Origin of the sequence: Paenibacillus hunanensis (assembly GCF_034055775.1) — a bacterium.
In the GTDB taxonomy this organism is placed as follows: domain Bacteria; phylum Bacillota; class Bacilli; order Paenibacillales; family Paenibacillaceae; genus Saccharibacillus; species Saccharibacillus hunanensis.
The window spans coordinates 3,704,017-3,761,687 of record NZ_CP139194.1; the positions used below are offsets into that span (position 1 = coordinate 3,704,017).

The 57,671-nt window shown below is 46.9% G+C and carries 45 protein-coding genes (2 of these 45 only partly in view); 9 read left to right on the top strand and 36 right to left on the bottom strand.

Annotation, left to right across the window (positions count from 1 at the left end; translation table 11 throughout):
* The 15 genes from SK066_RS15025 to SK066_RS15095 all read right to left on the bottom strand — a co-directional run.
* Positions 1–304: the 5' portion of a (2Fe-2S)-binding protein gene (locus tag SK066_RS15025; RefSeq protein WP_320542089.1), read on the bottom strand. 209 nt of this gene lie to the left of the window's left edge; the window shows 304 of its 513 coding nt (coding positions 1–304); the start codon lies at positions 302–304; its stop codon lies off the left edge, out of view.
* Entirely contained in the window at positions 301–2,847 is a 2,547-nt protein-coding gene (locus SK066_RS15030; protein ID WP_320542090.1) for a molybdopterin cofactor-binding domain-containing protein, read from the bottom strand. Before SK066_RS15030 ends, SK066_RS15025 begins: the two co-directional genes overlap by 4 nt.
* A gap of 6 nt (positions 2,848–2,853) precedes the next feature.
* Entirely contained in the window at positions 2,854–3,876 is a 1,023-nt protein-coding gene (locus tag SK066_RS15035) for an FAD binding domain-containing protein (RefSeq protein WP_320542091.1), read from the bottom strand.
* A 752-nt stretch (positions 3,877–4,628) separates the two neighbouring features.
* Positions 4,629–5,351 carry a nucleotidyltransferase family protein gene (locus SK066_RS15040; protein ID WP_320542092.1) on the bottom strand — a complete coding sequence of 241 codons (723 nt, stop codon included), beginning with the start codon at positions 5,349–5,351 and terminating at the stop codon, positions 4,629–4,631.
* Entirely contained in the window at positions 5,317–6,408 is a 1,092-nt protein-coding gene (locus SK066_RS15045) for an XdhC family protein (RefSeq protein WP_320542093.1), read from the bottom strand. The genes SK066_RS15040 and SK066_RS15045 overlap by 35 nt, the downstream gene beginning before the upstream one ends.
* Before the next feature lie 304 nt (positions 6,409–6,712).
* Complete coding sequence (locus SK066_RS15050) at positions 6,713–8,038, bottom strand: 5'-deoxyadenosine deaminase (RefSeq protein WP_188776573.1); 1,326 nt, start codon at positions 8,036–8,038, stop codon at positions 6,713–6,715.
* Between the two features lie 283 nt (positions 8,039–8,321).
* On the bottom strand, positions 8,322–9,911 hold the full coding sequence (ggt, locus tag SK066_RS15055) for a gamma-glutamyltransferase (protein WP_407673825.1): 1,590 nt from the start codon (positions 9,909–9,911) through the stop codon (positions 8,322–8,324).
* On the bottom strand, positions 9,911–11,149 hold the full coding sequence (locus SK066_RS15060) for a pyridoxal-phosphate-dependent aminotransferase family protein (RefSeq protein WP_320542095.1): 1,239 nt from the start codon (positions 11,147–11,149) through the stop codon (positions 9,911–9,913). The genes ggt and SK066_RS15060 overlap by 1 nt, the downstream gene beginning before the upstream one ends.
* 10 nt (positions 11,150–11,159) lie before the next feature.
* Positions 11,160–12,419 (bottom strand): M20 family metallo-hydrolase, encoded by a 1,260-nt coding sequence (locus tag SK066_RS15065; protein WP_320542096.1) that lies wholly within the window; start codon positions 12,417–12,419, stop codon positions 11,160–11,162.
* Positions 12,412–13,803, bottom strand: coding sequence for an allantoinase AllB (gene allB / locus SK066_RS15070; protein WP_320542097.1), 1,392 nt, complete (start codon positions 13,801–13,803; stop codon positions 12,412–12,414). The genes SK066_RS15065 and allB overlap by 8 nt, the downstream gene beginning before the upstream one ends.
* A 74-nt stretch (positions 13,804–13,877) precedes the next feature.
* Positions 13,878–14,231: a hydroxyisourate hydrolase gene (gene uraH, locus SK066_RS15075; protein WP_320542098.1), complete on the bottom strand. Its 354-nt coding sequence runs from the start codon at positions 14,229–14,231 to the stop codon at positions 13,878–13,880.
* Positions 14,228–14,743 carry a 2-oxo-4-hydroxy-4-carboxy-5-ureidoimidazoline decarboxylase gene (gene uraD, locus SK066_RS15080; protein ID WP_320542099.1) on the bottom strand — a complete coding sequence of 172 codons (516 nt, stop codon included), beginning with the start codon at positions 14,741–14,743 and terminating at the stop codon, positions 14,228–14,230. Before uraD ends, uraH begins: the two co-directional genes overlap by 4 nt.
* Positions 14,744–14,908: 165 nt before the next feature.
* Positions 14,909–15,043, bottom strand: a complete 135-nt coding sequence (locus SK066_RS15085) for a hypothetical protein (protein ID WP_320542100.1) — start codon at positions 15,041–15,043, stop codon at positions 14,909–14,911.
* Between the two features lie 66 nt (positions 15,044–15,109).
* On the bottom strand, positions 15,110–16,699 hold the full coding sequence (locus tag SK066_RS15090) for a PucR family transcriptional regulator (RefSeq protein WP_320542101.1): 1,590 nt from the start codon (positions 16,697–16,699) through the stop codon (positions 15,110–15,112).
* Between the two features lie 377 nt (positions 16,700–17,076).
* Positions 17,077–17,661 (bottom strand): TetR/AcrR family transcriptional regulator, encoded by a 585-nt coding sequence (locus SK066_RS15095; RefSeq protein ID WP_320542102.1) that lies wholly within the window; start codon positions 17,659–17,661, stop codon positions 17,077–17,079.
* A gap of 209 nt (positions 17,662–17,870) precedes the next feature.
* Between SK066_RS15095 and SK066_RS15100 the strand changes: the two genes are divergently transcribed.
* Positions 17,871–19,118, top strand: coding sequence for an MFS transporter (locus tag SK066_RS15100; RefSeq protein WP_320542103.1), 1,248 nt, complete (start codon positions 17,871–17,873; stop codon positions 19,116–19,118).
* 318 nt (positions 19,119–19,436) lie between these two features.
* Here SK066_RS15100 and SK066_RS15105 read toward each other — a convergent pair whose 3' ends face one another.
* The 9 genes from SK066_RS15105 to rpiA form a co-directional block, all read right to left on the bottom strand.
* Positions 19,437–19,880 carry a GNAT family N-acetyltransferase gene (locus tag SK066_RS15105; protein WP_320542104.1) on the bottom strand — a complete coding sequence of 148 codons (444 nt, stop codon included), beginning with the start codon at positions 19,878–19,880 and terminating at the stop codon, positions 19,437–19,439.
* Between the two features lie 37 nt (positions 19,881–19,917).
* Complete coding sequence (locus SK066_RS15110; RefSeq protein WP_320542105.1) at positions 19,918–20,673, bottom strand: class I SAM-dependent methyltransferase; 756 nt, start codon at positions 20,671–20,673, stop codon at positions 19,918–19,920.
* Between the two features lie 354 nt (positions 20,674–21,027).
* Positions 21,028–22,761 (bottom strand): ATP-binding protein, encoded by a 1,734-nt coding sequence (locus tag SK066_RS15115; protein WP_320542106.1) that lies wholly within the window; start codon positions 22,759–22,761, stop codon positions 21,028–21,030.
* 31 nt (positions 22,762–22,792) lie between these two features.
* Positions 22,793–23,872 (bottom strand): cobalamin B12-binding domain-containing protein, encoded by a 1,080-nt coding sequence (locus SK066_RS15120; RefSeq protein ID WP_320542107.1) that lies wholly within the window; start codon positions 23,870–23,872, stop codon positions 22,793–22,795.
* Positions 23,873–23,903: 31 nt separating this feature from the next.
* Positions 23,904–24,209 carry an antibiotic biosynthesis monooxygenase family protein gene (locus SK066_RS15125; RefSeq protein ID WP_320542108.1) on the bottom strand — a complete coding sequence of 102 codons (306 nt, stop codon included), beginning with the start codon at positions 24,207–24,209 and terminating at the stop codon, positions 23,904–23,906.
* A 720-nt stretch (positions 24,210–24,929) separates the two neighbouring features.
* Entirely contained in the window at positions 24,930–26,483 is a 1,554-nt protein-coding gene (locus SK066_RS15130) for an ABC transporter substrate-binding protein (protein ID WP_407673678.1), read from the bottom strand.
* Positions 26,484–26,716: 233 nt separating this feature from the next.
* Positions 26,717–27,193 (bottom strand): MarR family winged helix-turn-helix transcriptional regulator, encoded by a 477-nt coding sequence (locus SK066_RS15135; protein ID WP_229685855.1) that lies wholly within the window; start codon positions 27,191–27,193, stop codon positions 26,717–26,719.
* A gap of 335 nt (positions 27,194–27,528) precedes the next feature.
* Positions 27,529–28,155, bottom strand: a complete 627-nt coding sequence (locus SK066_RS15140; RefSeq protein WP_320542110.1) for an FMN-dependent NADH-azoreductase — start codon at positions 28,153–28,155, stop codon at positions 27,529–27,531.
* A 224-nt stretch (positions 28,156–28,379) separates the two neighbouring features.
* Positions 28,380–29,057, bottom strand: coding sequence for a ribose-5-phosphate isomerase RpiA (gene rpiA / locus SK066_RS15145; RefSeq protein WP_320542111.1), 678 nt, complete (start codon positions 29,055–29,057; stop codon positions 28,380–28,382).
* Between the two features lie 247 nt (positions 29,058–29,304).
* Here rpiA and SK066_RS15150 point away from each other — a divergent pair, with 247 nt between their 5' ends.
* The 4 genes from SK066_RS15150 (at position 29,305) to SK066_RS15165 (ending at position 37,617) form a co-directional block, all read left to right on the top strand.
* Positions 29,305–29,502, top strand: coding sequence for a hypothetical protein (locus SK066_RS15150; protein ID WP_188776555.1), 198 nt, complete (start codon positions 29,305–29,307; stop codon positions 29,500–29,502).
* A 448-nt stretch (positions 29,503–29,950) separates the two neighbouring features.
* Positions 29,951–31,708 (top strand): methyl-accepting chemotaxis protein, encoded by a 1,758-nt coding sequence (locus tag SK066_RS15155; RefSeq protein WP_320542112.1) that lies wholly within the window; start codon positions 29,951–29,953, stop codon positions 31,706–31,708.
* A gap of 232 nt (positions 31,709–31,940) precedes the next feature.
* Positions 31,941–35,684, top strand: a complete 3,744-nt coding sequence (locus tag SK066_RS15160; RefSeq protein WP_320542113.1) for a non-ribosomal peptide synthetase family protein — start codon at positions 31,941–31,943, stop codon at positions 35,682–35,684.
* Between the two features lie 727 nt (positions 35,685–36,411).
* Positions 36,412–37,617 carry a S8 family peptidase gene (locus tag SK066_RS15165; RefSeq protein WP_320542114.1) on the top strand — a complete coding sequence of 402 codons (1,206 nt, stop codon included), beginning with the start codon at positions 36,412–36,414 and terminating at the stop codon, positions 37,615–37,617.
* Positions 37,618–37,816: 199 nt separating this feature from the next.
* On the opposite strand, the gene SK066_RS15170 is transcribed toward SK066_RS15165, so the two are convergent.
* The 4 genes from SK066_RS15170 to SK066_RS15185 form a co-directional block, all read right to left on the bottom strand.
* Positions 37,817–38,596: a hypothetical protein gene (locus tag SK066_RS15170; protein WP_320542115.1), complete on the bottom strand. Its 780-nt coding sequence runs from the start codon at positions 38,594–38,596 to the stop codon at positions 37,817–37,819.
* A 513-nt stretch (positions 38,597–39,109) separates the two neighbouring features.
* Positions 39,110–40,498, bottom strand: coding sequence for a class II fumarate hydratase (fumC, locus tag SK066_RS15175; protein WP_320542116.1), 1,389 nt, complete (start codon positions 40,496–40,498; stop codon positions 39,110–39,112).
* A 284-nt stretch (positions 40,499–40,782) separates the two neighbouring features.
* The gene (locus SK066_RS15180; protein ID WP_320542117.1) at positions 40,783–41,487 is read right to left on the bottom strand and encodes a uracil-DNA glycosylase; all 705 of its coding nucleotides are present in this window, start codon (positions 41,485–41,487) and stop codon (positions 40,783–40,785) included.
* Positions 41,488–41,835: 348 nt separating this feature from the next.
* Complete coding sequence (locus SK066_RS15185) at positions 41,836–42,717, bottom strand: methyl-accepting chemotaxis protein (protein WP_188776548.1); 882 nt, start codon at positions 42,715–42,717, stop codon at positions 41,836–41,838.
* An 867-nt stretch (positions 42,718–43,584) separates the two neighbouring features.
* Here SK066_RS15185 and fsa point away from each other — a divergent pair.
* The 3 genes from fsa (at position 43,585) to SK066_RS15200 (ending at position 46,392) form a co-directional block, all read left to right on the top strand.
* Positions 43,585–44,265, top strand: a complete 681-nt coding sequence (gene fsa, locus SK066_RS15190; protein ID WP_320542118.1) for a fructose-6-phosphate aldolase — start codon at positions 43,585–43,587, stop codon at positions 44,263–44,265.
* A gap of 228 nt (positions 44,266–44,493) precedes the next feature.
* Positions 44,494–44,925, top strand: coding sequence for a MarR family winged helix-turn-helix transcriptional regulator (locus SK066_RS15195; protein WP_320542119.1), 432 nt, complete (start codon positions 44,494–44,496; stop codon positions 44,923–44,925).
* A gap of 57 nt (positions 44,926–44,982) precedes the next feature.
* Positions 44,983–46,392: an MFS transporter gene (locus tag SK066_RS15200; protein ID WP_320542120.1), complete on the top strand. Its 1,410-nt coding sequence runs from the start codon at positions 44,983–44,985 to the stop codon at positions 46,390–46,392.
* A 164-nt stretch (positions 46,393–46,556) separates the two neighbouring features.
* Here SK066_RS15200 and SK066_RS15205 read toward each other — a convergent pair whose 3' ends face one another.
* A complete protein-coding gene (locus tag SK066_RS15205) occupies positions 46,557–47,009 on the bottom strand; it encodes a GyrI-like domain-containing protein (protein WP_320542121.1) in 453 nt (150 codons plus the stop codon).
* A 643-nt stretch (positions 47,010–47,652) separates the two neighbouring features.
* Positions 47,653–49,971: an alpha-xylosidase gene (gene yicI, locus SK066_RS15210; RefSeq protein ID WP_320542122.1), complete on the bottom strand. Its 2,319-nt coding sequence runs from the start codon at positions 49,969–49,971 to the stop codon at positions 47,653–47,655.
* 318 nt (positions 49,972–50,289) lie between these two features.
* Between yicI and SK066_RS15215 the strand changes: the two genes are divergently transcribed.
* Positions 50,290–51,231 carry a helix-turn-helix transcriptional regulator gene (locus SK066_RS15215; RefSeq protein ID WP_320542123.1) on the top strand — a complete coding sequence of 314 codons (942 nt, stop codon included), beginning with the start codon at positions 50,290–50,292 and terminating at the stop codon, positions 51,229–51,231.
* Between the two features lie 300 nt (positions 51,232–51,531).
* Here SK066_RS15215 and helD read toward each other — a convergent pair whose 3' ends face one another.
* The 6 genes from helD to SK066_RS15245 all read right to left on the bottom strand — a co-directional run.
* Positions 51,532–53,889 carry an RNA polymerase recycling motor HelD gene (gene helD, locus SK066_RS15220; protein WP_320542124.1) on the bottom strand — a complete coding sequence of 786 codons (2,358 nt, stop codon included), beginning with the start codon at positions 53,887–53,889 and terminating at the stop codon, positions 51,532–51,534.
* 191 nt (positions 53,890–54,080) lie between these two features.
* Positions 54,081–54,824, bottom strand: a complete 744-nt coding sequence (map, locus tag SK066_RS15225) for a type I methionyl aminopeptidase (RefSeq protein WP_188776541.1) — start codon at positions 54,822–54,824, stop codon at positions 54,081–54,083.
* A 361-nt stretch (positions 54,825–55,185) separates the two neighbouring features.
* Positions 55,186–55,518 carry a four-helix bundle copper-binding protein gene (locus tag SK066_RS15230; RefSeq protein WP_188776540.1) on the bottom strand — a complete coding sequence of 111 codons (333 nt, stop codon included), beginning with the start codon at positions 55,516–55,518 and terminating at the stop codon, positions 55,186–55,188.
* Positions 55,519–55,602: 84 nt separating this feature from the next.
* The gene (locus SK066_RS15235; protein ID WP_188776539.1) at positions 55,603–56,046 is read right to left on the bottom strand and encodes a MarR family winged helix-turn-helix transcriptional regulator; all 444 of its coding nucleotides are present in this window, start codon (positions 56,044–56,046) and stop codon (positions 55,603–55,605) included.
* 84 nt (positions 56,047–56,130) lie between these two features.
* A complete protein-coding gene (locus SK066_RS15240) occupies positions 56,131–57,276 on the bottom strand; it encodes an FUSC family protein (RefSeq protein ID WP_320542125.1) in 1,146 nt (381 codons plus the stop codon).
* Between the two features lie 190 nt (positions 57,277–57,466).
* Positions 57,467–57,671: the end of a DUF2062 domain-containing protein gene (locus SK066_RS15245; protein ID WP_320542126.1), read on the bottom strand. It continues 305 nt past the right edge of the window; 205 of the gene's 510 nt are visible here — the last part of the coding sequence; the start codon falls outside the window, past its right edge; the stop codon is at positions 57,467–57,469.

Here is a 57,671-nt window from a genome sequence, read left to right on the forward strand (position 1 = left end):
CACCTTCCTCCAGAAATGCCTCCTGAATCGGATGCAACTCTGCTGGCGTATCACCCTGTAAGCCTTCAATCGTCGTAATGTCCTTGCCCTGACACTGATACGCCATCGTCAGGCAGGAGTTGACGGGCTCGCCATCAATCAGCACCATACAAGCGCCACAACGTCCAATCTCACAGGACACCTTCGTTCCGGTTAGCTCCAGATCAGTACGCAGTACATCCAGCAAACGACGGGATGGCTCAACCTCCAGCTCTCGTTCTTTTCCATTAATCGTCGCGTTCCAGTTTATGCTTGCTCTATTCATCGCGGACTCACTCCTTCCTGCTGCCCTACACCCAGTGGCTGAATCAGTCGCTCACGCGGAACGGGTAAATGAGTCACCCATACGCCAGCTGCCTGACGAATCGCCGCTGTAATTGCAGGCGCGAGTGCGACTGAACCGATCTCTCCAATGCCACGCGGCCCAAATGGATCATTCTCCGGTAAGTCCTCAATCGCTTCAACCTCCAGCGAGCTATGCATATCTTGAATCGTTGGGATGATGTACGTATCCATATTTTTCGTCATATAATGACCATCATCCATAACCGAATCCTCTGTTAACGTAAAGCCGAGCGCCATTACACTCCCGCCTTCAATCTGGCCGATAAAGCCCATCGGGTTAATAACCGGCCCAGCGGCGACCGTATGATACGTATCCAGTAAGCGCACATTACCAGTCAGTGTGTTCACTTCTACTTCCGCCGCTACCGCTGCATACGTGTATAGAAAATGACCGCCCATCACTTCATCCGGTGTAGTCGGATACTGGAAATGCGTATCGAATATAAGCTCGTCCAGCACGGATTGCGCTGCTAGCTGCTGATAGGAGATAACCAGCTCACCTGTAGTATCGCTGCTGCTTGGCATCTGTTCCGAGCCCTGTCCGGCATTAGAAGCCGACGCTTGATGTCCATGAATAGACAGCGATTCGTGGTACACTCGACTCTGATGATCAGGTGCATCAGAAGGGTTAAATGATGATTCAGCAGCTTGCATCTGCTGTTGTGGATTCGATGCGGATTCTGGCTGGGCGATGTCCTTCATTCCAAGCTTACGCCGAATACCACCGATCCCTGTGGTCAGCTGCTGCGCTGGAATACCACTTAATCGCTCCGCTTGCTGCAAAATCGCCTCCAAAAAGGGTACCTTCAGCCGTTGCAGTGCCATCCATGCCATCGTCGTTGAACGTGAGGCAGTACTGGAGCCACTATGTGGCACACGATCCGTATCTCCAATAATGATGCTAATATCGCTCGGATCACAATGGAACAGGTCGATCAGCATAATTTCCATCGTAGCGATCAAGCCTTGACCGAACTCTTCATAACTAAAAGCAACCTCGATCTGCCCAGCTGCATTAAGCGATAATCGCCCACCTGCTGGATCTTCAATTCCGTAACCCAGACCCGCACCATGCATGGCTAATGCTGCGCCAATCCCACGCTTGATCCACGGCGGCTGTGACTTTACTGAACGATCTTCATCGCTACTCATCTCTGCCATGAATGATCCAGACTCTATGCCCGCATCAAGTCGTGCCTGTCTGCGCTGCCAGATGGTGGAATGCTCCAATGCCTCCATCACCTGATACAATCCATTCGTACGCCAGATTTCCTGCTGTAGCGGCCCCGGATCATGGGGCTGACGACGATTGAGCATACGGAATTCCCATGGGTCCATCCCCAGCTTCTCTGCCAGGCGATCCATTTGACCTTCCATTGCAAAAATCGCCTGATTACCGCCAAAGCCGCGAAATTCACCGGATACGCCATTGTTTGTAAATACCGATATACCCTCCACATCCACATGTGGAATACGATAAGGTCCCATCGCATGCTCTGTTGCAAAATTAAGCACGGGCGCACCCAGCGTCGCATACGCTCCAGTATCCGCAACAATGCGCACACGATGAGCGAGCAGACGACCATGCAGATCGATGCCCGTTTCCATCTCAATTCGCATCGGATGCCGCTTCAATCCAGCGCGTACTGATTCTTTACGCGAATTATGAAGCTTGACCGGAAGGCCAGTTTTCAACGCTAATAACGAGCCATAGGGCTGTACATTCAGCTCATCCTTACCTCCAAATGAACCACCGATCGGACTGGAAACGACCCGAATCCGCTCTTCCTCCCAGCCCAGAATACGAGCAATCTGCATCCGATCCTTATAGCCATGCTGTGTAGGCGCATAGACGGTTAGACGACCATCGGACTCTGGTACAAATAAACCGCCTTCTGTTTCCATATAAGCATGCATTTGACGTGGCGTGCGATACGTCTCGCGTACAATATGAGCACATTCAGCAAAAGCTTCGTCGGCATCTCCCTGCTTCACCGACGTACGATGCAGCACATTGCCTTCGGGATGCAGCTGTGGTGCGTCCTCTTCCAGTGCTCGTAGCGGATCCGTGATCGTCTCCAGTACCTCGTATTCTACATGGATTAGCGATAATGCATATTCTGCCAGCTCTGGCGTATGGGCAGCTACCGCAGCAATAGCATCGCCGATATAGCGAACTCGGTCTTCGCACAATGCAGGCTGATCCGGCGTAGCAATACCAAAGCGATTGAGTCCAGGTACATCCAGATGGGTAATGACCGCGACTACACCCGGATAAGCTTCAGCGGCTGACACATCCAACGATACGATACGCGCATGCGGATGAATGCTACGGAGTACGCGTCCGTACAGCATTCCTTCTGCGGTCATATCGGTCAGGTAACGCAGCTCACCGGTTACCTTTTCCTTGCCATCTCGGCGCTTACGCCAGCGTTCTCCACTATTTTCACGATTAAGTAGCATCGACGATCATCTCCCTTCCTCGATATCCCGAATACTTTCCCATAAGCCTGCCGCCAGTAGATTACCTGCACTTTGCTGACGGTACGGCGCTTCTGCGAACGGATCACTGTAGCTGACAAATTCCTGCTCCGCGAGACTAGCCAGTTCAGGCAGCCAGCTGGCATCATAGCTCCGTCCTTCCAGCATCGATTCACATTGTAGCAATCGCATCGCTAGTCCAGAGCCACCGCCCGCAGCTACGCGTACACGCGTTAATTCCCCTCGTTCACTTATCCAGCAGCGCAAGGCGACTGTCACCAGCGATGGAGTAAACGCCTCACGCCGACCAAGCTTGCGGAAAAAGCATAACTCTCTCCAGCGCTCTCCCTTTTCATCCGTCCAGTAGGAAACGGCATTGGCAGACAAATCGACCGTCGTTTCTCCCACTATATCGCTTGACGATCGGAGCAATGAACCGGCTTCTACAGGTCCTTTTGGAAAACGAATCCCCAGCAGCACCGCTTGTAGACTACGTCGTCCCATACGTACCTGCTCCATCCAATCGACTGCATTCTGCTCGTGGTGTAAAGACGCAGCTTCTCCGTCCACCCACAGCAGGCTCGCATCATGCACCAGCAAGGCAGGTAGTGCATCTCCAACGGCGGAAGCGACATTCCCACCAAGCGTTGCCAGATTCCGCACAGCTGGCGCTGCGATATGTCGACACGCCATATATAAAGCATTGGCATATTGCTGTAATGCGGCATGCTGCCCACATTGCTTCAACGTTGCTAATGCACCTACCGTCACATATTCCGTCTCCTCGATGATCGAACGCATACCAGCAATCGTATCCAGTCGAATCATATGGGCAGGCATAGGAGCGACGCCACCTTCCCATTGCGTGCGCAGCAGCGTACCGCCGGCTACCCAAACAGCGTCCGCACCATACTCTCTTTTCAAAGCCACTGCCTCTTCAGCATCCGCAGGCTCCCATACTACAGGCTTATAGATTGGCGGCATATCGTCCTTGCTCCACTGTGTATTCATGATGCCACCCTCCGTTTCAAAAATGAATATTGAACCTATAGTATAGAAGTTTGTTTTTCACGTCAATTAAATTAACTTCATTTTGTAGAAAAAGTGAGGATTGGGGTAAATTTTTGTTTTAATGCATGATTTTTTTAGAATCAACATACACTTTTTATTAAAATATCGATTGAATATCGACTATAGAAGTACTTATCTTATTTATTTTCGATTTATATGTAATATTATATAACACAAATTCGGATTCATCAGCTTATTATTTATTTGAAAATGAGATTGTTGATTTTAGGATTATTGCTTGTGCTGTCTTCTTCTACCTGCTTGTACTATGTACTTTCATTACTCATATTTTAGAAATAACTGTGTGCTTACTTTTCGCTTGCTGTTCTTGTATTCTTTTATTCTTTTGTGCTTCTGTTGCTTTTCTCTTGTTCTTCTATAGTTCTGTCTTTCTCATTCTGACTCGTCATGCTTCAATATAAAACATAGAGAAAGGTTCTATAGGCAACCATATAAAAACACCAGAACAGCTCTATATCCTGTCCTGGTCGCATTTATACTCTGTTCTGATATGTCGCAATAAAGGCGTAATCGAACATATGCAAGCCATTCAAATCTAGAGTTGAAATAATCAGACAAATGAAAACAATAACTTCAACTGAGCTATCTATACTCTGTTTGCAGCTAGTATATCTACAGCGTTTTTCACTCCAATGTTGCTATGCAGTATTGTCCCTTCACCAGTCAGTCACTCACTCATTTTCCACTATATACTGCCGAATGCGTTCTAAAGCAGACGGTGTATCTGCATCCCAGAAGCAATATGCAGGCAGTTGCACCTTTGCTCCATACCAGTCTGTCCCTTTCAGCAAACGACGAGCTCCCTGATCGCCCGTAAGCTGCTCCAGCCCATCCCACATCGATGCAGCAAATAATATAGGAGGCGCTGCTCCATCCGCTCCCGTTGCCGCTACATAATCAAGCTCTCGCTGCTCCTGCCATTGTGCGACTAACTGCTGAATATGTGTCGGCTCCAGCAGGGGCTGATCTGCCAGCACGATCAATATCGCTTGCGCGGACGGGATATGCTCCCGTACATATTGCACACCCTCTCGAATCGAATAGGACATGCCTAGCTCCGCCTGCTCGCACGCGACTAGCTCCATCCGTTCGCTGTGTAGCCGCGTTAGCTGTTCACATTGCTCCTGCCATGCTGATGAGGAATGAGGAGAATGCACAACCACAATCGAAGCTAGCTCGCTAACCTGTAAAAGTACAGATAGAACCCTGCTGCCCACAGTTTCGCTTTTGGCATCCTCATGATTGATGGGCACCACGGAGCCATGCTCGACAGGTAGAACGGTGCTCGATTCATTCTCACCTGCTCCATCTATAGCATAAAGCCGCATAGACAGCTTATCCCTGCCCATACGGCTGCTCTTACCTGCTGCAAGTACCAGTGCGACGATGCTCATGACGGGTAACCTCCCGATTCTGTTGCGATTTGCCTCGCTTTACTGCGATCAGCTCAGCAGCGATGCTAATCGCAATCTCATCTGGCCCATCCGCACCGATCGATAAGCCAACAGGTGAATGCAGATTCGGATACTCTGGCAGTCCATCTAACAATCTTCGTGTTCGTTGAGACGAGCCCATAATCCCCAGATACATATACGGACAATCCTGTAATAGCTCTATCCATTCACGTTCACGCGGAAAATTATGACTCATCAGCAGTACATAATCGCCTTGACCCGGACGAATCTGCTCATACAGCTCCTGCGGAAATCCAGTTACACACTGCGCCCCTGGAAAACGTTCAGGTGTACACAGCGCCGTACGCCAGTCACCGATCACAACCTCAAAGCCTGCGGCACGTGCCAGCGTATGAACAAGCTGCGCGTCATCCCCTGCTCCGATTAGAATCAGACGTGGCTTGGGACGATACGTACGGATGAATATGGACTCAGCTTCTGCTTCAGAGGCATGAGTAGCATCCGACAGTGACATGGTCTCATGATGAGCAAGCACCAGACTGTGCGTATGATCTGTAGATGAATGAGGTGGCGTAACCTCTGTAGTCGCCTGATATCCGGTCACCAATCTATAGTGTACACGTTCACCCTCACGATGAAATTGACGGGTTAACCGCACCACCTCGCCAGCATGTAGTTGCTCGTACATCGTATTCAGCAGTCCACGCAGCTCGTCACGAATCGGTTCTAGCAAAATATGGAGTAGACCACCGCAGCCTATATTTTCACCCCAGGATAGATCATCCTTCGGACGCATATCGTATTCGACGATACATACTCGTTCACTGTCCCACGCCTGCTCCACACGAGCGCACAGATCGTCCTCCAGACAGCCCGGGCTAATCGTGCCGTAGTGGCGACCATCCTCGGTCAGAAGCATCGAGACCCCTTCCTTGCGATACGCATGTCCTTCAACGTGAACAACAGTAGCCAGCACGGTACGGATATGCTGTTTATCCTCTCGCAGTACAGCTTCACACAGGTCTTTCATATCCATAGTGTTGGGCTCCTTTCGTTAGTGGGGATGGGGAATTTTATGCTTTTTGGTTGGGAGGGGCACCACTTCGGGAAGGAATAAGGGGGACGGACTCGGTGGAACGCCGCGAATCTTTTAGATTTGATCAAAATGAAGATTCCCGCCGTTCCAAAGTCGTCCTTTCCCCCTTATTTCCTTCCCTTCGTTCTGTGCTTGTGCAGCATGTGAGCATAAATATTCGCACATTGTTGGGGGTGTGGCAGTTTGGACAGAATTTTAAAAGCTTTTTGTACTGAAATTGACTTCATTTGAATCAACCGATAAATTAACCGATTCGTGTTAGGAGACGTTTGATTGATTTATCGGATTCGTGCATGACGATGTGGCGGTCGATGGTGCGTACTTGTTTGTTTTCGAATACGATTTGACCGTCGATGAGGACGGTGTCGACGTTGCTGCGGCCGGCGGAGTAGACGACTCTGGAGTAGACATCGACATCATAAGATGGGAAGGTGTGGTAGTCGTTCAGGTCGAGCAGGACGAGGTCTGCTTTTTTGCCGACTTCGATGCTGCCGATTTCTTTGGACATGCCCAGCACTTCGGCGCCACCCATGGTTGCCATACGCAGGACGGTTCGCGCATCCATGACGGTTGGGCCATGTGGTACTTTTTGCATGAGCGCGGTCAAGCGCATCTCCTGGAACATATCGAGATTGTTGTTACACGGTGCGCCATCTGCGCCGATGCCGACGTGGATATGGCGGTTCATCAGGTCGGGAATTTCGGCGATGCCGGAGGACAGCTTCATGTTCGAGCCGGGACAATGGGTAACCTTGACGCCGCGCTTGTGTAGAATTTGCTTTTCCTCCTCGCTCAGCCAGACGCAGTGTGCCAGAATAAGGCGTGGGTTCGCTAAGCCGATATGGTCGAGATAGACGATATTACGCATACCGCGTTCCTGCTCGACCAGTGCGATTTCGCCGCGATTTTCCGATGCGTGGGTATGCACTTTGACATGGTAACGTGCAGATAGATCGCGTACCTCGGTGAGTAGACGTTCTGTGCAGGATACGACAAAGCGTGGGCAAAAGGCATACTGGATACGTCCACCGCCGAAGCCGTTCCATTTTTCCAGCAGATCGACGCTTTTTTGCAGGGATTCGTCGGTCTTTTCCTGTAAAGGCTCAGGTACATCGTCGCCGTGATCCATCATGACCTTGCCGGAGATCACTCGCAAGCCGCTCTGTGCCATCGCTTGAAATGCGGAATCGGTATGATGTACCGTTTCCATATCGCAAATCGTCGTTGTTCCACTGGAGATCAATTCGCCAATGCCAAGCAATGCAGAATAATAGATCGATTCCTCATCATGCGCCGCTTCCAGAGGCCAGATTCTTTTACGGAGCCAATCCATCAGCTCCATATCATCGGCACGACCACGGAAGATCGTCTGGCACAAATGAATATGCGTTTGGATAAAGCCGGGCAATAATGTTTTACCGCGTGCATCGATTTCACGATCAGCTACATCATCGAGCTGTACGCCGATTTTGGTAATTTTATTATTTTCGACGAGTACATCGCCGATGAATACCTCTTCACTCTCGTTCATCGTAACAATTTGTGCTTGACGGATCAGTATGCTTCCCACTCTTGGTTCCCCCTCTAGTCTGCTAACGGCTGCAATCTGCGACTTCATGCTATACCTCTATATAAAGCAATCTGTTCACAGGTTGCATGAAAGCCGGAGCGCTGGAAAAGCTGACACTGCACCCTGTGCAGCGATAACTTTTCTCTCAACGCGTCCGGCTTAATCCTGCTCGTTCTATTGCTGGATCATTGGATATCGATCAATGGAAAGGATTGTCGACAATCTCTATTTTGTTCATACGCTATTTCGTTTATACACCTACCCTATGAATGGCAGAAGCATCTTAAATGCCAATCGCCAGACCATCACTACGCGGGTCGGCAGTTCCACTGAACGTTCCATCCTCAGCGATCAATATCCCCTGCGCTTCACCCATTAATGCATCATAATCACGCACTGCTTCTACCGTATGACCATAAGCCTCTAGCCGTGAAGAGATATCCTCATACGAACGATGCTCAATCTTGAGCGTATCGCTGACATCTCCCCATGTCCGTCCATACAGCCAGCGTGGTAGAGCAATTGCCTGCTGCACCGTCAGCCCATAATCGATCACACCTGTCAAAATAGATAGCTGGGTCTGCGGCTGTCCCTCACCGCCCTGCGTACCAAGCAATAAGTACGGTCGTCCATTTTTCAATACCATCCCCGGCATCAGTGTATGGAAGGTACGCTTGCGCGGCTCCAGCACATTCGGCTTACGATCATCAAGTGAGAAGAACGAACCGCGATTTTGTAAAATCACTCCACAGCCATCCGGTACATACGCGGAGCCAAAGTCAAAATATAGACTCTGAATAAAAGAAACTGCATTGCCTTCATCATCCGTTACAGCTGCATACGCGGTATCCTGTCCCATCATCGCGGATAGATGCTCTGCCGCCTGTGGACTGGCTTGCATTTCATGCCATAGCTGTGACGCATACGCCTTGGATAGCAGCTGCTCTAGCGGAATTTCACGGAATGCCGGGTCGGTCAAATAACGATCCCGATCGCGGAACGCCTTTTTTACCGTTTCCGCCATTAGATGGTAGAACTCTGGTGAGAAGCGCGCAATCGATGACACCTCTGTATGCTCCAGCATATTAAGCATCATGAGCAGTGAAAAGCCCTGCGTATTCGGCGGCAATTGATACACCTCATGACCCCGATAGCTGGTCGAAACAGGCTTCACCCATTCGCCATGGTGAGCGGCAAAATCATCTGCTACCAGCGGACTACCATCGCGAGCTGTAGCGGCACCGATACGCTGCCCCAGCTCGCCTTCATAAAAGTAACCTCGTCCTTCTGCTACTACACCACGCAAAACGTTAGCCAGTTCTGGCTGCACGACCAGCTCGCCCTCCTGTAGCGGTTGTCCAGCACGCAGGAAGGTCGCACCTAAATACTCATCCTGTCGCAGCCATTCCAGATCACGTACTGTCCAACGTGCCAGACTTGGCGATGCCGGAAAACCCTCTTCTGCATACCGGATCGCTGGTGCCATGACTTGATCCCAGGCTAACCTACCATACTTTTTCCATACCGCTTCCCAAGCATCGACCATGCCCGGCACCGTTACGGCTGCCAGTGGGCCACGCTGTGGAATCGTTTCAAAGCCCTGTTTTGTATAAAACGAAGCTGTCGCTCTAATTCCAGAGCGACCACTTCCGTTATAGGCGTCTATCGTGCCTGTTTTTCCATCATGAATGAGGAAAAAGGAGTCTCCCCCAACACCTGTCATATGCGGATACACTACACCAAGCACCGCGCTAATTGCGACGGCAGCATCCATAGCGTTTCCACCGGATTGTAAAATAAATGCCCCGGTCTGGCTCGCCAGATAGTGTGGCGCAGCTACCATTCCTTTGCGCGATTGCGGCATAATGTTCATTAGCATACGACTTCCTCCTTGCCTGCATAAATGGCAAGAGCCGCTTGTACACCTGCACCTGCAGGTAGCTGCATGCCATGATAGATTAGCGTCGCTTCCAGTGCGCCGAGCACATGCAGTACATTTTTGCGACTGCTGCTGTAGCCCATACTGCCGATTCGCCAGATGCGTCCTTTTAGCGGACCGAAGGAGCTGGCAATCTCAATCCCAAAATCATCAAGCAGCATCGAGCGTACACTTTCGCCATCGATTCCTGCCGGAATTTCGATACAGGTGACAACAGGTAAGCGATGCTCGTCTCCACCGAATAGCTCCAGTCCCATCGCCTTCACACCAGCGACGATCGCAGCTCCATTTTGGCGATGACGCTCAAATCTCGCTTCCAGTCCCTCCTGATGCAAGATGCGCAGACCCTCACGCAAGCCATACAGCATCGAGGTCGCTTCCGTATGATGATTCAATCGTGCAGGGCTCCAGTAATCCTGTAGCTGTGCCAGATCAAAATAATTACTGCTAATTCGGCGACTGTTGATCTCATCGCCCGGTGCACGCAGTCCGCGCTCAATACTTTTACGCGCTAGAATTTTGCGTTCAATGCGTTCATTGTAGGTGATCGGTGCCATGCCTGACGGAACGGATAGACATTTCTGCGTTCCGCCGATTACCGCATCCAGCTTCCAATCGTCTGCATATAGCGGGACACCACCAATCGTCGCTACCGCATCAACGACGAGCAACACATCCTGCTCACGGCAAAAGTGACCGATCTCACGCAGTGGCTGCATACAGCCCGTAGACGTTTCCCCATGCACCATCGCAACGATAGCAGGACGGAATTCGCGAATCGCCTCTTTCACCTGCTCTGGCTCAAACACGGTTCCCCATTCGGTTTCCAGTGTCATCACCTCGCCGCCACAGCGCTCAGCAATCTCAGTCAGCAGATGACCAAACCGTCCGTAGATCGGAACCAGTACGCGATCACCTGGCTCGATAATGCTGACCAGCACAGCCTCCAGACCGGAACGTGATGTACCATCAATCGGATAACACCACTGATTGTCGGTCACAAACAAACCTCGCAGCATTTCCATCGTTTCATTCATCAGCTCAGTAAAAGCAGGGTCAAACTGACCCAGAATCGGATAGGATAATGCACGCAGCACACGCGGATCGACCTCAACCGGTCCCGGTGTCATAATCGTACGTGGCGGCGGGGAAAGCTCTTTATACTGTTTCATCACGTTCACCTCAATAAGCAGTTTGATATAACCATTGTGTTAACACGCGGAAGCCCTGTACGAGCTCCTCTGACGCGGTATATTCCAGCGGATTGTGACTGATGCCATCACGACTTGGCACAAAGATCATAGCCGACGGACACATCATGCCGAAAATCTGAGCATCATGCCCTGCACCGCTCGGCATCTGGCGGCTATGAATACCATGTTGCTCGCAAATATGTTGTAGCTCATCGATCATGCTCGGGTTCATTAACACAGGCTCTGCGCGAAGATTTTCCTGCCAGAACAGGGTCATTCCTTCTCTAGCCGCAATCGCAGCTAGCTCAACACGCAGGCACTCGGTATATTCGTCCAGCTTCTGACTATCCAGATGACGAATATCGAGCGTGAACATCGTCTCTCCGGCAATCACATTCGACACACCTGGAAAAGGCTGAATATTGCCAACGGTAGCGACCAGTGGATCACCCTCTGCCAGCGCGCTACGGCGTACGGTCGTAATCATCTCAGCCGCACAGGCAAGCGAATCACTGCGCCAGCCCATCGGCGTTGTACCTGCATGGTTACTTTCTCCAGTGACACGAACCTCGATGCGGCGTTGTCCAACAATGCCAGTTACAACCCCGATCTGCTGCTCGCTTCGTTCAAGTACACAGCCCTGCTCAATATGAAGCTCGATATAAGCACCGGGCTGTCTGCGACCCGATTCATACGGCGATGCTGCTCCAAATCCGGCTTCCTGAATCGCTTCGGCAAGAGTGACTCCATTGCGATCCTGTACATTAGGCAATTCCTGCACCGTATATTTTCCAGTGATATTGCCTGAACCCCAGTACGTAAGCGGAAAACGACTTCCCTCTTCCTCAGCAAGCGATAAGGCTTCTAATGTACGTTTAGGCGGGCCATAGGCTTCCTTTAAATAAGCAAGTGCCAGCACCGCTGCTACAACTCCGTAGGCACCATCATATTTGCCACCCATAATTACCGTATCGATATGAGAGCCTGTAGCAATCGATGGAAGGGAGGACTCGGTTCCCTGCAATCTTCCTGTCAGATTGCCAGCCTGATCGTAAAAGGCATCCAGTCCATGCTGCATCATATATTGCGCTAAGGCATCCTGCGCTGCCACCCATTCTGGCGTATATAATAGACGACTTACGCCGCCTTGCGGATCTGCACCGTAACCAGCAAGCCAATCCAGCATGGGCTGTAGTTGCTCACAGTATTGCTCTAGTAGAGCTGTAGTCTGAGCCGTTGATTTAACCATAGGTGACACCTCCCGACTTATACGCAACCCCTTGTCCGATTCGTTCAGCCGCAAGCCCTTGCTGCTCACTATAGACGGTCGAGCCACGTACGATCGTCTCCACAATCGTTGACGAGAAGCTATAGCCGATATATGGACTTTGACGATGCTTATCTAATAAATCTGACTGTTCCAGCGTTTTCCCCCGGCTGAGATCAACCAGCACCAAATCGGCGTCCATTCCTTCGGCGATAAGCCCTTTACAATGAGCTAATCCAAGACGCTCGGCTGGACGCTGTGCCAGCATGGTCATAAGTGCAGGTAATGTGAGGCTACGGCGATGATATCCTTCCTCCAGCATCAGCAGTAATGTGCTCTGCGCACCAGCAATGCCACCCCATGCCTTGAAAAAATTATCCGTCTGCTTCAGCTCCGGTGGACAAGGCGAATGATCGGATGCCACAATATCGATCAGTCCCATCTGCACCGCCTGCCATAGCTGCTCCTGCTCAGACTCCGAACGTAGAGGCGGCGCACATTTGGCGACTACGCCTTTCTGAAGCAGATCCTGCTCTGTAAGTACCAGATAGTGCGGACATGTCTCTACGGTCACATTCTGTCCAGCCGCCCTGGCTGCTGTGATAACGTCTACTGCCTCACGACTGCTGATGTGTACAAAATGTAGCGCACATCCCGTCTCCCGACCTAGCTGCAATGCATTGCGTACTGCACGTACTTCCGCTTCGATCGGACGAGAATGCGCATAATCCAGCTCTCGGATTTTGCCTGCCGCTTGTGCCTCAGCCGCAAGTGCGGCTACCATCTCTTCATCCTCAGCATGCAGGGCAAGCACATATCCAAGTCGCGCAAGCTCCTTCATGCCTTCCCGCAATGTAGCCTGATCGGCTCGTGTGAAAATATCCTCTCCATCACCGCCAGGCTCCGACATGAACGCTTTGAAGCCAGGTACGCCACCCTCTACAAGTCCCTGTAGCTGGTCTACATTGCCTTCTACCAGTCCGCCCCAGAGCGCATAATCGACGTAGGAATTTCCGTTTGCCGCCTGCTGCTTTAATTCAAGACGTTCCTTGCTCGTCGTTGGCGGCACACCATTTAGCGGCATATCGACATAAGTTGTGATGCCTCCAGCTGCCAGCGCAGCCGATCCGGTCGTGAAGCCTTCCCATGATGCCAGTCCCGGCTCATTAAAATGAACATGGATATCGACTGCACCTGGCAATACATAAAGCCCGTTCGCATCGATCGTTCGCAACGCCTGCTGTCCTTGCAATGAAGGAGCGAGCTGTACAATTTTACCGTCCTGTATCCCGATATCCAGCACTTCCACACGATCTGGCAGAACCACTGTTCCGCCTTGAATGATGACATCCAGCCTATGCGTCATGGCTGCCGCTCCTCTCGATCCAATCTATATATAAGGCATGCTATAGCCCCATGTTATCTATAATTCAGTGATGATCAGCTTCCACGATACGTACTATATCCACCAGGCGATACTAATAGTGGAATATGATAGTTACTATCCGTATCTCGAATCTCAAATCGAAGCGGTACGATATTCCAGATCGAAGACGCTGCCGCAGCGCTTGCTAGTGTACGATGATAATCCCCTACATGGAAATGAAGCTCGTATACGCCTGATTTCATCGCTTCGCCACTTAGCAAAGGAGCATCCACACGTCCATCATGATTCGTCACCGCCACTGCAAGCTGCTTCCCTGTTGCGACCTCATATAGCTCAATCGCTACGCCTACAGCTGGACCACCCTGTCCGAGGTCAAGCACATGCGTCGTCAGTTTGCCACTGCTCATACGTTCAAGCCCTGTCGCTCTGCCCAATCGTTCATACGCAAGCCAACAATAATATTCACCTGCGCTAAAGCCGTAGCGAATTCCTGCTCTTTGGGTTGACCGTTACGCTGCTCCATAATGTCGAGAATCTGAGCAGCATTTCTTCCTTTTACAGCCAGGATGAATGGAAACTGATACGTATCCGTATACTCGCGATTCAAACGTGATAGCTTCTCATATTGCTCAGGAGTCAGGCTATCTAATCCAGCACCTGCCTGCTCAGATTGAGAATGCTCGGTCATCTGAATCCGCGCTCCCAGATCCGGGTGCTGACGCAGAAGCTCCAGCTGCTTCTCTGCTCCGGCTTCATCGACAACTGCTTTCATTTTATCTAACACATCCTGTAAACTATCAAAAGGAGCTTTTTCCCATGCTTGCTCAATCACCCATGGAGAATGCTCATATAAATTGCTGAATTGTGCTACAAATTGCTCTTTCGTCCATGATTGCCACGGTTGAGATGTAAGTTCCACTACGATCGCCCCATTATTCGTTTTATTTTTATCATTTTACGTCAGGTTATCGAACATATCAATTAAAGCTTTATTTTTTTGTTATATAAAATAACATTGAAGTAGGGTTTTGTGAATGATGCCTTAATACAAAAAGAGCAAGCATCCATAGACGCTTGCTCTTTGTTATTGTGGTGCCGATCCTGTTTTCTCAATCCATTGTGAAGTCGGTGGTTCATGATACAATGCTGTTATGCCGATATACAGACCGATCATTATGACGATCACAGCACCAAGCAGTATCCAAATGTTCCGTTTCATATGAATGCATTCCTTTATCAAATCAGCATGTATGATTCTATTACAGCTGCTTTGGTCTGAGCCTGTTTATCCGTTATTTTTCAAAAACTTACGGAATGTGAACACCATTTTCAGCTTCAATAGATCGTTGGTTTTTTTAAAATCCATCTGAAGCAGACTACCGATCTTGTCCATACGATACGTCACCGTATTGCGATGCACATACAGCTGCTTAGCCGCTTCGTTAATCAAGCCATCATTTTCAACAAAGGCTTCCAGCGTGCCCATGAGTACCTGATTCGGATCACCGTCTCGAATCATCAGCGGCTCCAGCACTTTATTACAATACGTTTCCATAATATGCTCAGGCACATGCTGAAATACATAGGCGAATTCAAGCGTATGGAACTGCAACGCCATATGCCCCATACCGAATCGTTTCGCCAGCTTACGCGTCTCCACCGTCTCCTGATATGCCTCACGGAATGATTCCGGCTTGAGCTTAATATTGCTAATCCAGAAGCGCGGACTGCCACCATCACTCGCCAGCTCTGCCATATCCTCAAACCGTGTCATCAGAAAGGCAGATAGCTCCTCCCCATAATCGCGCTCCGATGGACATGTATAGATCGACAGAATTCCTTCCTCTACCCGAAAATGCTGGGATGGAAATAGCTGCATCAGCGGATTATACTGTAGCTCCTGATGAATCTGAGCCAGCCGCTTTTCGGAGGAAAATGCCTGCGGCTCCAGCGTTGTCAGCACACATTGATACGGTCCGCCAAACAGGCTAATCCCAAGCCGTTCTGCACCTTGAATCAAATCGCCAATCGAAATCCGCCGTGCCAGATGCTCTGCCATCAGGGTACGTATCTTATCCTGCAAGCCTGGATTAATATGCTCCCGATACGTTGTATCCATGTGAAATGCCAGCACCTCGGCAGCTTGCTGGAACAGCTCTTCCTCTTCACGCAGCTGAATCGCCGTATCTGTGAATACGAGTAGGAAGCCGTATTGCTCATCCCGCTGCATGATCGGCACGCGGTAGCAGCTACCCTGATTCCATTTCACACGAGTCAGCGACATTTTCCACGGCCAGCCCTGTAGCAATCCATCCTCTTTGCCCTCGCCGCTGTTATACAGCACATGACCACGTGAGCCAATGATCGCGACCGGATATTGAATAATGCCCTCTAATGCAGCAAATACATTGCTTTGTGAATCCTTGTTTAACGCGAACTGCATGAGCTGTTTCTGTTTGTGTAACACCGATTGCAATAGCTTGGTGCTCCGCTCATGCTCCACTTGAAACAGGGCATTCATCTGATCAGAAAAAGTAAATTCAAACGGCAGTTCTAATAGCGGAAACTGCAATCGATCGGCTTCTTCGATGATCGCCTGTGGAATCACATCCCAGAAGCGTCCCAGCTTCACGCCCATGCCTGCACAGCCACGCTCATTCAGCTTACGCATCAGCTTGATCGCTGCCTCCTGATCATCCTTCATCAGAAAAGCCGTTGTAAACAACATCTCTCCACTTTTAATCCAATCTGCGATATCCGGTGCATCCATCACATTCACCGACTTCATCAGCCGGGACGTTCCCCCGGCACCCGCAACAAGACGCGCCTCCGATAACGGATAGACCGCCAGCGCTTCCTTGACAGTCAATTGCATACGAGCACCCTCTCCCCCGTGTTTCACTTTGCATTCCCTGTACTGTGGTAGCTACAGGACAGTATGGTTTGCAGTTTTCAGCCGAGCAGCTTGCGATACAACCGTCTAGTTCAGCCGTTAAACTCAAATATTGTCACGTATTATAACATACAAATTATTTAATGTACTATCTTGTATATTTCACAAAAATATGCCCGTTTTCAAACCTTTGCACAGATGCGATTTTCATTTGCACTGAATGATGGATGAACAGGGTATACACATGCTGAATATTCCTACCAAGCATGTACGATTGGGGAACGAGTTGCATCGTGATCATACCCATTCATCCTGAATGTTCGCTCTATACTCAAGACACATACACGCTGAACTAGACGTTATGGAATTAAAGAAGACAGCAATACAGTCGTTGTTGCGTGAATAAACGCAGGATCAGGATTCGTCTTCAACATTACCGTTAACCCGAGCATGCCGGTCACAAGGGTCTGCGCATGAGCCTGTGCATCATAATCCGGACTCAGTTCCTTTTCAACAATTGCTCGTTCCAAACGCCGGGTAAATAGCGCACTTAAATACATCTGATGCTCCCGTGTCAGTACCGCAAAACGCTCATCATGCGGCGCCAGCTCTACCATCGTATTGATGCAAAAGCAACCATATTCGGTCTGATGCTGGTCATCCGATTGTGTCACATACTGAAATAAACGCTCAAAAGATTGTCTCGCTGTTTTATCCTGCTGCAACAATCGATCGATACGCTGGGCATGCTGGTGATTATATCGGCGTAATGCCGCTTCAAACAATGCCTGCTTATCACCGAAGGCAGCATACAGACTCGGCTTCTGTAAACCAGTCGCAGCCGTCAGATCAGACATGGATGTCGCTTCATACCCTTTGTGCCAGAACAGATTCATCACCTGCTGTAATACATGCTCCTCATCAAATCCACGTTTTCTCGCCATATCTGCACCTCTTTTTATACCGATAAGTAAATAATATAATTCCAATGAGCGAACAATTAACTAATCATTTCTCTTTATGATTATAGCATATACAGCCTACGTCATAACTTGTATTTATTATTACCGCTTGACACTATTTTATGAAATGATTATATTGAACTTAAATAATTTACCAATCGGTATAAAATAAATCATAAGGAGCTCACACTATGAAGCCTTCTCAAATGTTTCATTCTGGCACATTATTATCTATGCCTGTTATCCTATTATTGGCTATAGCATGCGGACTGTCTGTCGCCAACATTTATTATGTTCATCCCATGCTCAATGTCATCGCAGCCGATCTACATATGAACACAGCGCTGGCTGGCTCCGTTATTACAGCTACACAAATTTGCTATGCATGTGGCTTATTATTTCTGGTGCCATTAGGCGATCTTTTACCACGTCGTCAGCTTATTATCGGGCAGATGCTAGTGTCCGCTCTGTGCCTGTTATTTGTAGCTACAGCCTCCGGAGCCACTTCATTCTGGATCGGTATCGGGCTTATTGGTGGATTAGCCGTTGTCGCGCAGACGATCATTGCAGCCGCAGCATCGATGTGTGCGCCACAGCAGCGCGGCCAAACGATAGGCTTCATTACAAGCGGCATCGTGATCGGCATTTTACTCGCTCGTGTGCTGGCTGGATTGCTGACTGATCTGGCAGGCTGGCGCTCCGTCTATGGCTGCTCCGCAGCTGCTTTACTGTTGATTGTCGCTCTGCTGTATCGCTACATGCCAGCGACACCAGCTCCTTCTACTCGCCCTTCGTATAGCCAACTCGTCTTATCCACCTTGCAATTGTTCTGCGAATTACCTGTACTGCGTGTACGAGCATTGCTGGCCATGATGATCTTTGCAGCGTTTGGTACGCTATGGACAGCACTTGTATTTCCACTAAGTACAGCACCGTTTTACTTTTCTCATAGTACGATTGGTTTGCTTGGCATTGCCGGGCTAGCCGGAGCGATTGCGGCTTCGCGTGCGGGTATATGGGCTGATCACGGCTGGGCACAACGTACAAGTGGAATCGCCTTAGCCTTACTGGTGCTCTCTTGGGTATTCATGTGGAATATGTATCATAGTGTATGGTTTCTTATTATCGGTATTATTGTGCTGGATCTGGCTGTGCAGGCTGTACATGTGACGAGTCAGAGTATGATTTTGAGTACACGACCACAAGCAGAAAGTCGCTTGACAGGTGCGTATATGGTTTTTTATTCGATCGGTAGTGCATTGGGTTCGCTGGCGGCAACATGGGTATATGCTCACTATGGTTGGAATGGTGTCTGCTGGCTTGGGTTGAGCTTTAGCGGTAGTGCACTCCTATGTTGGACACTAACGCGGCGAATGTCCCGTGTGCCAGTATCGGTTGTAGCCTCATCCTCTACAGGTCATTGTAAATCTACGGGCTGAATCCCTATCAGACTGAATAGCACCCACATCCTAAACTGTAATAATACATCTGTACCAGGTAACTATATAAATCTAATTGTAACTATAAATAGAATCAAGCAACGGCTCCTTTAAGGAACAGCTTGATATTTTGACCTGATCGATAAGCTGAATAGCTAAACAGACTGCCCACTGATCAATGGACAGTCTGTTTATTTAGCTGTTATCTATTGCTGTTGTCTACTACGATTGCTTATATTGTTTATAACCATAGCATAACTGCGCATTGCCTCTTGATCGCTATATGCACCTACACCAGCCTCTCACAACATGGCTGGCTTATGCTTCTTCCTCTTCCACATCCGCATGGAAAATACAAACATACGAATCCGAAGCCCCTTCATCCAATTCCGTACTCATCACCGAAAAGCCGATATTACGATAAAACTCCACGCCTTCCGCATCGGTTTCAGCCATTAATACCGCTGGCTTTTCCTGTTCCAGCAGCAGCAAAATGATCCCGCGCCCGTAGCCAAGTCCGCGCTCTTCCGGTGCAATAGCGAGATGGCGAATACGGAGTGCGTCTTCCATCTCCTGATCGGCTGCACAGCCAATCACACCGATCGCTTCGCCATCCTCTACATATTTGTACAGTCTTTGCTGCGGATCATTACGATACTGTTCCAATACCGCATCCAGTACCTCATCATCTGGAAATACAGCATAGGATAATAGCTCACGCAATTCAGCATCATCCAGTCGTTCATTCATTAATTCAAGCATAACATTTCCTCCCGTTTATCAAACACACCCCAATAGTTTAACCTGTTTGCTCGTCCTGCTGCAATAGCTTCGGCTCATTGGATGGTGGCTGCTTGCTTGCAGCAAAGGTAACCCAGTTCCCCTGTAGCTCAATCTCCCGATCATCCTTATTTTCTTCAATCGCCTGTGCTACAGCTTTGCGAGCGATAATATTCCAGCCCTCATATTCACTTTCGAGTAGCTCCAGTAACTGCGTTGTATTCAGATTCAGCTCGATATTACCTTCCTCTGCATTTCCATTCTGCTGGTCTACCTGTTGTACCGATGAAGTCATCGAGATAAAATGAATACCGCCCGTCCGCGTACCTGCTTGCATCCGTTGCAGCACATCGTGTAAAGCCTGCGGAGAGGATACATGCTCCAGACATCCGGTCGCAATCATATAATCAAACTGCTCGGGTTCAATCTCATAATGCTCCACATCGCCAACGATCGCTTGTACGCGGTCGCTCACGTCATATTCGCTGGCATATTGCTGTAGCTGCTTGATCGCATCCTCCAGCAGATCCACCCCAACGACCTCTCCACCCTGCTCCAGCTTTTGTGCGACAGGAATGGCATGTCGCCCTACACCACATGCCAGATCCAGTACACGCGGTGCTGGTGTATATTGGAGCAAGCGCTCCAGTAGCTCCATCACCAACGGGGTCGGACGCGACATCCAGCTTCCATCCTCAAACAGCTTATTTTCCTTATAAAATTGCTCATGGTACTGGTTCTCTGATTCTCTTGCCGTATTGAATGAAGCACTCATGATGATATCCACCCTTCTGTCTCATTATGTTGTCGTATACCATTACCCCACACACCGAATTGTTATCGCCTACCCACTCAGGATGACCCATTTTAGTGTTCCAAGTAAAGGGTTATCCTATCAGAGCCGATCCAATCTGCTACTTAATATTCTGCACCGAAAAGCATACAAAAAAACCCGCATCCCCTGAGGGGTGCAGGCTTCCTAACTATCCATCCTACGATAAAGCATCGTACAGCTATTGTTATTGAATCGATTCTGGCATCGATTTTGAATACCCTATTGTCTATCTTTTGTTAAATGATGATCAGGGTAATTATTATGCTGTAGGACTTCACCTAAGCAGCGGCGTGCTTAATTCACCAGCTGCTTCAGCTCCATACAGACCTGATCATACGCCGGGAATAACGATTGCACCAGCGCCTCAATGCCGTCCAAATTGGTTTCACGAGCCTTCTGTTCAATCTCTGATAACAGCTTGGACAGATGATGCACACCAATGCTCAGACTGCCAGATTTTAATTCATGTGCTGCTTCGGCAAGACTTTTCGCGTTTCGTTCATTCGCCAGTCGCTGCAAGCGCTCCAGCTTTCCAGGCGTTTCGTTTTGATACATATCGATCAGCGTACGTAATACCTCCGGGTCACCCTCTTCATTCAGCTCAATAATCTCCTGAATGACGTTCATATCAAGCACCTTTTCGGTCGTTGCCGCTGCCGGTAACCATTTATGCAAAATGCGGGTCAGGCTTTCCAGATTGACTGGCTTGGTTAAAATGTCATCCATTCCGACCTCCAGACAGCGCTGTCGATCCTCTGGACTGGTGTTCGCAGTTAACGCAATGATCGGTACGGGCTCGCGCAGCTTCATGCGTTCCAGATCCCTAATTTTGCGTGTCGCCTGGAATCCATCCATGACGGGCATCCGATTATCCATTAACACCAGTACATACTGATGCTGATGAAATACATCGAAGGCTTCCTGACCATTGGTCGCTAGATGAACATTGCTCATGCCCATCTTCTTCAGTTGAAGCTGAATAACCTGACTGTTAATCGGATTATCCTCTACGATTAGAATAGGCTGATCGGTTACGCGAGCAACTGGAGCATTCGATGCATGACGATTGCGCTCCTCTATACCTTTTGCTTGCTCTTGCTCCGATTTTGCCTCGGTCGTTGTATTTTTTTTCAAAGGAATATCAAACCAGAAGATAGAACCTTTGCCTTCATCGCTTTTCAAATCAATTGTCCCTTCCATCAGCTCCACCAATGACTTACAGATGGAGAGGCCCAGCCCTGTTCCTTCCACACCGTGCTGCTCCGGACGTTCTGCCTGTGCATAAGGCTGGAATAATCGTTTTTGCTGGTCCGGTGCAATACCAATGCCAGTATCGGATACTTCGATATGGAGAACCTGTAGATTTGCACGGTTTTCCTTCAATTGCACACTTACTTCGATTTTCCCGTTCCGCGTAAACTTATTGGCATTGTTGATCAGATTAAGCAGAATCTGACGGATTCGTCCGCCATCACCAATCAGATCACTTTTTACGCGATAATCGATAAAGGTTGAAATCGTATTCTCATTTTCATTCGCTTTCGGTTCAATGAGTCGGATAATATGATCCAGCAGGAGACGCATATTAATAACGCCTTCCTGTAGCTGCATTTTGCCCGCTTCCATCTTGGACAGATCCAGCATATTGTTGATCATACTCAGCAGCAGCTCTGCCGATTCCTGAATAAGCATCACCGAGCGCTTCTGCTCCTCTGATAACTCCGAGGACATTAGCATCTCCGCCATCCCGATCACACCATTCATCGGTGTGCGAATCTCGTGGGTCATAATCGCGAGAAAACGGGCGCGTGCCTGATTCGCCTGCTCTGCTTCCTCACGTGCTGCACGTAGCTCCGCATTACTTTTAGCGAGTAAACGCTGCAAATTCACAAGCTCATTGTTCATAGCCGAAAATTCAGAAAGTGCTTTTTCTTCCTGGTGCTTACTCTGGATAATCTGGTGGGAAAGATCTTCAATTGTTTTGCGCAAAACCATGATTTCATGCTCTGCATTCGTCATTGCCTTCATCTTCCCTTCCCCATATTCTGCTGAACACCGGCTATTGCTGTCCCGCAGCAGGTACCAGAGTATCAGCCAGCTTGGTTGCTCCATCTGCATCAGGCGCATAACCATCGGCTCCAACTTTTTTCCAGAGTTCCCGATCTATATTGAAAGGTAAACCACCCACAATAATCTTAACGTGTGCGGCTCCCTTACTACTGCGAATTGTCGTAATAAATTGCTGCACCAGATGCACATGAAAGGTCATCGTTACGGAAATCGCCACCAGATCTGCTTTGTAGGAAATAATCGCTTCCAGCAAGCTACGATCCGGTACATTCGCTCCAAGATAATACGTATCCCAGCCTTCCATTTCGAAGAAATCGGTCAGCATGCGTATGCCCATTTCGTGCATCTCATTACCGACACATGCCGATACGAGGCGACGAGCTTGAGTAGCATGGTGCGCTGACAACCACTGTGGATACAGCCTTGACATGATGCTTTGTGTGGCAGCCGTACAATAATGCTCCTGTGCGACATTAATCTCGCCAGTCTGCCACAATCGTCCAACTTCATATTGTACAGATTGAAAAATATAGAGATAGATATCCTTAATGCTGATCCCCTGCTCTAATAGATCAACTACTCCTGCATAAGCGAGCTTCCGGTCCCCATGCAGCAGTTGATCCAAATACGTCGCAGCCTCTACACCAAGCGGCGCATCTGCTGTTACATAAGATACAGGCGCATCTGCCTGAGCGACATAATCGATGCCCAGATCAAGATACTGAATCACATGCTGCCTGTCCTGATGATGGAAATGCTCCAGTAATACACTACGAATTGCGAGTAGATTAACGACCAGATCCTGCTCGGTCACCCGATATCCTCGCAAAAGCAGTTTGAGCCAAGAGATATAGTTCATGAACAGTGCAGGACTTTTTAAAAGTACGCTTTCCGCTAAATAGCTCAGGCTGTACATCGAGTCCTGTTTTGTTCTGTCTCTACCCTTGGCCCCAAATCGATGAACCAGATCCGGTTGTTTCAGGTATTGAATGATCGTCACCTGTTCTGCCAGTCGGTCCGCTTGTATAATTAATTGTTCACCCGCTGTTCCTTGCTCCTGTAATGCCATCAGCGGACACCTCCTGTACAATGGCAGGGGATTACTCCGCGCGTACGACATAACGCTTCACAGTAGGTTTAATATCTGATAACTCCTGATCAGGATACTGGCGTTCCAGCTCATGAATACGCTGAAAATCGGTTCCTTTTACCCAGGCAATGTAATCGCTTTTCGTTTGCCAGGTTGTCTGCACCACGAATTCCGCTGGTGCATTCTCGCTCTGAAGAAGTTGAAAAGATACAAAGCCAGGCTGCTCGTCCACAAGTCGGCTCCGGTTACGGTAAATGTCGATCAATTGCTCCGTCTTATGCTCCGGCACCTGAACGATGGACTGCACGATATACACGAAGTAATGTCCCTCCAAGCAGTAATGAGAAAAGATCCTTCATTGTCCAGCGCCCCTGCCGGACAGAATCTTGACTCGTCTTCAATTTATACGATTTCGATCAGCGTCGACCGGCAATAGATGCAGCAGCCAACGTTCGAGTGCGTTAGTGAAATTTTCCCATACATCAGTTAATTAAGCAAGCTCCCTTGCACCTATGTCACTTCGAAATCGCAAAATTATTATATTCTAGCAGGTATTGAGTATGGGAACTTGAGCCGTACCAAATGCTATAATTCCTACACGAAAACCTGCATTACCAGATAAACAAAGGGCTCGACTCCATAGACATAGCTATTGTCGAACCCCTTTGTTCTGTTTCCATGTCGCCCTACTATAAACCTTATAGTCCAAATATACAAGTTTAATTTCGCAAAACCATTTTTTACACTCTAAATAAATATAACATTATTCAGTATCAGTCATCTTGAATAAAGGGATTCATTCATCGTATTTAACTATACTATCCTTTCATTCGTTTCTGAGACGTCAACGTTCTTTGCCCAGTCACTCTCATCCATCAAGTCGATTATGCAGATATGCTCCATGACAATCTCATCTAGCATGCTCAAACAATCAAATAATTGCACACTATTAGTAGAAGGGATTTTTTCAGCTGCTGAATTCATTCATGCATCTAGGCTGCTAATAAAGCGATTCGCAATTCGTTTCGCCTGTACACTAGCTGACAGGTACAATATCTTCTGCGTAAAACATTTCGTCCTTACGAGGCTCGAATCGCACTCGCTGATCCATACCATAGATGCCTTCCATCTGGAAAAGATATACAGCAGGTCGATCAACTGCCAGAATCTGCTGCACCTCCTGATATTGCTTCTCCCGCACAGTTATATCCGTATTGGTAGCGGCAGCTTGTAACAATCGCTCTGTCTTCGGATTGTTATAATCCGTTTCACCCACTGCTGCCGATTTCAAATAACGATTAAAATTATTCGAAGCATCGAATAACGAGTTACCGATCCCGATCATAAATGCTTCTTTAAAAGCTTTAGAATCATAGCGTTCCATAAAAGCATCGGGCTCTAGCACGTCCAGCTTCGTTTTAAAGCCTACTTGATCCAGCATGGCACTAATCCTGCTGGCGTACTCCTTATACGTAGAGGAAGCGCTCAGATGGATCTCAGGCCCACCTGTGCTATAGCCTGCTGCTTGCAGCAATTGCTTCGCTTTTGACGGATTGTATAATGCTTGCCTGTATAAGGATAGATCTGCGCCAAAATTCCCCGGCGTAACCGAGGTACGTGTAACAATCCCTGCTCCCCCGGCAATGCTGTTCACCAGACTTTGCTTGTTGATCGCCAGATCGATCGCTTCGCGTACTTTGGGATCGGCAGTCGGGCTTCCTTCTGACATCCGTAAAATAATTTGCAGTACACGCTGAATCGGCGCTTTTACAATCGTCTTGCCTTTCGCTTCATTAATTCGCTTGCTATCGGTAGCTAGAAGCCCGGTTGCAATATCAATATCGCCCGCCAGCAGTGCAGATACGCGTGATGCTGACTCTGGAAGAGCACGGAATACGACCTCATCCCACTTCGGCTTCCCACCAAAGTAGTCATCATTACGTACCAGCTCCACACGATCATTTTTCATCCATTTACCAAATTTGTACGGCCCGGTGCCTACAGGCTGATTCAAAAAAGCGGCGATTCCGTTCGTATCAATGTATTTGGAGGGTAGCATCCCTGCTCCCGTCTTGCAGAGACGATTAAGCAGCAACGGATCAGGCCCATCGGTTACAATATCAACCGTGTAATCATCGATCACACGTACTTCCGCGATATTTTTGAAATACGAGTTTTGCTTGAGAGAGGTATCCTTGGCTACACGCTCCAATGTATATTTCACATCAGCAGCAGTAAAGGGATCGCCATTATGAAAATGCACCCCTCGCCGAAGGTTGAAGCGCCATGTGTTATCATCTGTTTGCTTCCACGACGTTGCCAGCACTGGAATCTTATGCTGGTTATTATCGTTTTTGAGCAAATAATCAAACATATTCACAAGCACCGCTTCGCTTACCGTATTCGCATTATTGTGTGGATCAAAGCTCTCGATATCTGCGGTGGTACCAATCGTGAGCACCCTACCTGTAGCATGAACATCAGACTGTTTCATCGGATTAGTCGAACTGCTGCTATTCACGCTACAACCGGCAAGTATACTAGCTATAACCCATATTACAATACTGCCAGTTAGCCATCTCCCCATCATCCTGCCGCACTCCCATTCTCACGATTGTTAATCTCACTCTATGTATATAAGGTACCAATTCTACCTTATTCTAAATAGCGACAAAATATGATTTTTTCCTTACTATACTTACTCCTTTTGAGCAGGTCAATCTTTATTCTAGCTCTATACATAAGACGCTATCTAACCCGTGAAATCATCCAAGAAATGACATTGCTAAACACAAAAAAAGTCTAACCGATAGAAGCTATCGGTTAGACTGTCTTATCCGCCGCGGCAAAGCCGAGCTTTTTTAGCAATGGAATCACGACCAGTTTTTCTTCCTGCGTCAATCCTGCCATCGCTTCCACAATGGCTTGCTTATGCTGATCGAAAATACCTTCAAAGAACGAATTGCCCTGCTCCGTCAGTTCCGCGAAAATAACACGGCGGTCATTGTCACACGAACGGCGAGCAAGTAAATTTTTCTTTTCCAGCTTATCGACCACATAGGTGATATTACCGCTTGAGATCAGTACCTTTTGTCCAATCTTCTGTAGTGGCTGCGGTTCATCGCTATGATACAAAAAGTCCAATACTCCCAGCTCGGTCGGGTTCAGACCATAGCTCTGAATATCGGCATTGATCAACGATACGACCGATTGATAGGCTCTCGATAAAACCATCCACAGATGCAAAGACTCTTTCTCCACATCGTTAACAGGAGCAGTTGTGCGATTGGCCTGTTTCATGATTTGTTCCTCCCTCATGATGTATAACGCCTGAACGTACTACAATCATGCAGTACATCCAGGCGCCATTCTAATCTATGGATCGCTTCAAAGGATCACGTATGAATACATCCATTCCATTCATTCGGCAGCGGGCAGTCGCTGCGGGCATGATCTGCCTGTGAGTATGAATCGCATTCGATTAAGATACTTCGACATTGGCATTTCATATTCCTTCCGACCCCAGCTGCTTGACTGAAGGATTTCGCTGTAATGGGAATCACAGACAAGCGCGAGAGCCAGTCAAACGCCCTAAGGCGGGTAAGCCATCTACAGCAAGCTGTCAAAAGCTTATATTAGAATTGTTTTGCAACTTCTTTTGCTTGCTCCAGACCTTCTGCAACGATTTGTGCAGCACGGTCAGGGAATGCGTTGTGACCTTCGATCAGGAATTTCTCAACATCTGTAATGCCCCAGAATCCGAGCATCGATTTTACATAACGAACAGCCAGCTCAACGTCTGCGCCAGGGCCTTCGGAATATACGCCACCACTTGCGTGCAGCAGCATTACTTTTTTACCGCCAGCCAGACCTACAGGACCTTCTGGAGTGTATTTGAATGTTTTACCTGCTTGGGACAGGTAGTCGAAGTAAGTATGCAGAACCGCTGGAACAGTGAAGTTCCACAGTGGGAATGCGATAACGATTTTTTCAGCAGCCAGGAACTGGTTCATGTAACGGTTCACACGATCAACAGCTGCTTGCTCTTCAGAAGATACTTCAAAGCCTTGACCTGCTTTGTAGTTCGCACCGATTACGAATGCATCGTAGTAAGGAGGATTTTCTTCAAACAGATCCAGCACTTCTACTTCATCCTGTGGATGGGAAGCTTTGTAGCTTTCCAGGAAGGCATCGTATAGTTGTACAGTGATTGCTTGATCAGCAGGACGGTTGTTCGCTTTTACAAATAAAACTTTAGACATCGTTTTCTCTCCTTTGGCTCTTCAAAAAATTATGATCTAGTAAATCTTGATTTAAAGATAGTATAACAAACCATTTTTGTCAACCGTTATCCGTAAAATCAATTCGCAAAATAATTAAAAAAACCGGAGCCGACTGCATAACAGTCTGTCCGGTTCAGGTGTTCATGTAATTTGGATTGTATTCCTTATTTTATAATGAGTACGTTATTACCCAGCGCCATCTATTATTGCCCGGCGCGCTTAACCTCAATCGTGCCACTATTGTAAGCAACGACTACCGCGCTTGCCAGACCGATAAATAATCCATTATCGACCACACCCGGAATATCGTTCAATTGACGATGCATACGAGCTGGATTCAGGATTTCGTTAAAATGACAATCCACTGTATAGTTGCCGTTATCTGTAATGAATACCTCACCGCTGTCGGTTTTGCGTAGTACCGGTGTACAGCCCAGACTTTCGAGCTTTTGAATCGTCCACTCATGGGCAAAGGTAACGACCTCTACAGGTAGTGGGAATTCACCAAGACGCTTCACGACTTTATTTTCACCAACGACGATCATTACCTGACGACTACGTGCAGCTACGATCTTCTCACGCAGCAATGCACCGCCACCGCCCTTGATCAGATTCAGATCCGGGTCGACTTCATCCGCTCCATCAATGGTCAGATCAATCGTACCGACCTCAGCAAATGGTAAAATTGGGATCGACAGCTCGCGTGCCAGCTTCTCCGATTCCTCTGAAGTCGCTACCGCTTGAATACGCATTCCCTGCTGCACCAGCTCACCAATTTTACGAATGGCATAGACCGCAGTTGAGCCTGTGCCTAATCCGACTGTCATTCCATCTTCTACCCAATCCACTGCTTTTTCAGCAGCCAGCTGCTTAATATTCATCGTTTCGTTCACTCCACTGCTCAGATTTTTGTCCTGTTTTCCCATTACTTCTGTTAACAATCAACATACCAATTCTAATCCACATGAGAAGAATAACATTCCAGTTCTGGCATGTATGGCTATTTATGTATTAAAATACGTCTGCATACATGGATTTCCTGAATCAATTGAACTATACTGAACTGAAACTGGCGAATACACACCATCTTAATCTCAATTCATTCCCATTTGAAAAGGAGCCTGCCTTATGCGAACTCAAGATCAGATCAAGGCCAAGCTACATGAGCTCAACACACAAAAGACGAATTTGCGCACACGCCTCTCCACACTCACACCAGAAGCTGCTGCTTATACCTCATTACATCAGCAACTCGCTCGATTGGAAGATATGTCTACCATGCTAGAGTGGGTGCTTGACCAGCCTCAAGGCAATTACCACAGCTAATACGCTCTATTTTATATTTTATCCCATGTATTTCAGAAATACAAAGTAAATCACTCATCGCGAATCATGTCAAAAATTGTAACATTTTATATTGCAAAAAATTAATTTGAAATGTTTCAAGTCGGATTTTTCAGGGTATATGCTAATAGTCTAAAAGAACTACACCATGAGTAGCACATTCATTCCTGATAAATTTTCACAATGCTATAACATAACTGCCTACAAATTCCGACATATACTTTTGTGTGCTGGCTAGCAAATAGAGATTCAATTTCTAGTATTAGGAAAAATTTTACCTTTAATTTTTAGGTAATACTAATTCTTACATACTAAAAATAATCCTAAATACCTAATTTGCTAAGCCTTGCAATCGTCGGAAATGGCCACTGAGTAACCATTCAGTGCCTAACCCTAGCTAATTCCATACTTATTACAGGAGTGAAGATCATTGAAGAAAATAGGCAGGCTATCATTCGTTGCAAAAAATCTGATCATCTCAGCAGTTAGCATTGTGTTGATTGGTGTCATTCTGCTCGTCAGCAGTTATATCACACAACGATCGATTCTAATCGATCAGCTTCACGGACAGATTCAAGCCGTCACCGATACGTTTGCTCAGGGCATTACGTCACAGCAAGTTCAACAGGCAATGACTGAAAAAAGCTACGAAGGAACCGTACAAAGCGAATTGCGCTCCTATCTGGATAACGTGAACAAATACAATCCAAATATCGCGCAGGCTTATGTATTTGGTACCGAGCTGGAAAATGGTAATGGTACACAGCTTGTAGCCGTTCCAACCAAGCTGATGGAAGCCCTCAAAGAAGGCAAGGTTAACATCGGTGATATGTATGAGCAGCCGCAGACGATTGTTGAAGGTATTCAGGAAATGCTGAAAACGGGTCAAACTACCTTTACTAGCTTCTATAGCGATGATTTTGGTCTGTGGACAACGATCCTGTACCCTATCAAGGACTCCAACGGTAAGATTTTTGCCTACTTTGGTGTCGATGTAGATGCAAGCGCCGTACCAGACGGTCTGCACCAGCTTCTCATCCGTGGGATCACCATTATGGTTATCTTCCTGATTATTATCTTCGTACTGCAATTCTTCATTGTACGTCGTACACTGTCTCCAATTCGTGAGTTAATACGCGGAATTGAAGAAGTCAGCAAGGGTAATCTGGATATTCATATCAAAACCGGTAAGGACGATCTCGGGATCATCAACCAGAAATTCAACGAGATGGTCGCAAAAATGAACAGCGTTATCGTCAACGTACAATCGGCTTCCAAGCAGGTTACTGAATCTGCGAAAATGCTGATGGACAGCGCCTCCGATCACAGTAGCCGCTCGCTCAGTCTGGCAAACAGTGTTCAGGATATCGCAGACGGCATGAAATACCAGGAAGCTGCTACAGAAGAAACAGCAAAAGCGATGAATGAAGTCTCTACAGTTATTAGTACAATTGCGAAAAACTCATCCACAGTTTCGGATGAAGCCTTTGCAATGGAGCAAAAGTCGGCACATGGTAATGAAATCGTAAGCGAAGTGACTAACCAGATGGCGATGATCTCCACTTCTGTGCATCAAACAGCTCAAGCGGTTGAATTGCTGGAAAGCCGTTCACAGGAAATCGGTAATATTCTCGGTATCATTACAGGCATCTCCGGTCAAACGAACCTGCTTGCCCTGAACGCATCGATTGAAGCTGCGCGCGTAGGTGAGCATGGTAAAGGCTTTGCCGTTGTTGCTGGTGAAGTGCGTAAGCTGGCTGAACAAACAGCTGATTCCGCGAACCAGATCAGCACATTGATCGTTGAGATTCAAAATGAGATCAAAAACGCTGTAAATTCAATGAGAAAAGGTACAACCGAAGTTGAACACGGTATATCGATTGCCGATCAAACGGGCAAACTATTCGCTGAGATTCACCTTGCAACCAAAAAAGTAACCGAACAAATTCAGGATATCTCCAGTGCGACCCAGCAAATCTCTGCCGGAACGGAAGAGATGGCTGCTACAACCGAAAACCTGAGAACAACAGCGAATGTCGCTGCTGCCAACAGTAACAAAGTGTCCGAAAACCTGGAAGGTCAAAAAGCAACAGTCGTTTCTACGTCTGATGCAGCCAATCAGCTGTCCAATATGGCTGAGCAATTGCAAGAATTGATCTCCCATTTCCACGTTCGTAAAGCAGAGTAAAAAGAGTACGCTACTTCGCACCAGACACTAATTTAATGGTTCCTTCTCCTGTACAGCCAGGGAAAAGAATGCCCTCCACATTGCGCTGGAAGGCATTTCTTTTCTCCAGGTTTACAGTAGAAATCATATAATCATATGTGTATATGAAACAAAATGTAACAACGCAACTCTCTTTTCAACTGTGCTTATACAACCTACAGTTCATCAACTTCATTTTAAAGGAGAGATCATTATGTCCTCACCAGAAAATATTCGTCCAGCCAATAAGCCAGTTCAACTTCCTGCTCTGCAAATTCCACTTGATCATGCCCGTCAGCATCAAAAGGATACATTTGCAATCCATCGCTTTGATCTTGGTCAAGCGATCGCCGGTTATGTGTCTCGTGTTGAAGCTGGTTTGCAGCAGCAAAGTCTGCTACTCGCCGCTTATCTGGGATGGATTCATCGCATGTCCGCTGAATATGAAACTGCCGTCTTGTTTGCTTCTAATAAAGGAACCTTTCCCGTCTCTTTGTCTTTTGAAGAGTCTCCTTCCTTCGAAACGATCGTCCAGCAGGTATATGCTCAGCTAAAAGAAGGCAAGTCCGGACAACGGGTTCAAGGTGAAACCGTGTTTAGCTTCGGTCAGACGATTCCAGCACAGCCGGGACAACTGATCAACTGGACGATTGAACCACAGCCTTCTTCATTAACGATGGTGGTGGAATATAATGACTCTCTGCTAAAGCCTGCAACGATTGCTCGCTTCTCTACCTACTATATTCGCTTGCTGGAAGGATTGCTTGCTGATCCACAGCTTCCGGTAGGCGCTGTGAACATTTTGAACGCCGAGGATGAAGTGCTGTATTCTGCGCTTAACTATACAAACGCGCCTTATAACAACGAATTGACGTTTCATGGCGCATTTGAAAAAGCAGCTTTTCTGCATCCAGAGCGTCCTGCAATTAGCTTCCGTGATACAACCTGGACGTATACAGAGCTCAATGAGCAGGCCAACCAGATTGCACATCATCTGTTATCCAAAGGACTTCGTAAAGGGGAATTTGTTACGATGTTTCTCGATCGCAGTCTGTACAGTGTGGTCAGCCTACTTGGCATTATGAAGGCTGGTGGCGTGTATGTGCCAGTCGATCCTGCCCATCCTGACGACCGCAACCATTATATCGTACAGGATACACGCTCTGCCTTTGTACTTACACAGAATGAGCATTATCACAAGGTACATGAGCTGACTGCGGGGATCTCCACTCTGCGCGGTATCGTTCCGATCGAATCGGTTCATGCTGCTGGAGCGGCTACATCGAATCCAGATGTCGGTGTACTGCCAGATGAGCTGGCATATGTTATCTATACCTCCGGTTCAACAGGTAAGCCAAAGGGAACGTTGATCGCTCACCGTGGTGTAGTTAATCTCGGTCAGGTGCTGAATGAGCAATTCGAGATCGTGCCGCAGGATATTATGGCTCAATTTGCGAGCTATAGCTTTGATGGCTCAGTATGGGATACGATTGCTCCTCTGTTCCACGGTGCTCATATGTACATGCTGGATGCGGATGAACGTGTATCGATTGAAGAGTTTGCCGTAGCGATTGAGCGTACACAGACGACGATTGTTACAGCATTACCAACCGTTTTCTTCAATCAGCTGTCTGCCTACCTTTCATCAGAAGGCTATGCTCGTCTACACAGCCTGCGCCTTCTCGCTGTGGCTGGTGAAGCGCTGTACGGTGAGCGTGTACGTGCCTTCCAGCAGAAGATCGATCAGACCGTACATGTTGTAAATGCTTATGGCCCAACAGAATGCACCGTCTGCGCTACGATGCACAAAGTAAGCGATACACTGCCAGAGCATATCGTCAATGTACCGATCGGACGACCAATCAATAACTACGAAGTATGGATTATGAATGATCAGCAAATGCCTTGCCCGGTTGGTGTACCTGGTGAAATGTACATCTCTACAGTCGGTATCGCCAAAGGCTATCTGAATCAACCTGACAAAACAGCAGCAGCTTTCGTAGATCATCCTCATATTCCAGGCGAAAAGCTCTATCGCTCCGGCGATCTAGCGAAGCTGTTACCAGACGGAACAATCGAATATGTAGGACGTCGTGATTCTCAGATTAAAATTCGCGGTCATCGCATCGAAATCGGTGAAATCGAGGATAATCTGAACAAATACGACGCGATTCAGGATGCTGTTGTTGTAGCGAAAAAAGATGCTTCCAATCAAAACATGCTTGTGGCTTACTTTACAACGAGTGATGGAAGCAAGCTGTCCCCAGCGGCGATCAAGCAATTTTTAGCTGATCGTTTGCCTTCATACTTTGTACCGAAGTTTGTATGTCAGCTCGATGAGATCCCGATCTCACCTACAGGCAAAGCAGAGCGTAAAAAGCTGGTCAACTATCCGAATACCGAGCTTGCTGAGCAAGCTGTAGGCTACGTAGCACCTTCAACCGAGACAGAGCAGCGTCTTGCCGCAGCCTGGTCTGAGGTACTGAATCGTGAGCAGATCGGTATCCATGATGACTTCTTCTCGATCGGTGGCGACTCACTGCATGTTATCCATGTACTGGTACTACTCAAATCGGATTATCCAGGTCTTAAAATCGCCGACTTCTTTGAATGCAAAACGATTGCTGCACTCGCAGCCCGTGCTGAGCTTCCTGGTGGCGGTCAAGCAGATATTTTGCCATTTACACCATCCGGTGAGCTGATTGATCTGGTCGAATTCCCAGAGCGTGTAAATGTCGCTTCTCCTCAGGAAATGCTGAAGCCAACAACAGGCGTGCTGCTCACAGGTGGTACTGGCTATCTCGGCTCCTATCTATTGTATGAGCTACTCCAACGTAGCGAAGCGCATATCTATGCGCTGGTACGTAAATCAGGTAATGCCAGCAGTCTGGATCGCCTCAAGTCGACGATGGAGCTTTACTTTGGACGTAATATGCTGACCGGCTTTGACGAGCGGGTGACGGTAATCGAGGGCAATCTGGAGCAACCTGGACTGGGAATTAGTGCGGCGGATCATGAACTGCTCGTTCATCGCATGGATGCGATCATTCACAGTGCAGCCGATGTGCGTCATTTCGGTGATCCGGAGCATTTCCGTAAAACGAATATCCTGTCAACCAATGAGCTGCTGAAGCTAGCAACTGTGCGTAAAGGCATTCGCTTCCACTATGTATCGACAATGGGGATTCCAGAAGACCTGTCTCTGGAAGGCAAATGGCAGCAAGTTGTAGAAGCAGGGACTATTCCAGATTCACTACGCGCGGAAAATGTATACACCAACAGTAAGCTGGAAGGTGAGAAGCTCGTACTGCAAGCAGCAGAGCAAGGACTGGCTATTAACATTTACCGTGCAGGTAATCTGTCCAGCCATTCGATGAGCGGTAGCTTCCAGCGTAATATCGACAGTAATGCCATGTACCGGATGATCAAAGCTATGCTGTTGCTTGGTAAGGCTCCTGCTGTTGATCAATGGATGGACTTTACGCCGATCGATTATGCTGGACGTTCCATCGTGCATCTGGCATTACAGCCAGATACCGCAGGTCGTATCTTCCATATCTGCAACCCGCAGCAGTTGCTGTACAGTGATCTAATTGGATTGATTAATGACGCTGGTTACCCGGTCGAGCTGCTTCGTCAGGATGCGTATCATAACTGGCTACTCGATAGCTCGATCAACAAGCCTGCGGAGGCTATGCAGCTGGCCATGGCACAGCTGGAGGGTGACGGAGCACGTCAATCACCCTATCGTCTGGCTAACCCGCTGACAGCGGAGCGTCTTGAACAGGACGGTATCAGCTGCGCGCTACCTGATCTGACATTTATTCAAGCGATGCTGTATTATGCCGCTGGTATTGGTTATTTCCCGGAGCCTGTAGCGGAGCTCAAAGCGACTCCTGCAACATCAGACCGCTCGGCAGCTGATGAGCATGTGTCTTCTCGTTCTTTGAATGCTTGATTTTATATGTACTATTATCTGTCATTATTGTTCAAATGAATGATATGAATATACCTAAAAGGCTCCATTGGTTATAATCAAAGGAGCCTTTTAGAATACTTATATATCAAGCTATGTCATTCAAATAAACGTCATTTGCCGATTTCTAATTATGGTTTGCTTCCACCTCTATTCATTACAGCCTAGCATCAAAATCGATATCGACGTTATAATCCTTTAAGCTTCTCTATGACTCATGCTAACTAACCAGCTAATGTAAAGTCGATGGCTTATTTATCTCGAAAGCAGTTCTTATCTAAGCCTAGTACTAATAGCACTCTATTGCTTTTACACCTTTATATCTACATTTTTAAAAGTGTATTGTCTCCATTCAAGTAAAAGGAACGTAAAACCCTATACATTGATAGAAAATTTAGTTCAGATTATAAAATATTAGTTATCAAAATGAATTTGATCATCTGCATACTAGTCATTTTTTAATACGATATCTTCTATACCTCTTTTCTCACTTCTGCTTATAACTCATTAACTATATATGTACATAATAAAAGCATAGAAAATCCGTTTCTATTTTACATATTACGACAAAATATTACAAATAATATTATTTATTGCTTAATGTGTCGAAAAAAGTTATAATTTAATAGAAAATACTGATTAATAACATGATTTTTGGGTAATAAGTCTTAAATCTTTTTACCCACACTTCCAAGGAGCTATATTACTAATGAAAAGTCTTAATCTTTTTAAAACCTGGAAAAAATCGGCCGTATCTGCAACCATTCTTATTCCTATTCTATCCGCTGCATTTGTAGGATTTCATTATTCTAATCATACATCTACCGAACAACGCTATCTCGTTCAATATTCCACGATCCAGGCAAAGGAAGCTATTGCTGATGTTTCCGGAGCAGGACACACTGAATTTTTCAATCATCTGGACATGGCAGCATTAAGCTTGAATGACAAGCAAAAGGAGCAGCTTGCTCAAACCTCTGGCATCGTCAGCATTGAGCCAAGCGTTACGTATGCTTCCGCAGCACAAGCGTTCACACCTGATGTTAAAGCTATCACGGTACAGGGCAATGAACAAGCATCCTGGGGCTATGGCACCGTTGATGCTCAGCTCGCTCTACAAAAGGGCTATACAGGCAAAGGTGTGAAGGTAGCTATTCTCGATACAGGTATCTCCAATCACTCCGATCTCAAGATCGCAGGTGGCGTATCCGTCGTTGATTACACCTCCTCTTACGCGGACGATAACGGTCACGGAACATTCGTTGCCGGCATTATCGGAGCACAAAATAACGGCAAGGGTCTGATCGGTGAAGCACCGGATGCAAGCCTGTACGCTGTTAAAATTTTGGACAATCAAGGAAATGGCTCGACAGAGCAACTGGCTGAAGGTCTGAACTGGGCCATCCAGAATAAAATGGATATCGTGAATATGTCGATCGCGTTCCCGCAAGCCTCACCAGCCGTTCAACAAATGCTTCAAACGGCACATGATCAGGGCATTCTCCTCATCGCTGCTGTAGGTAACAAGGGTACAGCTGATGTACAGCAGGATACGGTAGAGTTTCCAGCTAAGGCTAACAACGTGATCGCTGTAGCCGCTATCGATGACAGTTTGTCTCGTCCAACCTTCTCGGCGACAGGCCCTGAAGTTGATGTAACAGCACCTGGCGCGCATATCGTAAGTACAGCTAGCACAGGCAAATATGAACTGCGTGACGGAACTTCGGTTGCCGCTCCATTTGTAAGTGGTATGGCGGCAGTATTAAAACAAGCTTATCCGCAATTAACTAATGACCAGCTACGCAGCCTGATCGAGCAAAACAGCGTCGATCTCGGCACACCAGGCAAGGACAATATTTATGGTAATGGCATGATTAGCTTCCAGCATGTATTTGATGGAGTTGCTGCAAAATAAGATCGTACTCCCTACGATCCTATCCCCTAATCCAGTCAACACACGCTTTACGCTAATCAAAGCTAAATAAATGACCTGCATCTCTTATTATGATGAAAATCATACAAATATAACGGAGATCATACAAAAGCCCGCTTTCCTCAACAATGATTATTGAGGGAAGCGGGCTTTTATTGTGCAGCTATATCTAATCATGACGTTAAATATCACCGACGGATACACTCTGACGGAGCCACTGCATTTCATTGTCCATGATCACATAATCCGTCCAGTTCAGCTCTTCATTGACCCAGTTACGGTAATCTCGAACTTGCCGATACAGACGCTCCAGACACATCTCTGACGGTGTCACCATCAAGGACTGCATAGAGGATAGGAGCTGTTCTGGCTTGCGCTGCGCGTGCTCCAGCATATGTACAAGCAGCTTTTGCCCGGGATATAGCATCTCGTTATGAGCGAGAATAAGGCGTCCACCGAACAATAGCAGATTCATAATCGACTGATGCAGCACATAATGCTCCTGCTGAACGAGCGCACGCTTACACTCCAGATACCATGCTTCGAATTGGGCATAGAACCGATTGATATTCGCCTGCTTGAGATGTAATGGATACTCGGTAATCTCGTTGATCAGGCTGCGTAATTCAGTTAAATCAGAGAACACGATCACTGCACCCATAAAAGCAAAGCGCGCCGGTTCACTACCTGCTCGTGCTACCTTTTCCAGATAACGTGGGGAAATGTAGCGCCCTGTAATCTGTGTGTACTCTACAGCAGGATCTGTCATTTTATAATGTAAACGTCCATCCTGTAGACGTGCTTCAAATTCCTCATCCGATACCACAATGATCACATTCAGCTCTGTACCCGCAGCCCCACTATAGCTGCCTTCCTCCCCTGCTAAAAGCAGAGCCAGAACGGAAGGATCATGCCTGAGCTGCTCGCTCAAATGGGACAGATGCTCCGAAAAGATACTCATCAAACTCCTCCTTCTATGGCGCATAGCCAGTGTCAATTAGTCAGAATCGATCCGATCCTTGATCTATATGGCGCCCTTCGTCTATATTCTGCTCCAGCTCGCAGGCACAGCACCGTATTTTATTAGTACAAACGAAGCTGTATTGTATAATTATTGCTTACCGGAGTTTATATAGATGGGCGCTTACATGTCGCGACTCGTCACACCAATTTTATTCACCCTTCTTAATTGATAATGATTATCATCTTCAATTAATAAAGTCATTGTATAGCACGTTTCACCTTTTGGCAAGAGATTGTGAGCAGATTGTGTCCCGATAGGAGCTCCAGTCCATCGTTGCGTTACTCATTTTGTAACAAAATAAACAGGCAAGCCCGACGATTGTAATGGATACAGTCATCAGACTTGCCTGTTTACTTGCTTATCATTTTCATTTGTTAATCAAGCTAAACCTCATTGGGAAATATGGCGATGTGTAGAGGCACATCTCCATATCCTCCTGTTGAGGATAAATTAAGCTTTAGGGTGAATCATTTTGGAAGGTACAACATATTCGTCGAATTGCTCCTCTGTCAGCAGACCACTTTGTAGCGCTGCTTCACGCAGAGACAAGCCTTCCTTATGTGCATGCTTGGCGATTTTCGCAGCATTTTCATAACCGATGTACGGATTCAATGCCGTAACGAGCATGAGTGAATTGTCCAGATTGAACTGGATTTTGTCCACATTCGCTTCGATGCCTACAGCACAATGATCATTAAACGAAATGATCGAATCGGTCAGCAGGCGTACGGATTGCAGGAAGTTGTAGATAATTACTGGCTTGAATACGTTCAGCTCAAAATTACCTTGACTCGCTGCAAAGCCGATTGTAGCATCATTCCCCATGACTTGAGTAACGACCATGGTCATCGCTTCGGATTGAGTGGGATTGACTTTACCTGGCATGATCGAGCTACCTGGCTCATTGGCAGGGATCGTCAGCTCTCCCAGACCGCTACGAGGGCCGCTTGCTAGCCAGCGCACATCATTAGCAATCTTCATCAGATCGGCTGCCAGCGCCTTCAGAGCGCCGTGTGCGTACACTACCTCGTCATGACTGGTCAGTGCATGGAATTTGTTTGGAGCGGAGACGAACATTTTACCCGTCATATCAGCGATCTTCTCAGCAACGAGACGACCGAAGTCTGGATGAGCATTAATGCCTGTACCTACTGCTGTACCGCCGATCGCCAGCTCCTTCATTTCGCTGGAGCTGTGCAGAATCATACGACTAGTTTTATGCAGCATCGCTTCCCAGCCGCTAATTTCCTGACCAAGTGTGAGCGGCGTTGCATCCTGTAGATGGGTACGACCGATCTTGATCAGGTTCATAAATTCCTTGGATTTGTTCATCAATGTATCCTGTAGCTTGGTGATCGCAGGCAGCAGATCATTTTCAACTGCAAGTACACCTGCTACATGGAGTGCAGTCGGGAATGTATCATTGGAGCTTTGCGACATGTTCACATCGTCGTTTGGATGCAGACGATCGCTTTTGCCTGCTTGCTCCAGCAGTTGATTACCACGATGAGCGATAACTTCATTGACGTTCATATTGGACTGTGTGCCGCTTCCTGTTTGCCATACGACAAGCGGGAAGTGCTCATTCCATTGTCCTGTCATAATCTCGTCAGCTGCTTTTACAATTGCATCTGCTTTATCCGCAGACAGCTTACCAAGCTGCTCATTCGCCAGTGCCGCTGCCTTTTTCAGCATTGCAAAAGCATAGATCACCTCAACCGGCATTTTTTCGCCACCGATTTTGAAGTTTTCTTTACTGCGCTGGGTTTGTGCTCCCCACAGCTTATCGGCAGGAACCTGAATTTCACCAATCGTATCTTTCTCTACACGGTATTCCACTGAACAAGTCCTCCTTATAGGTCGAATCGACTATTATCGTACCACGGATCAAAGCTTCGTTAAACCTTTATAATTGTAACGCTTACAAGGTATAAAAATCCACCTGTTTTCGTTAAAATAGATGGATCTTGCTTAGCGTATCGGATTCACTATGCGATTGACTATCCAGCCTATAATCACGCTGTATCGCACTCCCGATAACGCGAGCATGTTATATACGATCCTATCGCAACGCTTCACTATCCTGCATATGTAGCTTCATTTGCCCCGGAGCAGTAGCGCCTTTAACGCGGCGAATGACTTCTTTCCAATGGCTGTGCAGGCACGCACCAATCGATCGGCTCCATCCCCTGCTGCTGCAAAAAGGCATTAGCACGCGAAAATGGACGACTCCCGAAAAATCCACGATGAGCAGATAGCGGGCTTGGATGCGGAGACTGAATAATAAAATGACGACTACGGTCGATATTCGCCCCTTTGCGCTGAGCATGACTGCCCCACAAAATAAACACAGCAGGCGTTTCGCGCTGATTAACCGCCTCCACTACCCGATCAGTAAAGGCTTCCCAGCCCTTGTTCTGATGTGATGCCGCCTGTCCACGACGGACGGTAAGTACAGCATTTAGCAGCAGGACTCCTTGCTCTGCCCAGTGCACAAGCGAGCCATGCCATGGCGCTGTGCAGCCCATGTCCTCGTGTAGCTCTTGATAAATGTTTTGCAGGGAGGGCGGAATAGCTACACCCGGCTTAACCGAAAAGCTGAGCCCATGCGCTTGCCCTGGTCCATGATAAGGGTCCTGCCCCAAAATGACCACCTTCACCTCTGACAACGGTGTATAATGAAGCGCATTATAAATGTCATACATGTCTGGATAGATCGTCGTCGAGCGATACTCTTGCGCAAGGAAACGTCGTAATTCCTGATAATACGGCTTCTCTAGCTCAGGCTCAAGCACCTCTGCCCAATCATTATGAAAAATTTTGCTCATACGAAGCGCTCCCTTCTCTCCATTTCAAGAACCATACTCATTCCTCTTATTCATCCATACTATTCTCTGTTTCCATTATCAAAAAAACGAACGTCTCTGTCAAAAATAGTACATATTCGCCGTACAAGCATACCTGGTATAACACACTTAGACATATCAAACAGGCATAACAGACAGCTCCTAACTTCCGATGAAGTCTGCTGTCTGCTATGCCTGGGAATCGTTTAAAGATGACGGATAGCCTATCTATTTATTTAGCTCATTGCCTATGAAGCAGCCTGATTCGAGCTTGACGAGTAGTACACCAATCTAGCATTACAGCGGCTTCTTTACATTACAAACCGAACATTACAAGCGAGAATTCAGGAACACTTCCATGAAGTTCTTAAAGTCATGACTCACACTGTTTAGCTTATCTACCAGCTCACTGAATTCATTCACAAGTCTTGCTTGCTCTGTAGAAGAATCCGCTACAGCAGAAATTTCACGTTCCATTTGCAAAATCGATTGCTGGACGCTACCGAGCGAGCTTTCGATGTTTTGAGTTGCGTTTTTCGTATCCACGGATAGCTTGCGCACTTCAGATGCAACAACGCCAAAGCCTGCTCCTGCTTCGCCAACGCGAGCCGCTTCGATTGCAGCGTTCAGACCTAACAGATTTGTCTGCTCTGAAATTTCGCGGATAAAGCCGGTAACCTGATTAACCTCTTTGGAGTTTTCTACCGCTTTACCTGTGTTCGCTTGAATCTGGCTTGCTGTCGCCGACAATTGCTGAGACTGCGCTGCCAGCAACTGTACCATATCGCTAAGCTGTTTGCTAATACTCTCAATATCAACGGTCACATTCGCCATAAATGTATTGTGCTGTAATGTGTACGCTGAAGCAATCGCACCTACGATATTTCCGTGGCTATCTTTCAGCGGTACCGACGTTGCATCCAGTTCAAAGCCATAAGCAGACGCAGGTACGCGGTTCACCGTTATAACGCCATTTTTCAGGGCATTGTTCAGGTTTGGATCGTCCTTTGCAATCGGTGTACCCGGACGAAGACCAAGATCAAGTTCCTTGGCTGGCTTGTAATATTTGAATTCATGCAAATCGGTTACGCCCAGCATCAGGTCATCGCCAACAACATGCTCAAAATACTTCATACTTTCAATAACCATATCAACTATACTAACGTTTTCAATCGCTTTTGCATCGCTTTTACCATAACCTTGTTGGGTCATTGTTGTATCACTCCTGTTGTTCTGTCTTTCTGATCATCGTTTGTCTGTAGTCTGTACACCAAATGTTAACAGATAGATCGTGCTATCTGTCATTATGCTTAAACGTATCAAGCCAGCATACCGATGAATCAGCTATGCATGAGGAAGACGATGTACAAAGCTTGCTGGATCTTTCGCAGATAACTCTGCTCGTCTGTAGTCCATACACTTACTTAATTTATTTCGACCAAATCCAACTCATTTTTAATAGCATACAAATTTATTTTTCGTAATATGATATTTGTGAATCATCTTTCATGCAAGAAATGGATAAGTAACTAGGTGTTTGTCTTTTTCTATTATCTTTAATTATTAAAAGACTAGACACCCATTTCTATTCCTTAAAAGGATACATACAAAATCGATTGTAAAATGGTAGCGTTATCTATAAAATTTTTTAGTTTTTTTTGAAAGACTCATTTTGACATTCATAATCACGATTTTTATACCATATCTAGTTTTATCACTTTGTAAAAATCAACATATTGGTTTGGTTTTATCTTTGCTTCTTTGTAAAGCGCAGGTTAAACAAGCTTAGCCCCATTGTATGTTGTTTGGAATTGTGGTAAAAACTAAATATAGTTAATTTCACGTTTGCGGTTTGCAGCGTGAGATTTACCGGCACGCCCCTATTCTGCTCGCAGAATATCGCAGCTTGTGTCAAGCAATTTGTACGCACAAATAAACATCCAGCACGGGGTGTACATATGGCTGTTTATGGGTAATGTACACATATGCATATCCCGATTGCACTGGTGTATTGTCGCCGGCAAGTTGCCGTATGCTAGGGCAAAACCATATATATCTATTTTGAGGAGGAAGACAGCAATGAAATTTTTCTTGGACACAGGTAACCTTAACGAAATTAAACGTATCGCTCGTCTCGGTATCGTAGATGGAGTAACAACTAACCCATCTCTGATCGCCAAAGAAGGCCGCGTTTTTAAAGATGTTATTGACGAAATTTGTGAAATCATCGATGGTCCTGTAAGTGCTGAGGTTGTTAGCCTCGATGCTGAAGGCATGCTGAAAGAAGCTCACGAAATCGCAAAATGGGCTCCAAACATCGTTATCAAGCTGCCAATGACTGAAGAAGGTCTGTACGCTTGTAACCAGCTTTCCAAAGAAGGCATTAAAACAAACGTAACGCTGATCTTTACTCCAGCTCAAGGCCTGATGGCTGCTAAAGCTGGCGCTACCTTCATCAGCCCATTCGTTGGTCGTCTGGATGATATCGGTATCGACGGTATGCAACTGATTCGTGACCTGCGTCAAATCCTTGACACTTACGGTCTGGAATCCGAAATCATTGCAGCAAGTATCCGTAACCTGGAGCACGTAAGAGCAGCAGCTCTGGCTGGTGCACACATCGCGACAATCCCAGGTACACTTGTTCCTTCACTGTGGAAACACCCTCTTACAGACAGCGGTATTGAGCGCTTCCTGAAAGACTGGGAAAGTGTTCCACAAGCTAAAGATCAAGTAAAAGAAGAAGCTAACACAAAATAAGAAGCCGATGAAGCTCTCTTGATTCACTTTTAACGAGGTGGATACATTCAAGAAAGTAACATTATGCTTCACTTATGAAACCACACACCCAGCGGGAATCGTTTTGATTCCCGCTTTTTTTATTGCAAATTTTAATTGCATTAATTATAATTGCATTAACAACTAATTATCAGAATCGTCGTTATACACTATTTTTGTATTACGTAAATGAAGAAAGGAGCTTGAGGTATGACCTTGCAAGAGCTGGATTCGATCGGCTTCCTTCTTGGCAGTACGTATCGCCGAGTGAGTAATCTGTTCGCTGCCAAATTGAAGGAATATGATATTACACCGGAGCAATGGGGCGTGCTGTATTACATTTGTGCACAGGAAGGTATGAATCAGAAAGAGCTAGCTGCTCATGCATATAAGGATCAGCCTACGACTGCACGTATTCTGGACGTTCTGCATCGCAAAGGACTGATTCGTAAAGAGATTGATCCGCATGACCGCCGTGCCTTTCTCGTCTATCCAAATGAAGACGGGCGCGCACTGATGCAAAAGGTTCATGCGCTAGAGGCGCAGCATAATCAGGAAATTGCCGAGCTAATCACACCGAAGCATATGGAGCAGCTCAGTCAATTGCTGCATGAGCTACGCTCACGTTTAGAAGAAGCATAAGCTTGATGCTATGAGATCAAGCGACCGTGTATTTTATAGGAAATGGAGATTTGCAATATGGAACAAACAAAAACGGCTATCCCCTCACAGGCAGCTGACGGAGCTGTCAAAGGCCCGGTCGCTCGTCTGTGGACGAAAGAATTTCTTGTTTTAACCGCATGTAATTTGCTTGTATTTTTGAATCTGCATATGATTCTATCCTCGCTCCCGCTCTATATGAGGGAGCATTTTAATGCCGGCGACTTTTATGTCAGTCTATGTACAAGTCTGATGGCGTTATCGGCTATCGTATCACGCCTATTCTCCGCTAAAGCGCTGGAGCTAGGGAAACGTAATATCATTTTGTTTGGTGGGCTGGCGATTGCGCTGCTCGGAACGGTCGGCTATTACTTTAGTGCTTCGATCATTGCCCTGTTAGTCATGCGCGTTATTTTTGGCTTTGGCTTCGGGATGTACAGTACGACTTTCCCAACGATGGTATCGGATATTATTCCGCGTAATCGAATGGGTGAAGGTATGGGCTATTTTGGCTTATCTACAACGATCTCGATGTCGATGGGTCCGCTGATTGGGATGTGGATCGAAAAGCAGTACGGCTTCACACCGCTCGTTGTGCTGGGTTCACTGTTTATTATGATTCTGTTCCCACTCGCTTACAGCCTGATATCAGGTAAGCATCGAGCGAAAGAGAGTGACCGCTCACAGATGCAAAGTAAAAGTCTTGCATCGACACAACAGTCAGCTATACAGGCTGATTCGCAGGCATCTGCTAATCCAGCAGCTACGGCGGCAAGCCAGCACGATTCGGGTATACAAGCAGCTCAATCGACACATACTGCTTCAGAACAATCCAACATGACACCACGTAAAACATCTAGCTTCGAACGCAAGCTGTTATTACCGAGCCTACTTAATTTTCTGATGTCTGTCACGTATGGTGGATTGGTCAGCTTTATCGCTCTGTTCGGCAGTGAAGCGCATATTGCGAATCCAGGGTATTTCTTCCTGTTCAATGCGCTTGCCGTTATTCTCATTCGTCCGTTCTCTGGTAAGCTATATGATCGCTTTGGGCCAAAGGCTTTACTCGTTCCCGGCGCGATTCTGTTGATCGCGGGTCTGTTACTGCTTTCAATGGCACATTCGACACTTGGCTTGTTAGCTTCTGCACTCTGCTATGGACTTGGCTGGGGAGCGTTACAACCAACGATGCAAACGTGGATGATTCAAGTCGTGAACCCCCATCAACGCGGCATGGCAAACGGCATGTTCCTCAACTCGCTTGATCTGGGTGTCGCCCTCGGCGCAATGATTCTCGGTACGATCGCCAGCGCGACAAGCTATACATCGATGTATCGTTATTCGGTCATTTTTATCGTGCTATACATTGTGATCGGCGCAATCTATATGATACGTGCCAAAAAGACACCTGCACAGCAAAGCCCTTCTATCCATATCAAAGTGGACTAAAACTGATTCAGGCTTATTGCAATTGAGCTAATTGTTGTTTATACAAATGTTCAAACAAAAGAAAAACGACTATCTCCTTTATGATGGGATAGTCGTTTTTTGTATAGTTATTTATTAGTATGAAGCTAGATAGTAGGGCGGCGTATCGCTTATAATCCTCAGGCTTAAATAGATGCGGGTTGCTGAGAGTCCGTATTCGTCTCGCTCGACAGCTCTGGAGCAAGTGCAATATGTATCGTAATACGTCCATCCGGCTCATACTGCTCATAGTCAAACGTATAGGCACGACTCAGCTCGCCCTGCTCTTCCAGCTGCCAGATCTGCTTCCACTGCTGGATCACGCCTTGAGGGTCACTGGTTGCGGCTTCAAATACGCGATATTGTGCGGTAACGGGCAGCTCCAGTGCTGTAGCTCCATCGTAGCTTTCTGCTATAGCGGTAGTCAGGGAATAGTCACCCTTGTAATCGTTCTCATAATCGTGATACACACCATACAGTGTTACAGGTCTACCGTCCAGATGACTATAGGCTTGCTGCCATACCTCCTGGATCTTTTCCAGCATTTCGGTGTCTTTGAAGTTATTCGTGCGGATGGAGTGAATGGTGTACAGTTTCATAATGAAGCCTCCTTGTGAATGGGTAATGAGTGGTACACGATACTTGATATGAACTTCTTTGCATAGCGTTTCCTATTATCTTAGAACATTCGTTCTTTCATTTCAACTTTTATACAGTTGGTGGGGAAATGATGGGTGATGGTGCATCATTTGTGCTAGGGCATCTATCACTTTCGGTAAGGAATAAGGGAACGTCCTTCGGTGGAGCCGAGGAATCTACTGGATTAGGATAGAATGTAGATTCCTCGGCTCTAAAAAAGTAAGATATTTTGCTTAGCAAAAATCACTTCTTATTGAACCCCGTGTTAGAACATCGCTAACACTGCAAAGCGTCCTTTTCCCTTATTTCCTTCCCTCCGTTCCGTGCTGCTCGCAACAAAATAAGCAGCCAGGTGAGAGTAGCATGTTTTGTACGATCTTTATTATGATCAAATTAGAGTAGTGAGTTCTATAGTATACATTTAATTACACTGCGAAAAAGACAGCCTGCGTATAAAGCAGTAGCTGTCTTTTCGTGTCGTGCCTTTTTATGTCTAGTAGCTTGTTCATTTACTTCATAGATTCATAGATTCATAGATTCATAGATTCATAGATTCAAAATTATTATACCGACTACAGTTCATTAAGCCCTATTTATCTATACTTACAGCTCAATGCGAATCGTGGTTGAACCTTGCTCTGCGGTGATGAGGGTGCCTTGTTCGCTGGTCGTGGATGAGCCGCCTGTCGTTGAGGCTACGTTGGAAATGCCGCGCAGGACGATTGACCAGTTGGTGATGGAGCCAGTTGCTTTGAATTCGATGGTGTTGCCAGTACGTGCTGCGGTTACATTGCCAGCAGCTTCGCCGTTCATCGTTACGATCTGTGCGTTAGCCATTTGTCCATCTTCAAGCTCGAACAGATGGAGTTGAACGCCATCGGCATAGTTGTAGTCTGGCTTGCTATCCTCTGCGCCAAAGGCGATCAGGCTGCCTGGTTTGACGAGCAAAGGCAGGTTCATATAATCGAACGTTTCCTGCATCCAGCGTCCACCCTCTACGATGTCGCCAGTCAGCAGATTTGTCCATTTGCCTGCGGGTACATAGTAGGTTGCTTCACCTTGCTCATTGAAAATAGGAGCGACGAGCAAGGAATCTCCGAACATGTACTGGCGATCCAGTGTATGTGTTGCGAAATCATGATGGAAATCGAGCACCATGGGGCGCATCATCGGTACACCTGTTTGAGTAGCCGTTACAGCCGCATCGAACAGATAAGGCATCAACGAGCATTTTAGCTTGGTAAATTTGCGTAATACATCGACAGATTCTTCGTCAAATAACCAGGGTACACGGTACGATTCATTCCCATGCAGACGGCTATGGGAAGACAGCATACCGAACTGTACCCAGCGTTTGTATACCGATGGCGCAGCAGTCATTTCAAAGCCGGAAATATCATGGCTCCAGAAGCCAAAGCCTGACACGCCGAGCGACAGTCCACCACGAAGTGATTCTGCCATCGATTCAAATGTAGAGGAGCAATCACCGCCCCAGTGTACTGGGAACTGCTGTCCACCAACGGTTGCCGAGCGTGCAAACAATGCCGCCTCATTCACACCGAGCTGTTCTTCCAGCAGCTCGAAGACGACTTTGTTATACAGGAATGTGTAATAATTATGCATTTTTACCGGATCGGAGCCATCGTAGTAAACAACATCGGTTGGAATGCGTTCACCGAAGTCAGTTTTGAAGGAATCCACTCCCTGATCGATCAGCACTTTCAGCTTGGATTGATACCACTCTACGGCTGCTGGATTGGTAAAATCCACTAATGCCATTCCTGCCTGCCACATATCCCACTGCCACACGCTTCCATCTGCACGCTTCACCAGATAGCCATGCTCCATCCCTTCGTCGAACAGGTATGACTTCTCGGCGATATACGGATTGATCCAGGCGCAGATTTTCAGCCCTCTGTCTTTAAGCCGCTTGAGCATGCCTTCTGGATCGGGGAACATGCGCTCATCCCATTTAAAATCACACCACTGGTATTCACGCATCCAGAAGCAGTCAAAATGGAAAACCGACAATGGCAGATCTCGCTCCGCCATCCCATCTACAAAATGATTCACCGTCGCTTCGTCATAATCCGTCGTAAACGATGTGGTCAGCCATAATCCAAATGTCCATGCAGGTGGCAGGGCTGGCTTGCCTGTCAGCGTTGTGTAGTTATCCAGTACTTCCTTCGGATTACTACCGCCGATAATAAAGTATTCCAGTGTCTCGCCTTCTACGCTGAATTGCACTTTCGATACATTTTCCGAAGCGATCTCATACGATACACGCTCTGGATGATTGACGAATACTCCATATCCACGGCTGGACAGGTAAAACGGAATGTTTTTATACGCCTGCTCACTGCTTGTACCGCCATCCTCATTCCAGATGTCGACCGTCTGTCCATTTTTCACAAACGGGGTAAAGCGCTCGCCGAGTCCGTAAATATATTCGCCTACACCCAGCTCTAGCTGCTCACGGAAAAATACGCTATCCTCTGGCCCATTGATATAGCCTGGTCCACGATGCACACTGCCTGTCAGATGACGATCGCCATAATCAAAGCTAATGTTCCAGCCTTTATTTTTCTGTACGGTGGCTTTGATTTCACCGCTTTGTAGGGTCATATGCTGCTCGTTATCTTCCAGCTGAATATTCGTATCCAGCGATGCCAGCTCAAACTGTGGCGATTGGACAACACCGCCTTTATGATGATTCAGCGTAACTTTGATTACATTCGGTATAGGGGAGCTTAGTGTCGCCTTGAGCAGCGTACCATTCAGGGTATCGCCTTTACGCTCGATACGCTTGGTTGCGGCGTAAAGAGTCACTTCATCTCCTTTACGCACGATATCGCGAATATCCATAGGGTGCTGCATCGTATAGCCTTTTCGAGTCATCCAGTAGCCATCAGTAAATTTCATCGTTTTCGTCCTTTCTCACATTGCATTTGCTAGTCGATCGGGTGGTAATTTGTTTGTTTTATTCGTCTATGTGTATAATGATATTGATTAAGAAAGCGCTTTTCTTCTTTTATTTTGATGAAAAGTATTAAAATTTTGATCGTTGATGGTATGATGTGAGGTCGTTAGATCTGTTCGGAGATTAAGACTCAGAGCTGAGCTGAATGGCATGATGCGGAATCGTTTGATGGATGACAGATCATGCACAGGTATTCTAGGGCGAGCAGATAGTCATCGATCGATACTAGACGCATGGTGGATGATCAGGGGGAATGAATAATGCAAAGCTTTGAGCCATTACGTGAGCGGCTGCGTGAGGATCGGATTCATGGTAGTCTGATGTATCCGGTTAGCATTTATGAGATGGGTAATTTGCATGATGATATTATTTTGGAATGTCACTGGCATGAGGAGCCAGAATTTATTATCGTTACGGAGGGAAAGGCACTTTTTCAAGTAGGTGCTGTAAGCTGCGTGGTGAATGCCGGGGAAGCGATCTTCGTAAATAGTGGCGAGATTCATACAGCGTATCAGATTGATGATAGTGTGTGTAGCTTTGCGGCGATTGTATTTGGCATGTCGCTGCTCGATAGCAGCTCGTATGATACGATTCAGGCAAGTTATCTTGATCCACTGCTGTCACGCGATACCCATGCCCTGCTGCATATCGATGGCGTTGCATCCTGGCAGCAGGATATGCTGCGATTGCTCCAGCAGATTGTGCATGTGAATCTGAACAGACCTGTAGCCTATGAGTTAACGACGAAGGCGTACCTATGTCTGATCATTAGCATGATGTACGAGCATATGGATCATCAGCGCGAGCCTGCGCCTGCTATTGCGTATGATCGCATTGAGCGCTTGAAGACGGTGCTTGGTCATATTCATGAGCATTATGGACAGCCACTGCGATTAAGAGAGCTGGCAGAGCAGGTGAATATGAGTGAAGGCCACTTTTGCCGCTTTTTTAAAAGTATGACCCAGAAAAGTCCGATTGATTATATTAATCGCTATCGGACGCAGCAGGCATGTCGTTTGCTGAAAAGTAGTGATCGTAAAATTGTGGACATTTCGCTGGAGGTCGGGTTTGATAGCTTGAGCTATTTTATATCGGTGTTCAAGCAGCATCATGGGTGTACGCCTTCCCAGTATCGGAAGGAGCTGCATCGGTTGTATGCGGGAAGAACGACAGAGTTGATGGTGGATGCCGGGTTAAAATAACTGCTTTTATAATGCGCTGAGAGTAATAGGCTAAGGATAAGTGAACCTTCACCTCCATTCAGTATCGATCGTTTGTAGTTACCGTTCACATCAAACTAATGAGTAGTGCTCGATTGGATACACGAGGATACAACAAAAACAGGCAGACCTTCTACATAATGAATGTAGGAGATCTGCCTGTTTAGTTGAATTTATATTATTGTTCTACGATCTTCAATACTTACTTTCAAAGCTGTAGCTCAGCATAAGCATAGACCTGTATTTTATATTTGATCTTACCGTTAGACTGCTTGCCTTCGATCAACCTCGGTAGTCATTTTGTTCGTACAGCTGTGCATCGACATTGCTGATGAATGGTGTGACTGCGCCAACAGAGTAAGCATAGAGTAAGTGCATGGCGCGAGTGCAGGCGGTGTAGAATAGCTTGCGCTCGGCTTCACGATGGTATTGATCAGCGGATGCGTTGTACAGGATAACGGCGTCGAATTCGACGCCTTTTGCCAGGTAGGCTGGGATGATGATCGTTCCCTTTTCGAATACGGGCGTGTTCTTGGTCATTTTACGCATCGTGATCTGATCCTTGAGTGCTTCGTAGGCTTGTGTACACTCGCTTTCCGTTTTACAAATGATCGCGGTGTACTGATAACCTTGCTGCTGTAGCTCGTGGATATTACGCACGATCTCTTGATGCATATCCTCGCGATCGTCATACATGGCGACGACAGGCTTATGACCACGTCGATTGAATGGAATAATCTGCTCGCCGCCAGGTAGCATAGCTCGGGTGAAATCGACGATTTCATAGGTCGAACGATAGCTACGTGTGAGGCGAATAAGCTCCGTCTGCTCAAGTCCGTATAGCTCCATCAACGGCTCTTCTTCATCGAACACAGAATTATGGCTGTAGATCGCCTGATTCAGATCACCAAGTGCAGTCATACGTGCACGTGGAAACAGGCGCTTCATGAATTCAAGCTGAAATGGTGAGTAATCCTGCACCTCATCGACGATAATATGCTTGATCGCTGTGTTAGAGCGGAAGCCCTGTAGCTGTTCTTTTAAATACAGATAGGGCGTTGCATCCTCATAGCCGAGTTCGCCCTGACGTATGCGGTTAACCGTCTGTGGAGCGAATTCCTCCCAGCCGTCTGGCAGCGACCCATTATTAATGCGCTGGAACCATTCCGCATCTTCAAATAAACGACGATACAGTCCACCCAGATCGATAAAACGCAGACGCTTCACCCATTTACGCAGCGGCTTGAGCCAGTTGTTCACTACCATCCGTGCTGCCATTTCCGTTTCTAATTGGAAATCGTCAAAGGAGACGCTCTTGTTCTTCTGCTTGCGCCGCATCATCGTATACGCGCGATGATAGTCGTCCGTTGTGAGCATTTGAATCTGCTCCTCTACCCACGGCTCCTTGCGCTCACGACGTCCAAACTCATTCACTTCCTTGAGCAGCCAATCGCGCATTAGCTCCATCCGATTCCCCAGCTTCACAGCCGGATCGTAGCTATAGAACTTCTCCTGCATTTGCTGAGACGATACGATCTCATGTCCTTGAAAACGAATCGGTCTGAACTTCATTCCATCCTGTAGCAGCAATTCAGCATAACGTCGAATGGCACGGAAGTAATCCAGTGACGACTTGTAGCGAATCCCTTTTACACGCGCTGGATGCCCATCATCGTCTGACCAGGCAAGCAGGTATTCCATCTGTGAAAATACGTCCTCCAGATCGAATTCACGCCCGATTCGTATTTCCAAATACGCTTGAAAGGTCGTTTGCAGCATATTCTCTTCGCCCAGCTCTGGCAAAACGGTCGACACATAGCTGTTAAACATTGAGTTGGGTGAAAAGAGCACCATCTGATCAGCACGCAGGCTATCCCGATAGCGATATAACAAATACGCAACACGTTGCAGCGCAGCGGACGTTTTACCACTTCCAGCCGCTCCCTGCACGATTAGCATTCGACTCTTATCGTTACGAATGACGTTATTTTGTTCCTTTTGAATGGTGGCGACGATATTTTTCATTTGGTTATCTGCGCTGTGACTCAGCACTTGCTGTAACAGCTCATCACCAATCGTCACACCTGTATCAAACAGTACGTTGATCTCCGCATCCCGAATAACAAATTGTCGCTTCAGCTCCATCTCGCCTTCAATGCTACCTACCGGTGTGCGATACGTAGCATGCCCGGGTGCACCATCGTAATACAAGCTCGATACAGGCGCACGCCAGTCATAGATCAAGAAATCTTCTTCGTTATCATCTAAAAATGAACCGATTCCTAGATAAATACGCTCAGTCTGCTCCTGTCCCTGCTCTCGAAAATCAATCCGTCCAAAATAAGGAGAGCTGGACAAGCGACGCAGCTTATCGAGCGTAAGGCTAGAACGACGGTGACTCAGCTCCAGCTCGGACAGAACCTGAGATTGCTGACGCAAGCTAGTCGATGTCTCACCTACATCATCCTGCTCACTAAAGTTAATCGAAACCTCGTCCCAGAAGTCCTTCCGCATGCCGACTACATCGCCGCGGCTCTCGCCTACCTCCTGTTCCAGTACGGACATTTTGCGATTGATTTTGGCAGTCACGTCATCTACACGCTGCTGCTCTATTTTCCAATCCTGCTCCTCCGTTGCCATACTGCCATCCCCTCCTAAATTATCTATTGACAAATCTCTATCCTATATGTTATGATTCATGAGTATATAAATGAACCGAACTGTTCTGCTTTTAGGCAGAGCATTTTTTATTTTACGACTTTTTTTTCATATTTGCAAATAACAAAGCCGCACGACGGAGATTTCACTTCTGTCATGCGGCTTTTTCAATATTATCGGGTCAAAATGATCGGCTCACCCTTGGTAATAATCAGGGTATGCTCATATTGTGCAACATAGCTACCATCATCGGTTTTGAGTGTCCAGCCATCACCGGATTCGTATACTTCCTCGGCTTTGGTCGAAACGAAGGGTTCAAAGGCGATCACGCTGCCTTCCTTCCATAGATCATTATCCGTTGGATCATAATAGCTCAAAATATATTCTGGATCATCGTGCAGCGATTTGCCGATACCATGACCGGTCAGGTTCGTAATCACGGTAAAACCGAGCTTACGCGCGGTATTGTGGCTTGCTTTACCTGCATTGCTGCGTTTGGAGCCTGCTTTGATCTTTTTCATCGCTGCATCAAATGCTTGAATCGAGGCATCGCAGAGTGCTTCCAGCTTCGGATCACCTTTACCAGCGACAAACGATACGCCTGTATCTGCAAAATAACCATCAAGCGAAGCCGATACGTCAACATTCACCAGATCGCCCTCTTGAATCACACGATCGCCAGGAATGCCGTGCGCTACCTCTTCATTGATGCTAATACAGGTATAGCCTGGGAAGTCATAGGTTGATTTGGGTGCAGAGATTGCACCGTATTGTTCAAACAATTCACCAGCACGGCGATCCAGATCGATCGTACGCACGCCGGGCTGTGCCATATTTTTGAGTTCGTCGCGAATGATCGCAACGACTTTGCCAATTTTCTTTAATCCTTCAATATCTTGTTCTGTTTTTGCAATCATAAGTAATCTCCTTTTCCGTCAACATCATATTCTACTATACTCTATTATAGAGGGTTTTGCACGGGGGATGGGTATAAGTTATATGTTGAGTCATATAAAAAGGAGCCGCTAATCAGATGAATGTATCTGATTGGCGGCTCCTTTTTCATAACGTTCAACTTGCTTGCTATACTTTGTGTAATGCTACCTCAGTAGTATCCTATCGTACCGCTTCCAAACATATCGCTGTGGAATCGATACCTTACATAAGAAATATCATATCGCTTGAATACCTCTCAAGTGGATGCTGTAGCATTATTGTTTTGTGATACCCTGTACATGCACCGATGCGTCCGTAAAAGAGACTAGACTTAATCTCTTATCAGGCAACCATGCTGCGACAGGCTTCTGCACAGTGACGGCATGCTTCAGCACAGCGTTGGCAGTGATCGTGCTGGTGTTTGCCGCATTCCTGGGCGCAGTCTTCGCAGATTTGGGCGCACAGTTCGCAGATTTGCTTCATATACGGGCTATTGGAGCTCATTGCCTTGATCGCAAGCTGGCATATATCTGCGCATTCACGGTCGAGTCGGATGCATTCGCGCATCATATCGACATGCTCTTCGCCCAGACAGGATACGTAGCAGTTATTACAGGCCACCACACATTCCATACAAGCTTCGATGCAGCGTTGTCTTTCCTCGGTTGATATCATCGCTTGTCCCTCCTGTTGTTTTCTCATTGGCCATCATCATAAATTTAACCATAATGGCAAAAAGATAACGGTAGGGGCAACTATTCAATCCATGTTTTTAATGATACGGTCGATCATTTTTGCTGTGAATTCGCGTTCCTCCGAGGTAAAGCCTTTGAAAATTTCTTCAATCGTCTGGTACGCTTTGGCAGCCAGATCGTCCAGAATACTGCGACAATAATCTGTCAGATAGATCAGATTAGTACGACGATCGTCTGGATGGGGGACGCGAATGACCATTCCCCGACGAATCATATTGTCAATCAGCCTGGATACGCTCGGCTGATCCTTGCGTGATAGGCGAGCTAGACGATTTTGCGTCTGGCCATCGCGTTTCCACAAATAGGAAACGAGTATCCATTGCTCATAAGTTACTGGATAACCGGCATCGCGAAACTGCTGATTAAGGCGATTACTTGCAAGGCGTGAAGCAATTGTGAGTTTGTAACCGATAGACTTTTCCAATTCGTATGGGATCCCATTGATCATTCCCGTCGATCTCCTTTAAACCGAATACTTAATTTTTAGTTTTAATTTTAAATGTAAAATAGTAGATGAGCCTGGCCCGAGATATCACTTCCAGGGCCAGGTTGGAAAGCTCCTTCTGGAGCGCTTGGAGCGCGCTTCTGCATCGGATTGCAACTCATCATGAAGCTTCTGAGCAGAATCATCATCTTTGGAATGATCCTTATCACGTCCAGAAGAGCCATTCACATGATCAACCAGTCGATTCAATCGTTCAAGCTGGTAACCATAATCATACATGACTGCGGCTACGATCGACAAACGCAGCACACCGCCAAAGTTTTGCTGATACCGCTCGATCATCGTATCCAAAAATTTGTCATTGGCAGCGTCCACTTCTGTCGCCTCGCTACCGTTATTTTTAATTTTGTTATCGGATTTGAGCAGGATGTGCTCATGGAATTTGATCAGCTTTTCCAAATGGGAGTCGAAATATTCGTCAATCTCGGGGCTTCGCTCTGCCTGAAAATAATGCTGTTCAATTGCCGTCAGCACGTCCATTCCTTTTCGCAGCGTTGTGACCATCTGCTTGTTCACAACCAGGTGGCGCTGCGTTGTCATTGATGGACGATTCAACTTACCAAGCTCTTCCTCCATCAGATTGTACTTATCGGACAACGATTGAATCGAGCCTTCCAGTGCGCGCTTTTCATCACGAAATACAGCTTCCTTAATCTCATCGGATACCGCTGTACGTAGCAGTAGCGACATTTTTGAAAATGTACCTTCAATCTGTGACTTAAATTGCTCTAATGGCTTGGGCGGCGCAACCAGCACGTTAATCAGAAATGCAGACACAATCCCGATAATACTGAGCGTAAATCGATTCAACGCAAACTGCCATTGTCCCATACCCGATACTTCCATCACCGAAATAACGGTGACGAGCGTCAATCCGATCGTATCGCCCATATTCAAGCGTAGACAGATCATAATGACGACAATACACATCAAACCAACCGCAATCGGATCGTTAGAAAATACCATCCCGCCCAGTAAAGCAAGAATAGCGCCCAGTGTATTGGTCTGAATCTGATCTAGAAAATAGCGAAACGAGCGATAAATCGAAGGCTGCATCGCAAAAATGGCAGCAATCGCTGCAATCACAGGTGGTTTTAAATCGAGCCAGGAGCTTACATATAGGGCAAGCGTGACCGCGATACCGGTCTTCAGCATGCGGGCTCCGAAGTTCACGGGTGTTCCTCCTTTAGAACCGAGTAGTAGATCATAAGCTGTGTTGGCAGTCTATACCTGTGCACGTCATCGTGGCGAGCATAGGACAGACTGCATTTCTTTCATACGGAAAATGCAATCATCATATCGTATTGAAAGAAATAGCAGTATACATTAATACCCTTGTTTGGCTGACTGGTTGCAGGAAGAATTATTTTTTACCGCGTAGCCGTTGAAGTAATGGCTTGCGGTATTTGAGCATCACCCATTTAATCACCACATAAATCAAGACGGCAAAAACAATACTGTTCACAGCCGCACCAGTTGCAAAGTACACACCTGCATCTCGCAAATGATGAGACGCATGGAGGGGCTGCATATAATCCTCCGGCCAATCTGGCATTCTAATATGAAGC

Coding starts and splice junctions, on each gene's coding strand:
- SK066_RS15090 (WP_320542101.1), bottom strand. CDS start 16,699: ATGCAATTGACTGTCAAGGAAGCGCTGGCGGTCTATCCGTTATCGGAG.
- SK066_RS15180 (WP_320542117.1), bottom strand. CDS start 41,487: ATGAGCAAAATTTTTCATAATGATTGGGCAGAGGTGCTTGAGCCTGAG.
- rpiA (WP_320542111.1), bottom strand. CDS start 29,057: ATGAATATTAAGCAGCTGGCTGCTGAAAAAGCAGTGGATTGGGTAGAA.
- fsa (WP_320542118.1), top strand. CDS start 43,585: ATGAAATTTTTCTTGGACACAGGTAACCTTAACGAAATTAAACGTATC.
- allB (WP_320542097.1), bottom strand. CDS start 13,803: ATGACGCATAGGCTGGATGTCATCATTCAAGGCGGAACAGTGGTTCTG.
- map (WP_188776541.1), bottom strand. CDS start 54,824: ATGATTGCAAAAACAGAACAAGATATTGAAGGATTAAAGAAAATTGGC.
- SK066_RS15235 (WP_188776539.1), bottom strand. CDS start 56,046: ATGATCAATGGGATCCCATACGAATTGGAAAAGTCTATCGGTTACAAA.
- yicI (WP_320542122.1), bottom strand. CDS start 49,971: ATGAAATTTACTGATGGCTACTGGATGACTCGAAAAGGCTATACGATG.
- SK066_RS15135 (WP_229685855.1), bottom strand. CDS start 27,193: ATGAAACAGGCCAATCGCACAACTGCTCCTGTTAACGATGTGGAGAAA.
- SK066_RS15170 (WP_320542115.1), bottom strand. CDS start 38,596: ATGAGTATCTTTTCGGAGCATCTGTCCCATTTGAGCGAGCAGCTCAGG.
- SK066_RS15095 (WP_320542102.1), bottom strand. CDS start 17,661: ATGGCGAGAAAACGTGGATTTGATGAGGAGCATGTATTACAGCAGGTG.
- ggt (WP_407673825.1), bottom strand. CDS start 9,911: ATGAACATTATGCCGCAATCGCGCAAAGGAATGGTAGCTGCGCCACAC.
- SK066_RS15165 (WP_320542114.1), top strand. CDS start 36,412: ATGAAAAGTCTTAATCTTTTTAAAACCTGGAAAAAATCGGCCGTATCT.
- helD (WP_320542124.1), bottom strand. CDS start 53,889: ATGGCAACGGAGGAGCAGGATTGGAAAATAGAGCAGCAGCGTGTAGAT.
- SK066_RS15140 (WP_320542110.1), bottom strand. CDS start 28,155: ATGTCTAAAGTTTTATTTGTAAAAGCGAACAACCGTCCTGCTGATCAA.
- SK066_RS15160 (WP_320542113.1), top strand. CDS start 31,941: ATGTCCTCACCAGAAAATATTCGTCCAGCCAATAAGCCAGTTCAACTT.
- SK066_RS15045 (WP_320542093.1), bottom strand. CDS start 6,408: ATGGATATGAAAGACCTGTGTGAAGCTGTACTGCGAGAGGATAAACAG.
- SK066_RS15035 (WP_320542091.1), bottom strand. CDS start 3,876: ATGAATACACAGTGGAGCAAGGACGATATGCCGCCAATCTATAAGCCT.
- SK066_RS15185 (WP_188776548.1), bottom strand. CDS start 42,717: ATGACCCAACAAGGTTATGGTAAAAGCGATGCAAAAGCGATTGAAAAC.
- SK066_RS15215 (WP_320542123.1), top strand. CDS start 50,290: ATGCAAAGCTTTGAGCCATTACGTGAGCGGCTGCGTGAGGATCGGATT.
- SK066_RS15105 (WP_320542104.1), bottom strand. CDS start 19,880: ATGCTTGAATTAATGAATGAACGACTGGATGATGCTGAATTGCGTGAG.
- SK066_RS15110 (WP_320542105.1), bottom strand. CDS start 20,673: ATGAGTGCTTCATTCAATACGGCAAGAGAATCAGAGAACCAGTACCAT.
- SK066_RS15100 (WP_320542103.1), top strand. CDS start 17,871: ATGAAGCCTTCTCAAATGTTTCATTCTGGCACATTATTATCTATGCCT.
- SK066_RS15195 (WP_320542119.1), top strand. CDS start 44,494: ATGACCTTGCAAGAGCTGGATTCGATCGGCTTCCTTCTTGGCAGTACG.
- SK066_RS15130 (WP_407673678.1), bottom strand. CDS start 26,483: ATGATGGGGAGATGGCTAACTGGCAGTATTGTAATATGGGTTATAGCT.
- SK066_RS15115 (WP_320542106.1), bottom strand. CDS start 22,761: ATGAAGGCAATGACGAATGCAGAGCATGAAATCATGGTTTTGCGCAAA.
- SK066_RS15120 (WP_320542107.1), bottom strand. CDS start 23,872: ATGGCATTACAGGAGCAAGGAACAGCGGGTGAACAATTAATTATACAA.
- SK066_RS15060 (WP_320542095.1), bottom strand. CDS start 11,149: ATGAAACAGTATAAAGAGCTTTCCCCGCCGCCACGTACGATTATGACA.
- SK066_RS15085 (WP_320542100.1), bottom strand. CDS start 15,043: ATGAAACGGAACATTTGGATACTGCTTGGTGCTGTGATCGTCATAATG.
- SK066_RS15030 (WP_320542090.1), bottom strand. CDS start 2,847: ATGCTACTTAATCGTGAAAATAGTGGAGAACGCTGGCGTAAGCGCCGA.
- SK066_RS15230 (WP_188776540.1), bottom strand. CDS start 55,518: ATGATATCAACCGAGGAAAGACAACGCTGCATCGAAGCTTGTATGGAA.
- SK066_RS15040 (WP_320542092.1), bottom strand. CDS start 5,351: ATGAGCATCGTCGCACTGGTACTTGCAGCAGGTAAGAGCAGCCGTATG.
- SK066_RS15205 (WP_320542121.1), bottom strand. CDS start 47,009: ATGAAACTGTACACCATTCACTCCATCCGCACGAATAACTTCAAAGAC.
- SK066_RS15065 (WP_320542096.1), bottom strand. CDS start 12,419: ATGGTTAAATCAACGGCTCAGACTACAGCTCTACTAGAGCAATACTGT.
- uraH (WP_320542098.1), bottom strand. CDS start 14,231: ATGAGCAGTGGCAAACTGACGACGCATGTGCTTGACCTCGGACAGGGT.
- SK066_RS15150 (WP_188776555.1), top strand. CDS start 29,305: ATGCGAACTCAAGATCAGATCAAGGCCAAGCTACATGAGCTCAACACA.
- SK066_RS15200 (WP_320542120.1), top strand. CDS start 44,983: ATGGAACAAACAAAAACGGCTATCCCCTCACAGGCAGCTGACGGAGCT.